We start from the raw sequence: 57671 nt of genomic DNA on the forward strand, positions 1-57671 counted from the left end.
AATAGCTTTACTTTAGTAAGGCTTAAATAATAGGTTTATTAAATGTGCATGCGCGCTTTGCCAAATAAACGCGCATGCGCACTATACAAATGTTAGTTGGCTTAGGAGTCACAGTTGAATTTTGATGATTTGAAATCGATTATCGATACTGAAAATGACCAAGAATTAAAGCTTACTTCTAATTTTTGGGAAATCACTAAAAACTCCAATTCAGAATTGAAGCCTTGGTTATCTGAAGATCAATTTAATCAGGTTTTCTCAAACCTATTAGAGTATCAAAATAACGATACAGTGTTTGTCTTTGAGTCTTTCGAACGGATATACAAAGATTCAGGTTTAACTAAAAGGTTAACTGAACAGCTAGATTTAAACTGGGCTAACTTTAATTCTTTTCAAAGCGATACCGAAATTCTTTATTTCTATATGGTGCCAAAAAGTTTAAATTGGGTTTTATATGCAAACAGAGACTTTTGGCAGTTTGCAAAAGGCAACTAACAAGTTACTCAAACGGACGCTAAACAGTTGGCTAGCTTCGTTCCTCGCAATTTTAGCCAACAATTTCGCGCAGCTTAGTAAGGCGTTAAATGGCTCAGGGAGTATGTCGTTGAATCGGAATCAAAGAGTAGAGCTAGCTTTTGATTTTATGTTAGCAAAAGAGAAAGCAGGAGAAGCTTTCACAATGGCTGAGCTTGTTGAAGCATCAGGCTGGGCACTTAGTAGTTGTCGAACATATCCTACTAAAAGGTGGCATCAATTCGTTCAAAGAGATGGTAGTCAATATACATCTACAGGGCTGATCTATTTGAGTAAAGACGAGTTTAGTCTTATACACTCGCAAAAACTACAAGATCCTAATAATCAATCTTCAAAGAGTATACTTCTTCACAAGGCAAGAGAATTTGCACTATTAGCTGTATCAACATACAACAACCCTTATACAGAATTTAAGACATATGGCTTCATAGTCAATATTGTTATAGCTTACACAGCACTCTTTCATGCTATTTTCGAGAAAAAATCAGAAAACTATTTTTATCTCGATGAAGAAGGAAACCCTACATTCATTGATGGCGAAGAAAAAGCTTGGGAGTTATCTCGTTGTTGCACTGAATATTGGGGAGGGCAAGATAACCCAGAAACCAAAAATTTGAATTTTCTAATTGGACTAAGAAATAAGATTGAGCATAGAAGTCTGCCTGCGGTTGATCTTGCTACTAGCGGTGAATGCCAATCAGCGCTAAATAATTTTGAGAATTTACTGGTTGAAGAGTTCGGGGATAGCCATGCACTAATGGCAAGACTAGCCATAGCTATGCAGCTAACACGAACATCGGAACAAGCGCAATTGGAAGCATTAAAACAATTTCAAACTGAAAATTATCGCGTTGTACGTGAGTATATGGAAACATATAAAAATGATTTGTCAGATGAAGTTTTAGAGAGTCAAAAATATAGAATAAGAGCTTTCCTAGTCCCAAAACTCAACTGCTAAATCGGCTGATTTAGCAGTTGAGTTTATAAATGTAAATAAACTCAACGATGATGAAATGGAAAACTATGAACAAGGTGTAGCTTTTATTAAGGGTATTGAGTCACCATTTAAATTAAAACCGAGTAAAGTAGTTCCGATAGTAAAAGAAAAGATAAAAGACTTTAATCCTACGTTACATACAAAGTGTTGGAAGTTTTATAACGCTAGACCGCGTGAACTTGTCACTACCTACAAGGGTGAGTATGCTGCATATGTTGAAGGATTTGACGGTTACTTGTATTCACGGCGTTGGGCTGACTTTTTAATTAGGCAATTAAGAAACAAAGAAGAGCTTGCTAGGGTACGCAGACAAGCCATTTAACAAGTCTTTCAAAAGGACAAAAAACAGTTGGCTTTTACTCCTGCGTCGCTATTTTAGCCAACAATTTTTTGCCGCTTAGCAAAGCGTTACCGAATATCCGCTTGCCATATTTTCACTACTGAGACTCATCACTTTAAGAGCTTTGACTCTATCCAATTTCTGTCCAAAACAAGCTTTCAAACTTTAGCCATTGAAGACCTTGGTAGATATCATTAAACCAAAGGTGCGAGCTTCATTAGTTCAGCTATATTCTGCACCCCAAGTTTATCCATTAGTTTTGAACGATGAACTTCGATGGTTCTGACCGCAACGCATAATTCATTCGACATTTGTTTGTTGGTATTGCCTGCAATAACCAGTTTAAAAATTTGCTTCTCACGTTCAGACAGTCCATCTATCAAGGCTAAGTGATGCATTTTCCAGTGTTGGCGAATACTGTATAGCAGTCCTTTTTCGATGGAGTTGGATAGCACTTTTCCTTGCACTGGCTTTTGAAAGAAATCAAATGCGCCTTGTTTAAATGCATCGACAGCCATCGGGACATCGCCGTGTCCCGTCAGAAAGATCACAGCCAACGGGCTGTTGGCTTCAGTCAGCAATTGCTGCACTTCTGGGCCAGAAAGGCCGGGCATTCTGGCATCTAAAATCACGCAACCAGCAGTAGCAAGATCTACCGAGGATAAGAACAAATCTCCTGAGTTAAAGCTAATAAGCTTATAGCCGTAACCTTCCATCAAAAAAGTAATGGAATCAATAATGGCTTCATCATCATCGACGAGATAAACAGGGCCGTTAATGTCATTTAGCATAACCGTTCCTCAATGTGGTTTTTTACAATGGCTTTCGCCATTGCTCATCAGAGTCATTCTTTGCGAAAAGTAGATGTATTATTGATAGATATCTCAGTTTGAATCGATAAGCGAACTAATTTTATATAAAGCATGAATTGCATCACGTTGCATTGTTGTTGCTCTATCGTAAGCTTATTAAACTTCTCTAATTAAGGCGTTTACTGTGCTACGAATTATCGTGTGCTTTTTACTATTGAGCTTTATTTCTTCTGCATGGGCAAAACCCCAAGAGCTACATGTGGGCGTGTTAGCTAATTGGGGAGACCAACAAGCTATCGCACGTTGGACTCCGATGATGGACTATCTTAATGAACAAGTGCCAGACACGCATTTTAACGTCTATCCAGGTAACTTTGTCGCGCTAAACCAAGCGATGGAGTCGGGGGAGATTCAGTTCATTATCACCAACCCTGGGCAATACCTTTACCTTTCTAATCAGTTCCCGCTATCTTGGCTCGCCACTATGCGCTCTCGTCGTCATAACGGTGCGACTTCTGCGATTGGATCTGCCGTTATCGTTAAAGCTGATAGTGAATACCGTACTTTGTATGACTTGAAAAACAAATCGGTTGCAGCGAGCGATCCTCATGCATTGGGCGGCTATCAAGCCACTATTGGTTTAATGCATAAATTAGGTATGGATTCTAAAAACTATTTTAAAGAAATACACTTTTTAGGCTTTCCGCTAGACCCACTTTTGTATCAGATCCGTGATGGTAACGTAGATGCCGCAATCACGCCTTTATGTACCTTTGAAGATATGGTGGCGCGTGGGTTAATTAAGGCCGAAGAATATAGAATATTAAACCCAAGTAAGCCCAAAGGCTTTGACTGCCAATGCAGTACACACCTCTATCCTAATTGGTCGTTTGCAGCCAATGAGAGTGTTGATAATGAGCTTAGCAAAGCTATTACCCAAGCTTTGATGAAGTTGCCTTCAGATCATCCCGCAGCCATTACGGCTCAGCTGAAAGGCTGGACGTCACCTATCAGCCAGTTAGCAGTGATTCAATTATTTAGCGAACTGCATGTGGAAAACTCTGACGTTAATCGTTGGGATACGTTATTAAAATGGCTTAAAGATAATCGACATTGGGGCATATTGGCTGTTTTCTTATTTGTGGTCGCAACGGTTTATCACTTATGGATTGAGTATCGTTTTCATCAAAAAAGTGAATCGTTAGTGGCATCAGAAAGGCAATTAAAACAACAAGAAATTGCGCTAGAGAAGTTACAAAGTGCTGCCATGATTGGCGAGATTGGTGCAGGGCTTGCCCATGAAATAAATCAGCCTATCGCGGCCATCACCAGCTATAGCGAAGGAGCATTAATGCGCCTTGAGAATAAACACCAAATGGATAAAGACACCGCCATCGAGTTACTCGGTAAGATCCATCAACAATCTACGCGAGCGGGTGAAGTGGTGCATCGAATCAGGGGGTTATTAAAGCGTAAAGAAGCTGTGATGGTTGATGTGAATATTTTGACCTTAGTGGAAGAAAGTATTTCGCTATTAAAGCTTGAGTTAGCGAGAAACGATATTCGCATTGATACCAATACCCAAGGCGAACCATTCTTTATCACCGCTGATCGTGTTGGTTTAATGCAAGTGCTGATTAATTTAATCAAAAACAGTATTGATGCCATCAGTGAACAAACCCAGCCCGTTCAATCAAAGCCAGCACAAGGTAAAATTATTATTTCGATGCATTTTAAAGAGCATCAAGTAGATGTGCAGATTATTGATAATGGACCAGGGCTACCACAAAACTCTGATGCATTAATGGCGACCTTTTTTACCACTAAAGAAAATGGTTTAGGTTTAGGACTAGCAATTTGTAATGAGGTGATGAAGGAACACGAAGGTACTTTTAGATTAGATAATCGTGAAGATGAAATAACAGGTTGTGTGGCCACGTTGGGATTAAAGAAGAGGGGTAGTCAGCAAAAAGTTGTGAGTTAACTGAGTGAGTTTGAGCGCTAAATATAAATGCGTAATAAGAGATCGTACATACGCTGATTTATAGCCGATAAACGCTAGTTTTGTGCATTAATTCATATTTTTTAGCGATATGTGGTTAACCACAATGGCGTTATTTTTTGATTGCAGTAGGCGGTTTTTTAAACCGTGAACCCAATCACAATGCACGATGTAGACGAGTGAGTATGTGGTTTACCACAATATTCAAGGTTATTTCCTTGAGTGAGAATGATGAAAACCTTAGAACAGCTTAACAGCTTGGCAATCCAGTTTTTTGGATAATGCGTACGCCGTTTTATGTTCTTGGTCATTATTGTCATTTGGGAGATACACCATGAAACTAGATCGGCGAACCTTTATCAAAGGCGCAGGCGCAGGTACCGCAGGTTGTGCCCTTGCTGCTTTGCCCGGCTCGATTGCCGCCTTAGGCAGTGTCACAGTTCAAGGCAGTGAAGAGTCTATCGCAAGTAGTTGCGAAATGTGTTCTACACGCTGTCCAATATCAGCCAGAGTGGTTAACGGCAAAAACGTATCCATTCTCGGTAATAAAAAAGCCAAATCATTTGGTGGTGCAGTTTGTGCTCGCGGTGGTGCTGGTCATAGTTTACTTTACGATAAGCAACGTATTGTTAAACCGCTGAAGCGAGTGGGTGAACGTGGTGAAGGTAAATGGGCAGAAATCGAGTGGGATGAAGCCTATAGTCTGATTGCTGAAAACCTCAATAAAATTAAAGCCAAACATGGTGCTGAGTCTGTTGCTTTTTCGTCTAAATCTGGCTCACTTGAAGGCCATCTTTTCCACCTAGCAAAATCCTTTGGTAGTCCTAATACTTTCACCCATGCCTCAACGTGTCCTGCGGGTTATGTGGTTGCGGCTAAAGCCATTTTTGGTGGCAAAATCAAGCGTGATTTAAGTAATTCAAAGTACATCATTAACTTTGGTCATAACTTGTATGAAGGCATCAACATGTCTGAAACTCGAGGAATGATGAATGCCCAAATGGAAAAGGGCGCAAAGCTAGTCGTATTTGAACCGCGCTTTTCTATCGTGGCAGACAAAGCTGATGAGTGGTATGCGATTAAGCCAGGCACTGATGTCGCGGTTGCGTTGGCCATGTGTCATACGCTTATTCATGATGATTTGTACGATAAAGATTTTGTCGCGAAATACGTCGAAGGCTTCGATGAATTTGCTAAAGAAGTTAAAAGCTACACCCCTGAGTGGGCTGAAGCGATCAGTGATGTACCAGCAGAAGATATTCGCCGTATAACCCATGAATACGCAGCTGCAGCGCCACATGTATTAGTGGATTTCGGGCATCGTTCGTCATTCACAACAGAAGAGTTTGAAATGCGCCGTGCGTTATATGCTGCCAATGTTCTGGTGGGCAACATTGAACGTAAAGGTGGTTTGTACTTCGGTAAAAAAGCATCGAATTATAATAAGTTTGCTGGTGAAACGGTTGCACCAACCTTATCTAAGCCAGGGGTTAAAAACCTGCCTAAAATCGAAGCGAAGCGCATCGATATGGTGGATGAGCAATATTCCATGTTGTGGTCATCAGGCGGAATTTATCAAACAATTCTGGATGCAACCCTTGATGCTGTGCCGTACCAGCTTCATGGCTGGGTAATGAGCCGCACTAATCCAATGCAAACCATGACAGATAGAGCGCGCATTGTTGAATCAATGCAGAAGCTAGATTTTGTGGTGGCGTGTGATTTGTACATCACTGAGAGCGCAGCTTACGCCGATGTATTCCTGCCAGAATCAACCTATCTTGAACGTGATGAAGAAATTAAAGATAAGTCAGGTAAAAACCCTGCTTATTACGTGCGTCAACGAGTGGTAGATACCATTGGTGATACCAAACCAAGCTGGCAGATCTGGAAAGAGGTGGCTGACAAATTAGGTCAAGGTGAATACTTCCCTTGGGAAAATATGCAGACCTTACAGATGTTCCAAGTGAACAAAGACGTTAAATTATTAGACAAGATTAAGCGTGATGGTTGGGTCAGCTACGGTAAACCGTTAATGCTGCGTGAGCCAAGCATGGTAAATACGTTTGTGTCTGAATATCCCAATGCCATTACACCTGATGAAGATTCCACTTATGCCAGTCATCTGAGCTTCAAAACGCCTTCAGGCAAGATTGAATTGAGCTCTAATAAGGTCGAAAAAATGGCGCCTGGCCGCGGGGTGATTAAATATCGCGAAGTGACTATGAAAAAAGCTGATGAGCTGTTTTTCATTCAAGGTAAAGTGGCCGTTCACACCAATGGTGCGACTCAAAATGTACCTATCTTAGCGAATTTGATGTCTGATAACGCCCTTTGGATCCATCCAATTACAGCCGGACACATGGGCATTTCTAGCGGTGATAAGATTCGAATTTTCAACGACACTGGCAGTGAAGAGGGTCATGCTCTGGTCACGCCTGGTATTCGCCCAGACACCGTATTTGCTTATATGGGCTGCGGTTCTAAAAACAAAGAGCTTGCACGTGCTACCGGTAAAGGTATTCATTGCGGCAACTTACTTCCTCACGTTACGTCTCCGGTTACTGGCATGAACTTGCACACTACCGGCGTCAAAATAGCCAAGATTTAATCGGAGTTCATTATGACTAAACGTTATGTCCTTGTGCACGATGAAAACAAGTGCATTGGCTGCCAAGCGTGTAATGTCGCTTGTCGCAGTGAAAATAATGTCCCTGAGTCAGTGACTCGTATTCAGGTTCGCGTTGAGGGGCCTTATGGCAATTTTCCTCACCTTCATTTTAAATATAATCGAGTTTCATGTGAGCAGTGTGAGAATGCTCCGTGTGTGAAAGTCTGCCCAACAGGCGCGGCCTACGTCAATGATGATGGCATTGTGTCTATCAATGAAGGCAAGTGTGTTGGTTGCTTGTACTGCGTTGCTGCTTGCCCTTACAAAGTGCGCTTTATTAACCCTGAAACCCGAGTGCCAGACAAGTGCGACTTTTGTAAAGAGACCCGCTTAGCTCGCGGTGAAGAGCCAGCTTGTGTCACGGTTTGTCCCACTCAAGCACTGACTTTTGGTGATGCCAATGATTTAACCTCAGAAGTCAGTCAGTTATTAGACACTAAAAATCATTATCAACAAAAAGTGAATCTAGGCACTGAGCCAAGGGTTTATCGCATTCCTAGCCGTAAAGGAGGGATCAAAGCATGAATAATATCTGGGGCTCAATGGAGCAATATGATCCAGTCGTTTGGAACTGGATAATCGCAGTTTACTTATTTATGGCAGGGTTATCAGCGGGTTCAATGCTGGTGGCAATTGGGCTTAAATGGTACAGGCAAAGTCGTGGCTTACCCACTGAAGGCTTACCAGTTATCAAGGCTGCAGCTGTTGTTGGACCGATCTCTATTTGTGTTGGTATGGCGTTGTTAATGCTTGACTTGACTAAGCCATTTGAGTTTTATCATATTTTACTCAACTACAACTTTACTTCAGTAATGGCTTGGGGGGTATTAGCGTTATTATTTTATATCCCGCTGGTATTTGTATTTGCAGGTTTAGTTTTTGAAAAACCGTTACTGCAATATGCGCCATGGTTATCGGGTGTGGTAAAGGTGTGTCGCAAGCTTGAAAATAGTTTGAATAAGCTGATTTTTGTACTGGCGATAGGAGTTGGGATTTACACTGGTTTCTTACTCTCTGCGTTAATTAGCTACCCGATTTTAAATACCGCTGTGTTACCTGCGTTATTTTTAGCATCGGCGCTGTCTGTGGGTTCGGCGGGTAATATCTTAGTGGCCACCTTGTTCTTCAGTAAAAAAGAGTCTGACTGTATTGAGCAAGTACACCGCATTGAATACCCTGTCGCATTCAATGAAGCCTTATGTTTAGTCTTGCTGTTTGTTGGTCTTAACTTTTCAGGTCCAGCAGCTCAGGCGGCAACAGCGGCTATTACGACTGGGACTTGGGCTAGCGTATTCTGGCTAGGTGTTGTCGGACTTGGCCTAGTGGTCCCTGTACTTGCTAGTACATTAGCGCCTAAGTCATGGCGTCATACTAAGGGCTTTTTAATTACGGTTTCTTGTAGCACTATTTTAGGAGTGTTAGCACTACGACATTTCGTGGTGTATGCAGGCCAAAGTTATATTAGTTAGTCTGTTTAAAATTTAGTAATTTAACCCTCAAAAAGCCGCTTAATGATTGTTAAGCGGCTTTTTATTACTGAATTATGAGCTTAGAGCGCTGTCGCTGAATCAGTGGTGATGACATTTGGTGATTGTTGAATTTGAGCTTTTAATGCTGGATCAGATAAGATTTGCAATAACTGATCTCGATATGCTCTCAATATGTTATTTTGTGGCGATTCATCAGCCTTTTCATCAACTACGTCTCTTTCTTTGAGGTTTGCTTGATGCGATAGACCCTGATCCTTATCAAATAAATAAGTATTTACCTCGGTATCAAAGCTAAACGACGATACCCAATTTAAATTGATACTGAAAAACCACTCTTGTAAATCAAGTACAAGAAGGTGTTGTGATTCTTGTTCTACTAGTACATCACTCGCAATTGTTTCAGTTGGTACAGCGTCTAAATCTGCCGGTTTTACCTGCCAACCTTTATCCGTTAATCCGAGAACAATTCTTTTTTGTAGCCATTCACTTAGAGTAAGTGATTTGTCATCTTTTTCTGTGGCAAGTAATGCATCAACATTCCAATCTACAGGAATGCCAAATGTTACATGTGCTCGGCCAATAAAGGTTTCAGGTTTACCTTCTTTAACTCTTTTTCGGTTATCAATAACGCTGATTAAAATGGGTTGTTGATTCTGATACTCAGGGGAAGGGCTTTGTTCTTGTAGATTGATAGGAGTAACACAACCTGTAAGCGTAACAATGGTGAAAAACACCAAGATAAATTTAAACACATCAAATCCTTTTTGTTTGTTAATTATTAGTTAATCCATTTGATTCTACATAAAAAAATGCCGTTAATTCAATGGAATTAACGGCATTTTCAGAATTTGCTTATAAAAACGAATTAGCTTTTAGCGCGCTTCATTGCAGTGAAGAACTCATCGTTTGTTTTGGTCATAGCCAATTTATCGATAAGGAATTCCATACCTGATACTTCATCCATAGGATTAAGGATTTTACGTAAAATCCACATTTTTTGAAGTTCGTCTGGTGTGGTGAGTTTTTCTTCGCGACGTGTACCTGAACGGTTAAAGTCGATTGCTGGGAAAACACGTTTTTCAGCTGCTTTACGAGAAAGGTGTAACTCTTGGTTACCTGTACCTTTAAATTCTTCGTAAATAACTTCATCCATCTTAGAGCCAGTATCAACTAGCGCTGTTGCGATAATGGTTAAGCTGCCACCGTGTTCGATGTTACGAGCTGCACCAAAGAAACGCTTTGGACGATGAAGTGCGTTAGCATCAACACCACCGGTAAGTACTTTACCTGATGATGGGATAACCGTGTTGTAAGCACGAGCAAGACGCGTGATTGAGTCTAATAAGATAACGACATCTTTCTTATGCTCAACTAAACGTTTGGCTTTCTCGATAACCATTTCAGCCACTTGTACGTGACGTGATGCTGGCTCATCGAAAGTAGAAGCAATAACTTCACCTTTAACCATGCGCTGCATTTCGGTTACTTCTTCAGGACGTTCGTCGATTAGCAATACCATTAACACCACTTCTGGGTTGTTATGGGTAATGCTTTGCGCCATGTTCTGTAGCAGTAAGGTTTTACCTGCTTTTGGCGGTGCAACGATCAAACCACGCTGACCTTTACCAATCGGAGAACATAAATCAAGAATTCGTGAAGTGATGTCTTCAGTAGAACCGTTACCGCGTTCCATACGTAGACGATCTTCAGCATGTAGTGGGGTAAGGTTTTCGAATAAGATTTTAGAGCGAGAATTTTCAGGTTTGTCGAAGTTAACTTCGTTGACTTTTAGCAGAGCAAAATAGCGTTCACCGTCTTTTGGTGGGCGGATTTTACCAAAAATGGTATCACCGGTACGCATATTGAAGCGTCTGATCTGGCTTGGCGAGACATAAATGTCATCTGGGCCAGCTAGGTAAGAACCATCCGAACTTCTTAGAAATCCAAAGCCATCTTGGAGGATTTCTAATACGCCGCCACCAAAGATATCTTCACCGCTTTTGGCGTGGGCTTTCAGAATGGAGAAAATGATGTCCTGCTTGCGAGCACGGGCCATATTTTCTAATTTCATGCTTTCTGCTAGTGAAACTAGGTCTGATATAGACGTGTCTTTTAATTCAGTTAAATTCATGTTGGGGGTCTTGTATTACGCGACGATGCTTACCGCAATCAATCAAAGGGTAGAACAATGTAGAAATGTGTGATTGAAAAGCGAGTAGGAGTTTAGTTGAAAAAATCTGATGAATAAATTAGCACTATATCTGCATGACGTCCAGAATTTTAGCGAAGAATCGGCACAAATTGTTCACATATTGTGCCGATTATCACTTTTCAAGCTTAAAATGCGCAGCAATGTCATAAGGTGTATCGGTTGAGTTAACTAAATATTGTTAGTTTTTAAACAACAATAGCGAACTAACCGTGTTAGCTCGTTATGAATAATATTCAACTTTCAATCAACAGCTGTCATTTTAATGAGAGGCTTGATTAAGCTTGTGCGTCAATAAACTCTTTTAATTGAGTCTTTGATAATGCACCTACTTTAGTGGCAACTAACTCGCCGCCTTTGAACATTAATAATGTCGGGATGCCACGTACACCGTACTTAGCAGGTGATACATTATTTTGGTCAACGTTAAGTTTAGCTACAGTGATCTTACCCGCGTACTCTTCAGCTACGTCGTCTAAGATTGGCGCAATCATTTTACAAGGACCACACCATTCAGCCCAGAAGTCTACCAATACAGGCAATTCTGAGTTAATGACGTCATTTTCGAAGCTGTCATCGCTTAGGTATACAATTTTATCGCTCATGTAAATCTCCAGATTTGGCACCATTGCTAGTTTATTAATGGCTTACCATGTATATTGGGGCGGTTAAATAGTTTTCAAGTAAACGTGTGGGCTATTTCAAACGATTAAGTCTTTTTTTGCAACACTAACGAGTATGCTTGAGCTATGAGCGAAACACATTTATCTACCCAAAAGTTTGCTGACTTCCCTTTGAAACCAGAGGTAATTCAGGCTTTAAACGAAAATGGCTTTGAATTTTGTACGCCAATTCAGGCGTTATCTCTTCCCATTTTATTGCAACAAAAAGATATTGCAGGTCAGGCACAAACAGGTACTGGCAAAACAATGGCTTTTTTGGTTGCCACATTTAACCATCTTTTATCGGTTGCCATACCAGAAGGGCGACAAATTAATCAGCCACGTTCAATTATTATGGCGCCGACTCGCGAATTAGCGATTCAGATTGCAAAAGATGCCAAATTATTAGAAAAACATACTGGCTTAAAGGTTGGTATTGTCTACGGTGGCGAAAGTTACGATGTTCAACGTCAAGTACTTGATGCTGGTGTTGATATTCTTATTGGTACCACTGGCCGTATTATCGATTATGTTCGTCAAGGTGTGATCAGTTTGAATTCAATTCAAGCGGTTGTACTTGATGAAGCTGATCGTATGTTCGATTTAGGCTTTATTAAGGACATTCGTTTCTTGTTTAGACGTATGCCTGATGCCAAGTCTCGCTTGAACATGTTGTATTCAGCAACATTATCAATGAAGGTGCAAGAACTGGCTTATGATCATATGAATGATCCTGAGAAAGTTGAAATTGCCCCTGAGCAAAAAACATCTAAGAACATTAAAGAAGAAATTTTCTACCCTTCAACAGATGACAAAATGCGTCTGTTATTAACCTTGCTAGAAGAAGATTGGCCTGAAAAAGCGATCATTTTCTCTAATACCAAGCACAGCTGTGAAAAAGTTTGGTCATGGTTAGAAGGTGATGGACATCGCGTTGGTTTACTGACTGGTGATGTGCCGCAAAAGAAACGTATCCGTATTCTTGAGCAATTTACTTCAGGTGCACTTGATTTATTAGTGGCAACGGATGTAGCTGCTCGTGGTCTACATATTTCTGATGTATCTCATGTGTATAACTATGATTTACCAGATGATTGTGAAGATTATGTTCACCGTATTGGCCGTACAGGTCGTGCGGGTCAAAAAGGCGTTTCGGTGAGTTTTGCATGTGAAGAATATGCACTGAACCTGCCTGCAATTGAAACGTATATATCACATTCAATTCCTGTGACGAATTACGATCGTGAAGCATTACTTGATGATTTACCGCCTCCTGTGCGTATTCATCGTAAGCATCCTACGACGCGTGGTCGTGACGGTGGCAATCGTAATGGTGCACATCGCAGTGGTGGTCGTCCACCTCAAAGGAATCGCAGACACTCGTAAATGACTGGTTCAGCTACATTACCTTGTTACGCCGCGATAACGCTTGGCTCAAATAGCTTTAATATGTTGGTTGCCCAAACATTGGATGGCCAGCCAACAATTATTGCTAAATATAAGCAGAAAGTGCGTTTGGCAGAAGGTATTGGCGAGGATAATCGCTTAGCTGAAGCAGTATTACAACGTGGTTTGGATTGCTTATCCATGTTTGCTGAGATGCTTGAAAAGCATCAAGTCGCTCAGCAACATGTTGCTGTTTTTGCAACAGCAACCCTTCGTGTTATCTCAAATGCCCAAGAATTCCATCAACGCTCGTTACCGATTTTAGGTCATCCTATTGAAGTGATTAGCGGCCTGCGTGAAGCTGAACTCATTTATCAAGGTATGGCAGCCACCACTGAAGGTGATGGTCAACGTTTGGTGATTGATATTGGTGGTGCTAGCACTGAGTTTATTATCGGTAATGGCAATCAGGTGCTATTTAAAACCAGTTTAGACTTTGGCTGTGTTCGCTTTAATCAGCAGTTTTTCAATCAAGTCCCTTATCAACTTCATCATTTCGAACAAGCCAAATTAGCCGTATCAAAGGCGCTTGAACCGCATAGCGAGTTATTGAGGGAATTAGGTTGGCAAGGCGTCGTAGGTGCTTCAGGCGCAGTACAGTCGGTTGTATCTGTGCTTAATCATCGTGAATTATCAGAAATCATTACCTTAAAGGTGTTATACCGTTTTCGTGATGAGGTTTTAGCGCAAAAAAATGAGTCACTGCATCATATTCAGGGGTTATCTGAAGAGAAAGCACCAACGTTTGCATCAGGTATTGCTATTTTAATCGCCTTGTTTGAACTGCTGGATATCGAGTCGCTTAACCTTTCTGGCGGTGCGCTGCGAGAAGGCGTATTGACCATGTTAGCTGAACGAGTTGAGCAAACTGAATAAGCTATTTCATCGTTTTCATTACCCAGAAACAGCAGTAAAAGAATACAAAAAAGGGACGCTAACTTACGTTAGCGTCCCTTTTTGATTATCAATTAATCAGATGCTTAAATACTGATTACTTAATGATGTTCAGTAAATCTTGCTCTAAAGTCACTTCAGGTCTTTCAATGATGCGGCCAATTTCTTTATCGTCTTGCTCTACGATGAAGGTTGGTATACGGCTGAACTCATAGTTAGCAGCTAAGCCTTCTGGATCTAATTTGCTGCGATCTACACCTATGTAAGTGACGGTGATATTTGGGTTAGCAACTTCTTCAATTAGCTTCATGAAACGTGGTGTTTCACGGTGACAATCTGGGCACCAAGTACCGATAATAACGACAACATTAGTTGGAGTGTCGATTGCTTTTAATGCTGAAATTGCATCTGCATTAGTTTGGTAGTTTTCGTACTCTGCTGCGTAACCTGGTAAATCTTTTTCAAGTGCTGAAATTTCAACAATGCCAGTGATAATCACTTCTTGTTTCTCCTCGCTGCATGTCGCCATGAAGCCTGATTGCTCTTCATCAAATGCACAGCCGCTGTTTGCTACTGCTGTACCTGTAATCAAATGACTACTGAAAAATAGAGCCGTTGTGGCTAGTAATGTTTTAACGCTTTTATGCATGATAAGGCCTCATGAATGAAGAATACAATAATTCAATCATTTCGGCGTAAGTTAGTGAAGTCGAATATGTTCGGCGTGTTAGCTAGATCACTGATAAGGGCAATAATTCAAACATAACTTTGAACTTGCCCTGTAATCAAAAAAAGACCCAGCATGGCAGCATTTTTAATAATATTTTTTATTTATATTATATGCCAGTAGCTTTACTTGGCTTAGGTTTAGCTACTTTTTCTGTTGAAAAAATATGCCAAGCTTTTTCAATACCTGACTCCTGCCATTTAGCAACTGCAACTAAGCGATGCTCGCGACCTCTGATGGCATTTGGGATCATGTTAGATTCAAAATATACTTGCGAGGTAATTTGTTGCTCATTAATGCCTTGGGCTACGATTATTCGCGTGATTTCAGCGGCGCGTTTTTTAGCGAGTTCATGGTTATAGGCATCACTGCCTTCTGGGCTGGTGTCACCGATTAAGTATATTCTTGCATCTTGATAATGTTTAACAGCATTGACCATTTTTGCCAATCGTTCTGATTCGTAAGTGGTTAACGTGTGCTTATCAAACTCAAACATCACCACTCTACTGGCTTGTTTTTCTACTGTGGTTGAGCTTTCACAGCCATCATTATTGATAACTGAACCATCTGGAGTACTTAGGCATAGATCGCGTGCGGAAATCACACCATCTGTATCCAAATCGTATAAATCACGACTTTGCTGTTCAACAAGGGCTGGGTGCGGTGTTTCTATACAAGCGCTGAGTGTTAGGGCAAGTAGGCAAAGTGGCAGTAAGTTAATTGATTTCATGTTACTTCTCCTCTTGCCATTGGTTAGGGGTGTCGACCCTAAATGATTCGATCAGTTGCCCTGTCGCGTTAATTAAGCGATAGGCCGCAATGTGATAATTGTAATAAGCACTAAGATAGTTTTTGCGCGCAAGATACACTTCGACTTTGGCATCGAGGACATCAAGCAATGAACGTCTGCCAAGTCCAAACTGGCGTTGATAGCCTTGTTCTGCCTGCACAGCCTGATCGACATTTACTTGATAGAATTTACGTTGCTGACCGACAAATTCGTATGAATTCCAAGCTAGGCGAGTGCCTTCTATCACTTGCTTTTCGGTTTGCTGACGAATGGATTTAGCTTGCTGAACTTGCCAAGCTGCGGCTTCTGCTCTGTCATTGGTTGAGCCGCCGTTATACAAATCATAGCTCAGCATTAACATGGCTCTGGCGTCTTCATCAGGGCCTTCAATTCCGCCAATATTGTCATTTTTGTTGGCTTGTAGCTCGATTGATAGCTTAGGCCAGTAATCACTTTTTTCGCGCTCATATTGAGATGAGGCTGCTTGAGTGTCATTGATTGCAGCATCGATTTCAGGGTGATTCTTAACTGCTTGTTCAAGCGCTAATTTTAATGAGGTAGGCACATAATTAAAGTCAGGTTTAGCATTATATAAATCTACCGGAAGTTGCCCGACAAGATCATAATACTTAGCTTGTAAATCCATTTGCTGATTGCGTGCTGCGAGATAACCCGATTGACTGGTTGCCACACGCGCTTTAACTTGAGCGACATCAGATTCACTGCTTAAGCCTTTATTTTGACGTAAGATGATATCCTTAAGGATATCTTTATGTTCTTCAATATTGCGCTCAGCGAGGCCGACAATACGGTTTGCTTCGACTAGGTTTAAGTAAACGGTGGCGACTTCTAGTGACAAGTTTTCAGCTTCTGAAATCAAGCCAAATCGCTCGGCTTCTTGTTCAAATTCAAGGCGGTCAATTTCAGAGGTTGTTCTAAACCCATCAAACAATAATTGCGATACTTTAACGCCGAGTTCGGTGCGATTTAGATCAGTATCAACTCGTTGGCCGCTGTTATATCGAACTTCTTCGTAACCGACACCACCGTAGAGTTTAACTTGAGGAAGATAATCACCCACAGCGGCTTTTTTATAACGAACTGCGGCTTCAAAGCTGGCATACTTTTGCTGCAACCTTGGATGGTGATTTATCGCTTCTGCTACTGATTGTTCCAACGTCAGTGCTTGTGCCTGTGTTGATATTACTAAAGCAGAAATGAATAACAGTTTTTGCATAGTATCCTTACCTTTACCTTACGGTTCTCGTAGCGCATTTGCTCTGGCCCGCAATAGCGGTTTTAGCCAGTAATTTAAGACGGTTTTATTGCCAGTTAAAATATCGGTTGAGGCTTGCATGCCTGAAATAATTGGCCAGCCGTTCAGTTGGTTTTCATCAGTTTGAATATGGGCTTCATAGTAAGTTGTGCCATCTTCAAGTTGTTGTGCATCAGGGCTGACGTATATGACCTCACCTTTAATACCACCGTATATCACAAAGTCATAAGCCGTAAATTTCACCATTGCCTTTAAGCCTTTATGAACAAAAGCAATGTCCTTTGGCGCGATATGACTTTCGATAATGAGTTGGTCATCTTGAGGGACTACTTCCATGAGTACTTGGCCTGGTTCTACCACTTGCCCTGCTGATCGCACGACAATATTAGACACGCTGCCCGAAACGGGACTGGTAATTTGGGTACGTTCCAGCCTGTCGGCTAGGGCTTTCATATTTTCGGTTAATGCAGATAATTCATTACTGGTTTTATTGCGCTCATCAGTGGTGCGGTTAACAAAATCGAGTGCGACATTTCGGCGCTCTGCCACTGCTTGACTGATGGCGGCTTTAAGTTGCCTTTCACTGGCTTGTGATGCTGATAATTCTCCTTGCAGTCTTACTGCATCACGCTCAAGTTTTAATAACTCTAACTCTGCTACAGCGCCTTCACCAACAGCCTCACGGGTCATGCGAATTTCTTGTTTTGCCATCGTAAGCCCACTGCGCTGAGCATTGATATTAATGTTCACTTCTTCTTTTGCTTGGCGTTTTTGCTCAACTATTTGGGCGGTTTGATCTAGCTGTGAAATTAATTGCGATAGCTGCGAGTTATATATTGCCTGTGATCGTCTGTTAGCTGAGCTGTCGGCAATATCAAACTGTTGTGGGGTAATTTGTACTTGTGAAAACCATAATGCTTGGGTGTCATCAATAAGGACACTATCGAGTAAGGCTTCGAGTCGAGTTAGTTGGTTTTTAAGCGCCACACTATTTAATCTGGCTTCATGAAATGCTGAAGCAAATCTCAGTTCATCGATAACTAATAGGGTTTGTCCTGCGATGACGGTGTCGCCTTCTTTAACAAGGATCTCTTTTAAACTGCCACCGTCTAAACTCTCAATTTGTTGCACTGCAGAGGCGGGAACCACTTTGCCTTCACCGACGACAACTTCTTCTAATGTCGCAAAAGCTGCCCAAATGAGTGTGAAACAGAGTAAGCCAAATGTGAGTAATATGACTCGGTTGGCTCGTTTAGCTCCTTCAAGGTGTTTTATATGTAAGTTTGCACTCATGATTTCACCTCACTTATCTTTGAGGTATTCGTTTTTGAAGCACTTGTATTTGAAGTGTGAGCCTTTGAGTTGCTGGTGTTGCGAACGTTAACCGCTTTGATACGACGTTTATTAGGTTCAAGTAACTCGGCAGCAGATTTCTCGCCAATAATGGCACCTTTATCCATCACAATAATACGGTCGCAAAGGCTAAGCACTTTTGGATTGTGTGACGAAATGAGCATAGTGCAGTTTTGAGTATTCATTTTTAAACTGCTAATAATTTGGGTTTCACTGCGTTCATCCATGGCGCTTGTGGGTTCATCAAGGATCAATAAAGTCGGCTGGCGAAGTAGGGTACGGCAAAGGGCTATAGCTTGACGTTGGCCACCTGATAGCTGACGACCAAATTCACCTACTTGGCTATTAAGGCCGCTTCCAAGTCGATCCATGAGCTTATCAATGCCTGTACTCATCATGGTTTGTGCTAGCAAGGTTTCATCCACTTGGCCGATACCGTAAAGCAAATTATCAAGCACTGTGCCATAGACTAAGTTAGGTTGTTGGCTCATATAACCAATATGGTCACGGAGCCTGCCGACTGACCATTGTTGAGCTTCCAATTGGTTATAAAACAGTTGACCTTCACTGAGTTGATATTGGCCTGCTATCAGCGCCATGAGCGTTGATTTTCCTGCACCAGCAGGACCATAAAATCCGACCTTTTCACCCGCTTTAATATCAAGAGATACATCGTTAAATGCTGACAGGGGTTGTTCAGGGTAACTAAAGCTTGCACCACGAAGATTAAGGCTGCCATTGAAAGGGAATTGCGCCACATTTAATGATTGCTGTTGGTTCTCTTGCGGTAACTCTAAAATAGATTCAACGGAGGTAATCGCAGATCGAGTTTGCTGATATTTAAGTAACAACATGGCGATTTGATTAATGGCGCTGGAAGCTCTGCCGCTTAACATTACGATGGCGATTAAGCCCCCCATACTTAAGTTGCCTTGGTGGATCTGATATACCCCAGTGATGATTAAGCCAATTGACACTAACTGTTGGCAATTCATCACGCTATGACTAAGGGTATTAGAGCTAATACGAGATTCATTTTGCCAGTCAGCTAGACTGCTGACGGTTTCATTCCAGACTCTCGAGGCTTTTGCTTGACCGTTATTTTGTTTTATTTCTGCCAGCATATTTAAGCTTTCAACAAGATGAGCTTGGCGCTGAGTTGATAGCTTTGATGATTCTTCGATGGTTACTGATAAGCGCTTTTGCATGAAAACACTTAGCAAAATGAGCACGACCATGCAGGTCAGCGGCACAAACACCATGACACCACCAAGCCAAGCAATTAACACCAGAAATAATAAGGTGAAGGGTAAATCTACCGCAGTGACGAGAGTGACAGAGGTGATGAAATCACGAATGCTGTCAAATTCTTGCAGTTGCTTAGCAAAAGCACCTGAAGAAGCTGGACGGTTTTCTAATCGCATGCCGATGACTTTTTCAAATAAGGTTGATGACAGTTTTATATCAACTTGTTTACCAGCAACGTCTGCTAAACGTGTTCTGGCTTGGCGTAATAGCCAGTCAAATACAATGGCAATTGACGCGCCACTGGCGAGTACCCATAGAGTATCGATAGCTTGGTTGGGTACGACGCGGTCATAAACATTCATGGTAAATAGCGGGGTGACTAATGCCAGCAAGTTAATCGCTAACGAGCCGATTAAAAAGCTGCCATAAAAGGGTTTTACTTCATCAAATGCCGCTAAAAGCCAATGCCTTTTAGTGTCTTTATGGTGTTCAGTACCGCGCTCATCAAGTTGCTCTATGGGCTTGATGTACCAGCAATGGGCTGAATTGGACTTAAATTGCGCTGCGAACTGTTTTTCATTTATTTGAGTGTGTTGACCTTGCATATCAACAAGCATTAATGCGCCTTGCTGTTTTTCTGATGCAAAGTAGGCCTGGTTGTGTTGATCAAATATGATTGCGGGCAAAGCTAAATGATTAAAACTTAATGCTTGGGGCGCGCTATCAACATTAATTTGTTTGAGTAAATCACTTAGCTGAAGAGCCCGTTGTTCTTCGCCGCTATTAATAGGATGGGCGGATAAGATTTTAGAAAGACTTTCTGAGGAGATAGGCAGGCCAAAATGAGCCTTAATCAGTGTCAGTAAACTGTTTAAGGCTTGATGATTAGCTTGTTGTTTAGCGCTTTCATTTGCTGACATTATAGACGGCTCATCCTTTGCATCTTTGTTATTGTTTATCTAGCTTTTATGTCTCTGTTTATATTGTTTTTATCACTATTGTTACTTAAATATTTAACTTTGGTTCAGCAGCGTTTGCTGTTGAGTTAGTTGATTGATTTCATCTAGTGCTGATTGATTTAAATAACTTTCACTTTCAAAACTGGTGGTTAACGTTTCTTGTTTTGATAAGGAATCTTTAATGGCCGATGTAAGTGAATTTAGCGAATTGATTTCATCATTAGGTTGATTGCTAAGTTCAGTATTAAAGGCACTATTGGTGTGAGATAAATCTGTGTGTGATGCATCTGTTTGTGAAACTCTAGTCGGTGAACTATCAGGAATAGGTTGTATGTAACCAAATCCTGGTTGTTCAATAAGTTTATCCCCCCAATGAGTATCAACACTAATCAGGGATAACGCTGAATTTTGGGCTACTGAGATGATGTCATTCGTAGCAGTTAAGCTTGTTGGTTGTGCTGATATTGGCATGATTTGATTGAGTGTAAATTCAATCGGGGTAATGTCGTCGACAGGATTATTTGGGCTTAACTCAATTCTAATAAGCTCACTATCAATAAGCTCACTGCCAACAGGATCTTGATAGCCATACTCAGGTTTTGTGTTGGGATTAAAATCAATACTAAAAGGCTGAATCTCTTTAGGTGCAGCTTCGACATTTGCGGACAGGCTTTGCTGCGATGCAGGGGTACTGAAATCTTGCGCATAAGCATTTTCATTAGAAATTACATTAGTATTTGCATGAGTACCTGTATTGGCACTTGTATTAGTACTTGCATCATTAATGACAGGATTGATTGGCAAAATTGAGTCAATAGGGTCCATTGGCGACACATAACGGTAAGGCGTGTCATATTGCCTCATGTATTCAAATTGCATCCTTTGATACATTTCTTCCATGACTTGCTGTTGGAAATCTTCAAGTTGTAAACCATAAACGGCTGAGCTTTGTGTCATGGGTTCAAGGTTATTAGGATTTACATCGGTATTAGCATCATTGAAAGCAAAGTTGGCCATGGCAGCTGGAATGTTCATTACTGCGTTAACATCAACGGTAATTGTGATGGTTTCTAGAGCGCCTTCTGCAGATTCGCCATCAAGTGTTGCTGTTGGGTCTAGGCTTAATTCAAAAGTGGTACCTGCCGTTACACCGCTTATCATTAGGTCAGCAACACTCTCAATTGGGACTATCCATTGATTACCTTGTTGGGTCCCAGCTGATAACGTTGCCCCGTCAGGCACGCCTAAAATAGTGAGGCTTGCAGTCTCTCCTGGGGCTGGATTTTGTAATTCAAGCCCAAGGTTGAGTGGGATATCGTTGGTAGTTAAAGCATTAATATCGCCAAATTGTGTCCAAATCGGTGGGTCGACTTCTGGGGTTATTTCAATCTCGAAATTGACTATTTGTGCAGCGCTTTGATCTGTTTCATTTGAGCCTAGTACTTCAGCAGTATCAATACTGGAAAGTGCCAACTCAACTTGTAAGGTACCGAATGCAAGTTCACCAGGTAAGATTTTTATTTCATCTAAACTGGTTTCATTGACCAGCAGCGATGCTGTAAATCCGCCATTCCCGTCAGAAATCAATGCAGCAAATTGACCATCAATTTCAATACCTGCTAAATCGATGAGGGCAGTCGCTTCTGCTGAAGTAATCGTCACTTCGACTCTAATGGACTCATGCCCTTCAAGGTCAATTAGCTCAGCCCCTAGTTCGACTTTAATAACATCGCCTTCTATGGCGCTGTAGTCATCTGGAGCTGAGATTATTTGGACACCATCTGCGACTGGACTGACACCCACTAAAAAGTCCATAGAGGTTGTGACGAAGTCATCAGTACCTAACTCTTGAGTGATGATTGAAAGTGACAATGGTATATCGCCATTAAAATTTTGTGGTGGCTTGATGACAATGCTATCGAGTTGGTCTGGGGTAATGGTCCAGTAGCTTGTAGGAGAGCCATTAAACTGACCTCCATCTGCACCATTGTTAGGTAAAAGCTGTAAATTACCGCCTGCATCTTGGTAATAAACAGTGGCGCCTTCTGGGACTCCTTGGATGGTGATGTATTGCACTTCGGAGCCGTCGGTATCAATCAGACCGATAATAGAACTATTGATACCAGTTAAGGCAATATTGGTATCTTCAGTACCGTTAATGATAATCAGATCTGCTGGCACCTCTGCAGCATCAGTAACAGGGGTGACTTGAATCGTTATAGTATCGCTGAAGTTTGCGTTGTCGATAACATTAGCACCATCAATATCTGCAGTGTCACTGACAGTGCCTGAAATCAGTAGTCTAAAGTCACCACTTAGGTGTTCTGGTGGTGAAAATTGCAATAAAGCTAGGGCATTGTTTAATGCTACATTGGTGTTACCTGTAAATTCCCAAGTATCATCAGTGCCAGATTTTAGCTGGAACAAACCAGTGTTATCAATGAGCTGGCCGCCATCGAGCAGGGTAATGGTAAATAGCTGTGCAGGGTCGTCCAAAATGATTTTTTCTTCACCACCAGTGTTAGCGGTGGCATCTGTGTCAGCGAAGGCTAAAAATAACCCTAAGGCCTTAGGGTCATCTTCATCCATGGTATCAATTAATGACTCCAGAGTGACACCATCAGCCACTGGGGTAATATTAATTTCCAGATTCTGAGAATCATCTACTTTGGTATCACCACTTAATGAGTCTGTGGCAATGATGCGAATAGGAATAGTCAAATCACCGGAAAAATCCTCAGAAATATTATGTAATGCTAAGTTACTTAACGATGCTGTAGTAAAGACATATTCGATGATGTTTTCGCCACTACTGTCATAGAGGGCGATAACGTCACTACCGGTAAAATAACCGCCCTGAGGTAAGTCGCTGGCTAGCACTCTAAAGCTTATGACATCATTATTATCACTGGTGATGGATAAGTTGAGATGACCCGCAAAATTGATGGTGCTGTCTTCTGTCGCATCGACATCGGTGGCTTGCAGTGCAGTTACCGTAGAGGCAGTAGATGTTGAAGTTGGTTGATCGAAAGTAACGAAGATATTTGCAGTAATGATTTCAGGATCATCTCTGTCTAACACTCTTGCTTCAACGATAATACCTTGCAAAACAGTGGCATGTTCGCTTGATATTGTCATACCCTCTAAAATCGATAATGCTTGTTCTTGAGTCGTGTCGTTGGTCATATTATTGCTGGGGATAATCCAACGGCCGTCACCATCATTGATGGCGCCATTGGGATGGGTAACAAACCATCCATCAGCACTTGGCATCGTTATGACGATGTAATCGATGACTTCAGAGCCGTCTATATCACCGTCAAAAAAGACAATGTCATCGGTAAGCGTTATTGGCTGACCATCTGAGCTGTAAAGGACGGTATTATTAATTTGTAAGCGGGTTATGACCTCAACCACCGCATCAACTTCGACTGAGAGTTGGCTACTTATTTCTTGTACTGTCGTCGCGCCAGTTTCCGATGTATCGGTGATTTGATAACTGACATCTAATGTGAATGGTCCATCGGCATCTTGTGGTGGTAATACGGCTAAGCGACCTGAATTTAATAACTCGGTCAGTGTTGGGCTAAACTCATCGGTCAGTTCTGACAATAATAATCCGAAGCTACTGACCGTTATCTCTGCACCGTCAAATAGATAAATCATCCCTTCACTGGATGGGAAGATTGTCATACCAGTGATGGTTTCACTGCCGTCCATATCAGCTAACAGAGCCGGCATTAAATTAAGCACTATGGGTTGATCTTCTTTACCCAAGCTGGTGGTTTTTAAAGAGTCGGACGTTTCATCAATGACAGGGGCAATATCTATATTGAGGTTTAACTCATACTCAGCTATGTCTCCGTCCAACTCGGTACTTTCAACAAATAGCGTCAAGTTTATTTGGCCACTAAAATCTTCAGGAGGCCGGATTGATAATGTCGATAGCTCAGTTGCTGTCACACTATACACGGGCAGTCCATTGTCAAAATCGACCACTGATAAATTAACTGTTTGGCCATTTGAATCGATAAAACTGGCGCCATCAGGTAAGCCTACTAACCGTAAGCTTAAGCTCTCGGAACCATCATCGTCTGAGCTGATAACTGTAAACGATAAAGGAATATCGCTATCTTCGTTAAAAGGTACTTCTGAATTAATATCGCCTGAGTCAGTGATTTCCCATACATTGGGATCTGAATTAATTGTCGGTGCGTCATTAGCTACACCTGTCAGTGAAATGGTGACATTTTGCGGCTGACTATAGTTGGGATTAGGGTTTAGTGGATTATCAACGGGATCGATGCCATCTTGGGATGATTCAGTAGCATAGCTTCGCACTGAGATATCAAAGTCCCCTAAATTGGCAGAGCTGGCATCTGCCAGTGGGATGAGAGTCGCCTCAGCTGGTGGCGCAGAGAATACATCCTCAAAAGAGACGGTCCAAACCCCATTGCCCAAATCAACTGCACTTGGCGCATCAATCGCCCAGCCTGTAGGTAAGGTTAATTCAAAGTGTAGATTTTCTGAGCCTGAATTATCCGTAAGTGAACCAGAAAGCATCAAGTTTAATGCAATGGGGACATCTTCTTGGCTAGTGATGTCTCTTGTAACAAGTGTTGGCGTATCTGTAACAGGCGTTACTTTAATAACCACGGTTTCAGTGCTGCTTGGCGCGGTTGAGCCATTGTCAGGCTCGGTTGATAGTGCAGTGACATCAAAACTAAATTCACCAGCCAAATTGTCATCGACAGTGACTTGCAATAAGGCGAGTTCATCGGCGCTTATCTCTTGTCCGTTGGCAATAGAAAACTCAACACCGTCACTGTTGGTACTGGTAATGGTAATGCCAGCAGCAATATTGGTTATGGCATAAATAATGACTTCTGAGCCTTGCGGATCTGTCCCTACAATATCTTTTGTGGTCGCGTTAATACTAATATCAATGGCGCCAGCGTCTTCGTTGACGTCATAGCTGAACTGGCTGTTACTTTCCCATTCTGGCGTGTCTGCTACAGAGGCAATAGAGAAAGGCACTTCGGTGGTGATTGACGGTTTATTATTAATGTTGACCGTGATTTGCGCAGAAATCGCTAAGGTGGCATCTGATGCATCTTCTGGAGGGTGAAACACTAAATCGCCACTTGGAATCGCAATGCCTAAATTACTGATAAATAGGTCATTGCCTTGTAAAATATAATTCCCATCAGCATCTAGGCTCACGGGCTGACCGTCTAAGGTGAGTGTGCCGCCTGCAAGGGAGGCTTTATTGATAATGATGCTTTGGATAATTTCACCTTCATCAATATCGCCCGGTAACGCGACTATGGCTAATAGGCCTGGTGTATCTTCAGTGAAGTTAGGGTTGAGCACCTTGATTGAACCAGCTTTATCATTAGCCGTAATCGTGAGGTTATTAATGACAGTATCACCATCTGTATCGGTGACATAAACCTGCACATCTTCGCTATAAAATAGCTCAGCATATTCAAAAACCACACTGGTAACAGTGGCTTTACCATCAGCTGTGATGACAAGCGTGCCATATTTAACGCCAGTGTCAGTGAACAGTTCAACGGAGTCCCCAGCTGAATACTCTGTGCCATCATAGATAAATTTGCTGACCTGAGCGCCATCTGCACCTTGTTGTTTTTGGTTAAATAAATTGACGCTGTATTCGGTATTATTTTCTTCAGTGAAGGTGAGTGATGAGTCGTTTTGGATGGGCACATCATCTTGAATATTAATATTAATGGTTTGATTATTGGACTGATCGCCATCAGCGTCGGTAGCTACAACTTCGAAACTCATTGTTAGGTTGTTTTCGCCATTACCATCTGGGTGATCAACGGCGGCAAATTGTTCAAACTCGACTTTGCCATTCCCATTAAATCGAATTCTAAAGACATCGCTATTATCACCAGTTCGAATGGCGTTGTACCAGCCACTTCCATCGGCAAAATTACTTAATACAATGGCTTGCCCATCACTGGTATAGCTGCCAAAGCTAAAGCCTGCAGCGAGTTCAATATTACTGATATCGTCACTGCCACCATCGATATTGAGTATGGCGCTGCTTGACACACTAATATTATCTACCAGCTCCCCTTCATTGATTGCTATGCTCAATGAAGCAGGTAAATTGGGGGTTATACCGTCATAGATATTGATTGAAATGACGGCATTAATATCTGTGCTATCAGTATCTGTCGCGAGGATATCGACATTAATGGTGTTTTCGGTTCCTGCGCCAGTTTGATTATCAATAGGGCCAAACATTTGCATTGAAAAATCAATTTGAGCGGTACTTTCTGCATCAATATGAATATCGGCTGGTAGTGCCATTCTAAAGACTAAGGTGCCGTCGGACAGTTGCCCCTCGGCTGTGGCGCCATTATCAGAAATGACCCAATATACTGTCGAACCATTCTGAGTGACTAATTGGCCATCGGAATCTAATACAGGATCAAAATCATAGAGATCAAACTTAATATCGACGATTGGGTCGCCTTTAGTCGTTATGTCAATTAAGCCTTTGACTCGGTTATTGATCCCTGGGGTGATGCTAGGAAGCTCACTTATTTCTAAGCTGATGCCTGTGATGTCACCCGGGTCGTCATCTTGGACGATTAACATCATGTTGGCTTGAGTGGTATCACCGTCAAAGTCAGTGATAAACAGGCCAATATTGACCTCATCGGTGCCAACTTGGTCGAACGGTTGATATAAAGTAGTCGTGTAATTATGCGATAGTGTATCGGCTTCTAAGTTCCAGTTATTGTCTATTTCAATGGTAAAGATAGGTTGGCCAATATCCACTACATAGGCCGTTAAGGTTAAACCATCTACTGAAATGTCGAACATGATTTGCTCGCCACCTGCAGTGAGAGCCGGCAGCTCATTAGCATCAAACCCTAGAGTGTTTATCGCATCTGCGCCAACCTGTATATCAAACTGACCTGTTTGAACCAGAGGTGTCCCAATAAGATTAGCTTCATCAAAGGTTAAGGTACTGATATTGTCAATAAGGGCATTACTGCCGTCATTAATGACCCAATTAAGATTGCCTAAGTCAATATGACTGCCATCAATATCGACAGCATCGATCAATGTGGCCAGCTCGAGTGAATCTGACCAGCTATGATCGAGTGGCCTTTCAATATTCATTGTTGCGGTGACATTAACATCGTCACCACTATTAATGGCCGATAGCGACAGACTAAATACTGTCACCCCATTCGCTGTGGCAATAATTGATTTAGCGTCACCGCTCAATGCATAACTGATGGCATCTCCGTTAGAGGTTAGCCCTAGCGCTGTTAATGGGACTAAAGATAAAGCACTAAAAACCACTGAACTGGCGATAATCGCATCGGAACCTGCGGTGATGGTAAATATTTGAGCATCAGAATTAGGCGAAGTAATTACAGTTTCTGAAGTCGTAAATGTGGCATCTGCCATTATTCCAATGGCACCATCATTGATAGTGATTGTACTTGTAGCAGTAGCAATACTGCCGTCAAAATCTGTCACTGTATAATCAAAGCTAATTGATTGTTCTATCGTATTGTCGAGGTTATCACTCGCTACAAACCGCCAAAAGCCGTTATACAATACGGTTAACTCACCTTTGCCTGTATCAATAACGGCAGGGGCTCCTATTGCAACAGCATAATCAGTGCCGTTAAAGTTGATGCTTTCAACAATCAGTGGCCCTTCAATTGTATAGTCGTTACCTGTGATAGAGCCTGTAATTGACGTATCCTCAATAACAGTAAAATGATCATCGATGGCCAATTCTGGTGTGTCTTTGACGTGTAAAATGGCATAGGTAATGATTTCTTCCGTTGTGCCATCGGTATCGGTTTGGACTCCTTCAAGTCGAATAAATGTGGATAGTTTACCAATTGCAGGATTATCAAGTGGTTGAAAAATAGTGACTTGCAGATCTGTACCCGTTAACGCAGCCTCAAGCACAAGTTCGTTATCGCCATCTCTAAAGACTTGGAACGATAAACCATCTGGCGCAATGACAATACTTAAGTCTTGACCATTTGATTGGCTTCGTAACAAAAAGGATTGATCCGCTGATAAAGAAAGTACCGCATCGGGAATATCAAAACTAAATTCTGCACCAGTTTGATTGTTAATGTTTAATGCCAACTCGTAGAGATAGCCATCATTGGGTATATCCAAATTAGGCATATCATCCACAGCAGTATTACCGGCTAAATCACTAACGCTGACTTCCATTTGCCAACTCATTCGCTGATTTAAACCATCAACATTTAAAGTGTCATCAAATAGCCAGCTGCCATCTGCGTTGACCGTCGTGGTAAATGTCTTGGTCGTGATACCGTCGGTTAATGTAAGCGTGACAGTTTGGCCTTGCTCTACTCCTGTGGTGGTTCCCGTAAGGGACGATTCTCTTCCGTAGGTGAATAAACCGACATCAAAACCATCGACTCCAGTATCAATATCGATAGTCACTTGAGTATCAATTAGCACTTGATCAGATGCTGTTGCACTATTGCCTGCAATATCTATTGCTGTGGCGGTTGCCGTAAGCGTGCCATCAACAAACCCTAAAGCAGCAAGGTCTTGAGCAGTAATAGTATAAGTACCGTTAGCATTGACCGTGGTCGTTACGGTAGTTGATACATTGTTGGCGTCGGTTAATGTGATTTTTACTTGCTGCCCTGCTTCAATATTAGTCACAGTGCCGCTGACAATGACTGTACTAAGCTCAGTTTGGTTAATGAGACTATTACTATCGACAATTTCGACAGTGATGGTTGCGGTAGTATCCACAGGCATTTGTGCGGATGCTGATGCAAGGTTACCTGCGACATCGTTAACCTCTGCAGTGACAGATAATGAGCCATCATCAAAGCTTGATAAATCTTGTGCAGGGAGAATCCAAACACCACCAGTGACGATAGCGGTTAGAGTTAGAGAGTGGCCTTGGTTATCGGTGAGGTTCACCGTAACCGTTTGACCGTCTTCGACATTGGTAACCGTGCCTTGAATAACCACTTGGGATATTTCTTGAGCATTGAGTACATCATCATTGTCAATAATCTCGACTGTGATATCAGCTAGAATATCCACAGGAATTTGTGTGGTGGCTGATGTAGGGTTACCTGCGACATCGCTAACCTCTGCTGTGACTTCTAAAGAACCATCATCAAAGCTTGATAAATCTTGTGCTGGGAGTGTCCAAACTCCACCAGTAACGATAGCGGTTACAGTCAGCGAATGGCCTTGGTTATCAGTTAAACTCACTGTAACTGTTTGACCATCTTCTATGTTTGTGACGCTGCCTTGAATGACCACTTGGCTCATTTCAGTGGCATTGATAACGCCGTCGTTATCCACAATTTCCACAGTGATATCGGCAGCTGTATCTTTAGCTACTGTGTTATTGCCAATGCTCGGATTACCTTCTACATCGACAGCTAATGCACGTAGCGTGAGTTCACCATCAAGTAATGATGACAAATCAAGGTTATCAAGTTGCCACTGACCATCAACAACACTGGTATTAAATATTAATCTAGTACCACTTGAATCTGTCACCCAAATTAGTACATTTTGACCATCTTCAATATTAAGTGCTTCACCGCGCAAAGTTGTGCTGGGGACTTCAACTGCATTAAGCGTATTGTCATCATCTTCCGCTTCAATGGTCACAGATGCTTGAGAATCTTTGCTGACAATGGCAGTGACAGAAGTGGGGTTGCCAGCAATATCGACAGTATTCGCTGTAAAGCTAATATTGCCATCGACGAGTGATGAAACATCAGCATCATTAATTTGCCAAACACCTGCGACGACAGTGGTATTGAAGGTGAGTTGGTTATTGAGGTTATCGGTTAGAGTAATAGTAATGGTTTGACCGTCTTCAACATCATCAACTTGACCTGAGAAATCAAGGCGCAGCATTTCAAAGCGGTTAATGACAGAGTCTCTACCCGTGTCCACATCAATAGTAATATCAGCCAATATATCAACAGGCATTTGAGCGTTAGCAGTAGCAGGGTTGCCTGCTATATCGCTGACCTCTGCTGTGACCACTAGTGAGCCATCATCAAAGTTTGATAAATCTTGTGCTGGGAGAATCCAAACACCACCATTAACGATAGCGGTTACTGTCAGTGAATGGCCTTGGTTATCAGTGAGGTTTACCGTAACAGTTTGACCATCTTCAACGTTTGTGACGGTGCCTTGAATCACCACTTGGGTCATTTCAACAGCATTGATAACACCATCGTTATCAACAATAGTGATATCAATTGCAGCTGTAGTATCAATGGGGATTGAGGTCGATCCTTGTGCTTGGTTACCAGCATAGTCGTATGCGATAGCTGTCACTATGAGTGAACCGTCATCGAACGCTGATAAATCTTGAGCGGCTAAACTCCACACTCCATTTATGATGGTTGTTGTTAATGTTAATGAGTTATTGAAGTCGTCAGCTAGCGTGACTGTAACGAGCTGACCGTCCTCGATATTACTTACGCGTCCTTGGATGATGACTTGGCTTAATTCCGTCGCGTTAATGACACCGTCATTATCTACAATTTCGACTGTGATCTCAGCGCTAGTATCAACAAGTATTTGAGTCGAATTTGAAGCAAGGTTGCCTGCAATATCGTTCACTTCAGCAGTAACAATTAAGGAGCCATCATCAAAGTTTGATAAATCTTGTGGAGGTAAGTTCCAAGTTCCGTTGATAACTACTGTGGTTACACTGAGGGAGTTTCCTTGATTATCTGTCATCGTTACAGTAACGGTTTGACCATCCTCAACATTAGCAACAGTACCTTGTATTGATACTTGCGCCATTTCTGCGGCATTAAGTACTCCATCGTCATCATTTATTTCGACTGTAATGCTTGCTTGAGTATCTTTAATAATAGTATTTGTGGCGAAAGCAGGGTTGCCTTCTGCATCAATTGCTACGGCATAAAGGTGTAATATACCGTCAGCTAAATCAGAAGCATCTAGTCCTGATGCAGTCCAAAGACCATTACTCACCTCAGATGAAAGGGTAAAAACTTGGCCTAAACTATCGGTAACAGTGATGAAAATGACTTGACCATCTTCGATATTGTTAGCAACCCCAAAAATGGTGTTAAGGTCATCAATATCTTGCTGATTTAAAATCTGGTCGCTATCAAGGACATTGATAGTGACATTGGCAACAGTATCTTTAATTACCGTTGTAGAAGAAGAAGCCGGATTACCTGCAATATCTTGAGTACTGACATCAAAACGTAATTCCCCATCGACTAGTGCTTCAATATCTGCATTTTCAATTCGCCATATACCATCCACGACTTGGGTTGTGTAGGTGAGAGTCTGACCGTCAACATCAGTAATGGTGATAGTGACGGCTTGACCATTTTCTACGTCAAAAACTGAGCCTGAAAAATCAAGATTCTTCATCTCGAAACGATTAATAAACTCATCATTACCTGTGTCCACGCGAATATCGACAGCAGCCAGAATATCAATGGGATCTGTCGTCGAAGAAGCAACAGGATTACCTGCGATATCGATAACTTCAGCAGTTGCAATCAGGGAGCCTTGATCAAAGTCTGATAAGTCTTGAGGAGGAAGAGTCCAGATACCATTTGCTACCGTGGTGTTGACTTGATGGTTTGAGCCATTTGCATCCGATAAGGTCACCATTATCGTTTGGCCATCTTCAACATTAGCCACCGTCCCTTTAATGATGACAGACGATATTTCAGCAGCATTGATAACATTATCAAGATCTTCAATTTCGATACTGATACTAGCAAGGGTGTCTTTAACTGAGTTGTCAAAAGCGGGTTCAGCTATTCCTTGATAAGTGGGAGCACTTATCTCTGCATTGAGAAGTCCTTCTGCAAGGTTGGATATATCAACATTGTCTAGACGCCAACTTTCGTTGATTACAGTGACTTCTATATAAAGTTGCTGGCCATGAACATCTGTCAGCTTCAAGCTCAATATCTGGCCATTAATAGCATCTAATGCTTGACCAGAAATACTAACAGAAGGGACTTCGAATCTATTTAAATAACCATCATTGGCATCATCAATATTGACGGATAGAGTGAGTGTTACAAAAGAATCCTGCTCGCCGATTAGCGAACTAATGTTATTAGTGTCCTTTGAAAGGTTATCACCTTGAGAGTTATAACCAGATTGTGCGATTAAAGCATTGTATTGAGTCTGAATGACATTGTAGAAATAGTTTAACCCTTGTGTCTCTGAAGATGGCGTCTGATTATATGCGTTATCAGGTGCTTGGCTATCAGGGCTATTTGGCTGTGTAGAAGAGGGTGTTGATGGATTTTGGGAAGAATTAATCAATAAAGTATTTGGAATAGTGACAACTTGCTGATCAACGACGATATAGGGTGCGCTTTGGTCGTTAATGAGGATATCTTCTGCGTTGATATCATATAATGGAAGAGTATTAATGACTTGTTCAGAACTAATAGCGTGCCATTGACCATCGTTCGCAATTGCGAATACGCTCGAGCCAATTTTTACGTAATACAATACGTCAATGCTATCCACAATCATTTGCATTCCTTAACTTTCAATCCATTGTCATCATTAACCTATACGTTATTGATGAAATTAAGCGCAAATTTAAGCATAAACCCTGTTAATTAATTTTTAAAGACTAGTTGAATGATTTAATTGTCTAGATTCAAAATGATATAAAAAAAGAGGCCTATTGGCCTCTTTTTGTAAACAATCTAAAATATAAAGCGGTTAACGTTAGGCTTTACTTATCTTCTTTGAGCCATTGTGCTGCTGATTTGGCGAAGTAAGTTAAAATACCATCCGCCCCAGCACGCTTAAAGCAAAGTAACGACTCCATCACAATGGCTTTTTCAGCTAACCAGCCATTTTGAATCGCTGCCATATGCATGGCATATTCACCACTCACTTGATAAGCGAATGTCGGTACGGCAAGTTCAGTTTTAACTCGGCGAACAATATCTAAATACGGCATGCCAGGCTTAACCATAACCATGTCAGCACCTTCTTGAATATCTAAGGCGACTTCATGAAGTGCTTCGTCACTATTACCAGGATCCATTTGGTAGCTGTGTTTATTGCCACCTTTAAGGTTGCCAGCAGAGCCGACCGCATCACGGAAAGGGCCGTAGTAGCTAGAAGAGTACTTAGCAGAATACGCCATGATTTGAGTATTCACATGACCTGCAGCTTCCAGTGCTTCACGAATAGCGCCAATGCGGCCATCCATCATATCTGAAGGGGCAACGATATCTGCGCCAGCTTCAGCATGAGATAATGCTTGTTTGACTAGAATTTCAGTCGTGATGTCATTAAGAATGTAACCAGTATCATCAATGATGCCATCTTGGCCATGTGTCGTGAACGGGTCTAGTGCAACATCTGTCATCACACCGAGTTCAGGGAAGGCTTGTTTTAGCTCACGCACTGCGCGTTGAACTAGGCCATCTGAGTTATAGGCTTCTTCTGCCATTAACGATTTTTTCTCAGCAGGAGTCACTGGGAATAATGCAATTAGCGGAATACCTAGTTCGACCAACTCTGCGGCTTCTTTAAGTAATAAATCAATCGAGTAACGTTCGACACCAGGCATTGATGCGACTTGTTCAGTGCGATTGTTTCCCTCAAGAATAAACATTGGGTAGATAAGATCATTCACCGATAATTTATTTTCTGACATTAAACGACGGCTGAAATCATGTTTACGCATACGGCGCATTCTGCGCTGTGGAAACGCACTAGTAATAATATTCACATTTGACTCCTGATATTAATCTCATCTTATTCTGGCGAAAATTGGCAAACTTGATTTCGCCCACCGCGCTTAGCTTGATAAAGCGCTTTATCTGCTTGTTCAAGTAACAAAGTCGGATGTTCTTCAGTTTCAACAACTGCAGCACTGACTCCGATACTCACAAAAAGGGGAATAGGGCTTCCTTCCCAATCAATTGATAATTCAGATATTGCTACGCGAACGTGTTCTGCTAGCGTCATCGCTCCTTCACTATCAGTATTTGGTAATATAATAGCAAACTCTTCACCGCCAAAACGTGACACCAGATCGGTTGGACGCTTTAAATAATCTGAAATTGTTGTCGCAATCACTTTTATCGAGTGGTCACCCGCAAGGTGTCCGTGTTCGTCATTAATGGCTTTAAATTTATCGATATCAAGCATTAACAGCGCCAACGAGGTTTGTTGACGTCGGCTAATACGACCCTCAGCGGTTAAACGACGATCAAATTCGCTGCGATTTTTCACCCCAGTAAGGCTATCGATAGTGTTTTGCTGAGTCAGCTTTTGGTTCGCTTCATTGAGTTCACGTAAGGTCACTTCAAGTTCTAAGGTTCTTTCGGCAACCATTTGTTCAAGACGCTCATTTGCCTCGGCTTCTGCCCTTAATGCTTCATCTCGGTTTTGTTGTAAACGTATCGCTTGCTCAAGTGCTTTTTGCTGCATTTGTAATTTGGCTTTACGCTCATCGTTATAACGCATAGCCAGTACAGCTGCCATTATCACAACTTCAAATGTTAGTCCTATCATCACTGGTGTTTGCGGGAATACTGCCCAGTTGAGATAACCTAAATACATCAGCCCAGTGAACAAGGAACCGACAAATAGACCAATACGACCTATTGCATATAACCGGGCATTTTTGGTTCTTTTGAAGACTTGGATAAGTGAAAAAACAATCAGTATAAAGCTGATGAAAATGACTGAAAAACTCAGTAGATAAAGGGAAAATTTAAAGTCGATAAAAGAGACAATTAAGCTTAATAAAATACAATATACCGCTAAGTAACGGCCAAGTAATAACATTCGCTTGCTGTGATATTTAAGTTGCATGACCTTTTCAGTAAACATTAATGCAAAAGCCAGTGCCAGCGGGATTAAGACGGGAACAGCTAACTGTTGTAAAGAGGGCCAGTTAGGCCATAAATACTGAAATGCAATACCATGAATACTAGCCACAATAACGGTTAAACAAATCACGTAGCCACTATAGTAACTGTAACTGAACGACCCAGAGGCTAAGGCAATAAATAGGCTAAAAACCCCAATAGCAATCAAAATCCCAATTTGAAAACCATTCGCTAAACTTTGGGTTTCAATGGCATGGCTAAAATCGTTTTTACTCCATAATACTAAAGGAAAATTGAGGCTGCCACGATTATCAATTTTGAAATAAAACGTATGCAGTTCTCCTGGTTTTATATCAAAAGGATATAAAAATAAATTACTCTGCAATGGACGCTGATCGAAGGGGAGGGTGTCTCCCATATGTTCAATATTGAGTAATTCATTATTGACTAAATGGAATAGCTTAATGCTATCCATTAATGGGTTATCTAGAGCAATAATGCGTGATAGCTGATCATTTGGATTATAAAGACTGAAGCTTAACCAGGTATTTTTAGCGCCAATTTTGCGTAAGTCATTACTGGTTAATTTACGCCATTGACTCTGATTATTGTTCTGGAGTTTGAGGCTGGCAATTTCAGTGACATCATTCGAATTATGGATGTACAGCCACGGCTTTAAGTCGATTTTAGTGATTGAAGAAGCGGTTAAACGTAGTGGGATATTATGATGTTCTGTGTTGTCAGTATAACTGGTCGCATCATAAGCGTTGACACCTGTGCTTAAGATGATGAAAAAACTTGATAATAACAATGCCATTGAGCGACGTAACCAATCCATATTATGCTTTAGCATTACCGCTCGCCTAAATTAAACAAACGAATACTATTAGCATAACAATGGGCTGCAAACTCTTCATAAGGTTGGTTGCGAAGTGTCGCAATAGACTCAACAATATAAGGCAAGTATTGTGGCAGATTTTTGCTCGACTTAGGTTTTGGGCGCATGCTTCTTGGCAGCAAATAAGGGCTATCAGTTTCAACCACGAACCGATTGTTCGGGATAAGATGAACGATACTCGCAAGTTCTGCACCGCGTCTTTCATCGCAAACCCAGCCAGTGATGCCAATATATAAATCAAGGGCGATACACTCTTTAAGTTCGGTCTCTGTGCCCGTAAAACAGTGTAATACAGCGCTTGGGAGTTTATGGCGATAACGCTTTAAAATCGCGATAAAATCATCATGAGCATCACGACAATGCATCAAAACAGGCATATTCAATGTAGCTGCTAACGCAAGTTGTGCTTCAAAAGCCTGACGTTGATCTTTTCGAGGAGAAAAATCACGGTTGTAATCTAAACCACATTCGCCAATGGCGACGACATGTTTGCTATTGGCTATTTGAGTCAGTTTATCTAGGCTATTTTCATCCCAGCTTCTGGCTTGATGAGGATGAACACCTGCGGTGCTATAAAGTTTAAGGGGATATTGCTGACAGAGCTTGGCGGACTCATCGCTCTCGGCAATATCACTGCCGATAACGATTAACGGTGAAACATGATGTTCCACCGCTTTGTGTATGATGTTGTCTATATCTGCTGCTAACCGACTACTCAGTAGATTAACAGCAATATCGATATGTTGAGGCATGACTAGTTAACGCGCTTAACTCGTGTCGTCGAATTGCGTTCGTCACTACCTAAAATGAAGGAGCTTAGCGCACCTTTTTCAATATAAACTGTCTGGCCAACTTTGACTTTATATCTGACAGTTTCAGTTTGCTTCCATGTTTGACCATTGGTAAAAGTAATAATTAATGAGCCATATGGATCTTTCTTAATTTTTTCGATTTCAAGATACAAACGATCGACTTTTACTTCTTCTTTCTTTTTCTTTAAACCAAACTCTTGTTCAGCAGTACTGGCAGCTTGAGTTGAAGCAACACTTGCAACAGCAGGTGCAACAGTCGTAGGGGTGTTTGCTGCAACTGCTGTGGTTGCAACGGCTGTAGCTTCTGTTGAAGTTGTAGACACAGCAGCGGGAAGCTGAGTAGGAACTGCGGTATTAACTGAAGCCGCCAATGCGTCAAAGCACATTAGGCGGTCTAATTTATCAGTATGACTGGCACAATTAGCCAGTTGTTGCTCGATGCTAGCATGAGCTTGAGAAGAGATAGCCAAAGCAAAAGTGGCAACCAAGGTTAAACGCATAACAGAATCCTTCTTTATTATTGTTTTACTAGTCCATGAGTAACAAATGCAATTAACTTTAGCTGTCGGTGCGTTCGCTCTCAGACTCTTCGTTATCTGTATCTTCTTTCGGCGTATATAGCTTGGCTGCTAATAGTCCGCCTTCAAATAATATTAACATAGGAATTGCTAACATTGTTTGAGAAATAATATCTGGTGGCGTTAGCATCATGCCAACGACAAAAGCACCAACGACAATATATGGTCGTTTTTGCTTAAGCTCTTCAGGTGTGGTGACACCTGCCCAGCACATTAATACCACAGCAACAGGGATTTCAAAGGCCAAACCAAAGGCAAAAAACAACTTTAGAATAAAGCTTAAATAGCTGCTGATGTCGGTTGCCACAGTAACACCTTCAGGTGCAACACTGGTGAAAAAGCCAAATACAACCGGGAATACAATGTAATAAGCAAACGCGATCCCTAAATAAAACAGCAAAGTACTGCTGAATAACAGAGGGGTCACTAGACGTTTTTCATGCTTATATAAACCTGGTGCAACAAACGACCAAGCTTGGTAAAGCACATAAGGAATCGCCACAAAAAATGATAAAACTAAGGTTAACTTAAATGGGGCGAAAAATGGCGCAGCTACATCAGTAGCAATCATACTGCTTGTTTCAGGCAGTGACTGCATTAATGGAATCGCCATGTAATGGTATATATCATTTGCCCAGTAAACTAAACAGATAAACACCAGCAAAACACTGCCGATAGCTCTGAGTAATTTATTACGCAATTCAAGCAAATGACTAATGAGAGGTAGCTGTTGTGACATTGATTACCCGCTAGCTTTTGGTATTTGAACTGGTTGAGTCATTTGTTGGCGCACTTGATTCAGTGCTGCTTTCAGCTGATTCCGCTTTAGGTGCATCCTTTTTAACGTCTTCTACTTGGTAGGGACGATTAACGGATTGCGCAGCATCTTTTAGCTGATCAATAGACTCTTGTAATTCAGGAGATAGGTTAGACAAACCTTTGCTTTCAGCTTTCTTTAAGTCAGCATGAAGCTCTTCGATTTTAAGCTCTTGCTCTAATTCGTCTTTAACAGAGTTTGCCATTCGCTTTAATGAGCGAATCCACCCAGAGATTGAACGTACCGCAGTAGGAAGTCTTTCGGGGCCGAGAACCACTAGCCCCAAAATTCCAATCAGCAGTAGCTCCATAAAGCCAATACCGTCGAACATAATGAATTACGCCTGTTCTTTGTCCTTTGACTCGGACTTTTGTTCAGTTGCCTGTTGAGAGGTTTTTGCAGTGCTATCTTTATCTTCTAAAGATTTTTTCTCTTCATCTTCAGGATTCATAGCATTTTTGAAGCCTTTAACTGCTCCACCTAAATCACCACCTAAAGAACGTAACTTTTTAGTTCCGAATAACAAAACAACAATTAACGCAACGATAAGAAGCTGCCAAATACTGATGCCGCCCATGAACATTTCCTCTATAGAATAAAAAAGTGTTTTTAATAATGCCTAAATTTTAGCACTCATTATATTGAGTATTATGAACCTCTAATGAATAAGTGCTAGTTAAAATTTACGATTCTTTGGTCTGGATCGCCATCCTGTGAACCAAAGCACTATACCTGCAGTTAGACAAATATAAGAAGGCCATAGTGTAGCGTCTTGATTTAATAATAGTGTGCCGCAGATCAACAATACAGCAGATGTTATTAAGAAGTAGTTACTTTTATGAGCTTTGTGTTGAAACTTCAGATACTTATCTAGCATCTGTTGTTGTGTTCCTAGCAGTTTACGACCCACTTTTAGGTTGTCGTAAATAAGCTCTGGGAATTCTGGCAGTTTTTCAGCCCAATATGGCGACTTCATTTTTACTTTGTCAAATATCGCTTTAGGCCCGACTTGCTCAGACATCCATTGCTCTAAAAAAGGTTTCGCTGTCGACCAAAGATCGAGTTGTGGGTAAAGCTGACGGCCTAAACCTTCGATGTACAGTAAGGTTTTTTCAAGCAAGACTAATTGCGGCTGTACCACAATATCGAACTGACGAGCGGTGCGGAACAACTCTAGTAATACATGACCAAAAGAAATCTCATCTAATGGTTTATTGAACATTGGTTCGCAAACCACTTTAACCGCTTGCTCGAATGCTAACACATCGGTGTTTTCTGATACCCAGCCAGATTCAATATAGAGCTGAGCAATACGCTGATAATCTCGGTTGAAAAACGCAAGGAAGTTCTCAGCTAAATAACGTTTATCGACATCATTCAAGGTGCCCATAATCCCGCAATCCATGCCGATATAAAATGGGTTTTCTGGGTGCTCACGGCTAATGAAAATATTGCCGGGGTGCATATCTGCATGGAAAAAATTATCACGAAATACCTGGGTGAAAAACAGCTCAACACCGCGCTCAGCAAGTAATTTTAAATTGGTGCCCTGGGCTCTCAGTGCTTCAACATCGGAAACAGGAATACCATACACACGCTCCATTACCATTAGACGGGAGTAGCAATAATCTTCATATACGTAAGGTACGTACAGTGCGTCAGAATCTAAGAAGTTATTGCGAAGCTTAATCGCATTAAGGGCTTCAAGGTTTAAATTGAGTTCCCCCAGAATTGTGGTGCGATAATCTTCAATCACTTCAGCAGGGCGTAAGCGGTTGCCTTCGCCTAGTAATCTTTCTAAAAAGCTCGCCGCTTGGCACATAAGCTGTAAATCAGCTTGTACTTGCGCTTCAACATTTGGGCGAAGCACTTTTAATACCACTTCAGCGCCATTTTCTTTGAGGTTTGCGGTATGCACTTGCGAGATCGACGCTGAAGCCAATGGCGTTTCATTAAAATTATCAAATAAGCTTTCAATCGGCGCTTTTAGTTCGGCTTCAATGGCTTCGCGGGCTAAAGCTGAATCGAATGGAGGTACTCTGTCTTGAAGCATGGCTAGTTCTTCTGCCCACTCATCATTGAGTAAGTCACGACGTGTAGATAGCATTTGTCCGAGCTTGATATAAACCGGCCCTAACTCTTGCATTGCCAATTTTAGCCGCTGAGCTGATGGCTTATCTTTGTGTTGGTTACGGAGCCAGAAAAAGCTGTGTCGCAGAAGAGAGAAGTACCAGGGTGTTTTATTACTGGGTAAAAGTTCGTCTAAGCCGTAATGTAATACAGTTTTGATGACTTGATAACCGCGCCTGATACTTGCAATTGTCATGGGGTAATTTTTTCTCTTAATTTATCTATTTGGGTAACCAGTGCCGATGTGCTATCAGCGAGTTCTTCAAGATTATCACGAAAATGAATGAATTCTATTTGATGGGGGGCAAGACGATATTCTTCGGTGGTTAATTGGCCAACGTGAGAACGTGACTTTTCAAAAACCTGCTTTGCTGAACTGGCAAGTTGTTTAGCGCCAGAAACCAACATATGCGTCGGAGCATCCCCAATATAACGTGACAAGGGCTCTGCAAAATCTAATTCAATATGACGCAGATAATGGCTAAAACTTTGTAATAAGTTAACGTCGCCATCAAGCTTCAGCTTATCTTGTTTAATCAGCTCTGTTAGGCTTTCGCCTTCAGATATTTGGTAAAGTGTGGTGGCATCGGCTGTCACGCTGACATCGATATCCCCATCATAAATACTGAGTACTTGAACTTGTTTAGCAAAGACTAAATATAAAGGCCATTCAAGCTGACTTAATTGAATGCAGAACACTTTGCCGTGTAAGTTTTTAAGGCGTGCATATTCACCCTGATCTTGCGCTTGTAACTGCGCAATGGCAGTTTCTAGAGCAGCGCAAGTCAGTAATGAAAAATGGTTGGGCTGCATCAGAACTTATAACCACGGTGCAATGCAACAACACCATCAGTCATGTTGGTGTAATCAACTTGCTCAAGACCTGCATCAATCATCATTTGCTTTAATGTTTCTTGATCTGGGTGCATACGAATTGATTCAGCTAAGTACTCATAGCTGTCAGCATCTTGAGTGATTAGTGCGCCCATTTTAGGCAATACTTTAAAGCTATACATATCGTAAACTTTGCGCATTACTTCATGTTGTGGCTTTGAGAACTCAAGCACCAATAACTTTCCGCCTGGTTTTAGCACGCGGCGCATTGAACGTAATGCTGCATCTTTATCTGTTACGTTACGTAGGCCAAATGCGATAGTGATAATGTCGAAATAATTATCAGGGAACGGTAAGGCTTCAGCATTGGCTTGAACATAATCTACGTTACCCACAATGCCTTTGTCGCGTAATTTAGTCCGACCAACTTTTAACATTGAGTCGTTAATGTCCGCTAAAATAACTTGGCCACGGTCGCCGACTAAATGTGAGAATTTAGCGGTTAAGTCACCAGTACCACCGGCCAGATCCAACACTTTCATGCCAGGACGTGCGCCAGCAGTTGCAATAGTGTGGCGTTTCCAGAAACGATGAACACCAAATGACATGACATCATTCATAATGTCGTATTTAGCTGCAACCGAGTGAAATACGTCAGCGACTAAGTCAGCTTTCTTTTCTGAATCAACGGTCTTATAACCAAAATGAGTGTTCTTTGGGTCGCCCTCAGACATCTGTGTATTCCTATAATATGCGGTAATTAACAGCGAGTGTATGCCATTGCTTGCTTTGCAGAAACTTTAATCAGCGAGAGTGTGATCCAGTTTACTAGAAACAGCGTGGAATTCAGCGATACAGAATCGATATATGCTTTTGTGTAAATAGCGCTGTAAAAACAGTTCTACTAAAATTGCCCTGCATTAGACCATAAATCTGTTCGATATTGAATAGCCTGTAAATGGTGAAATAACACATGAGCAGTAATTGATACGTTTAATCTAATAACAGGGTTCAACTATAGCCAAGCCTGTTGAGATGACTGTTAGTTATTGAGCTTAAGGTGTGTTGAACTTTTAAGGTTGTTTTTGCAGCGAAATGTTGTTGATTTAGACAAGACGGAGGCTTTGTGGTGCAGTTATTCTGCATAAAAGCCGATAACGTTGTAAAAAGTGGACAACAAACGCTGCCTGAAAGATTCGGCTAAAAACGGATTCTGCATTATTGAGCGAATTTTTTGCGTACAAAGAGTGCTTAGATTACGAGGCGGCAATTCTCTCGCCGCCGCTTAATCCGTTTTTATCTTGAACAACGTTCAACTAGCTAAGATCACACGCCTAATATTGGACAGGTTTCTTCGCTTGAATATAGGCATATATTAATTCGCTAACACTTTGACCAACATCTCTATTGCCTGCGATTTCACCAGCCTCATGACATTGGGGCGCGGCTTCTGCAATGTGCAGATATGCCGTTTGACAGTGTTTGGCTATATAGTGGATGTAATGACATGCATCTAACAATGGCACGCCAGCAAACGTTGATGCACTGCTGGGCATTTTTGCAATAGCATCGACATCCAGTTCGAGCGCAACAGGAAGCTGGGTTTGGTTTAAGTTGTTGGCAATTGCCTTTAGAGCCTCTTCCAAACTCACTTCTCGCCTGACCCATATTTGCTGAAAGCTATGCCACTCGCCGCCAAATAAACTTAGCTGCTCTAGAGTGGTTTCGCTGTTTTTAAGCTCATGTAGTCCTAGAACGTGGTAATAAGCTAAGGCGCCATTGGCTGCGGCGTAACTAAAGCCATTGCCACTATGTCGTCCTTCTCGAGGTCTGAAATCACTATGGGGGTCTAGGTTTACGGCTGCGGCGGCTTGATTGAAATGAGACTTCAGCGCCATTAATAATCCATAAGCATTATTGTGGCCGCCACCAATCACAATAGGCTCAAGCTCTGCTGCGAGAATGTGACTGATTACTTCAATGACTTGTTGGTCAAGTTCAGCTGTAGCCTGTCTTAGTTGTTCTGTACTGGCGTGAGTATCGAGTTGCTTAGGTTCAATATTACCTAAAATAAGACATTCACTGCCGTTGAGGTAGCGGTTTGATTGTAAATTCAGTAGCTGGCTCATTGCTGCATTAAATGCAGTGGTTGAACCGCCACGGCCTAAGTTGGCTCTGGGGCCTGCATCTTCACTGATACCCAAGATCACAAACTGTACGCCTTGATTTTTTGCTTGTACAAGGGCATGTTTTAGCTCGCTAGGTTGAGTGTTCACCTGACTGAGCAATTGCACCTGCTGGCCTAACTTGGTTTCGCCATCGCGCGTTGATAGATATGTATCTAACCAGGCTTGAGTCATCATTTGCAGCATAGGGCCTACTTATCTCGTTATTATTGTTATGTGAGCAGTGATATCTAATTTATTCATTAGCGTTTATTTTACAGGCAATAAAAAAGCCAGCATAGCTGGCTTTAGTTTATTTATGCATTATTGAATAGATTATGCAATATTGAATCGATTATTCAATATCTAAAGCTTCAGGCGATAAAATCACCCCAGTGTTATCAGCATAAATATGATCGAAAGGTAGGAAAGTCACACCGCCAAAATTGACTGGTATTTCGACCTCACCAACACCATTACTGTCGGCGCCAATTGGAATTGAAGCAAGTGCTTGAATACCAATGTCCATTTCTTCTAATGTGTCTACGTCTCTTACAGAGCCATAAACAATAATGCCTTCCCACTTATTAGCAACTGCAATTTCTGCGATAGAAGCATCGACCAATGCGCGGCGCATAGAGCCACCACCATCAACTAATAATACTTTGCCTTCGCCATCAGCCTGAAGAGCATCAGCAATCAGGCCGTTATCTTCAAAGCACTTAATGGTGCTAATAGAACCACCAAAAGAGCTAGTACCGCCATAGTTACTGAACATAGGTTCGACGACATCAACAACATCTAAATACATATCACACAGTTCTGAGGTGTTGTATTCCATAGTGACACTCCTTGGGGTTAGCGATTTGAATAAATTCGCCAGTAGTTAAGCAATCTTAAATGAATTATATGAGCTTTTTTTGAAATTAACAGCGATATTCATCACCAGAATGCGATAAAGCAACAAGTTGATTTATAACCTGATGTTATAAGCAGCCATAATGATCCAGTTTAGCTTAGTCTGTAAGAAAGTAACTTACATAATGGCCTTGGGGTGAAACAAATATTGATCTTAGTCATCATATTACGGATTTTTATTACAACCTTGTATGAATTTTTGTTAATATCAGCACTTAATTAAATGCAGTTTGTTTTATTTGCTTTAGGGGCACGGACCCCCCGTAACGCTTATGGATGGCAGAGAGCCTTACTTAGAGGTTCTTATGGAAGGGTTAGACGTTGTTGAAATCATTGGTTATGGCGCATCTGTTATGGTGGCGATTTCGTTAATGATGAAAGACATTATTTGGCTTCGCTGGTTAAATTTTGTTGGTTGTACATTATTCGTTATTTACGGTGTACAAATTGAAGCATGGCCAGTGGCTGGTATGAACGCGTTCGTGGCTGGGATCAATATTTTTCATTTGATCAAAATCTATCGCACCAGTAAATCCGACAATCTTGCAGAAGCATCAGCTTAAATTTTTTGTCGAATGAGGTGTCTTCCCAAGGCACCTTACTTTTATTGCCTTAAGTAACTTTAATCACCTTAACTTAATCACCTTAACTTAAGTCTCGTTGGCTAAATCCTCCCTAAGTACGCTCAATTAATTCTTTCTCGAGACAGTCTAATTAACACTTTGTCATAAAACTTTCGATAGATTGTCATGTCTCCGTCATTCGAAATATTTACAGTCCTTACAATGGTTGAATAACAATTAATCAATAAGGGCACAATTATGGCAAAGGACGTGACGTTAAGCATCGCCAACTTAGACAAGCAGTTGTTTTGTCATATTTTGACTTTTTGTCGTGATCATAAAATCACTGATTTTGCTAAAAAAGTGTCAGCAACAGGTGATGGTCATTGCTACGTGTACATGGCGGTAGGCTTATTGTTTCTTCACCCACAAGGCAGCCATTTTTTTAATTTGATGCTTGTAAGTTACGTGATTGAACTGCCACTTTATTTGTTATTAAAAAATTCTATTCGTCGCACTCGTCCTTGCGCTGCATTTGCAGGTTTCGAGTCTGACTTTCAACCTTCAGATAAATTCAGTTTACCGTCAGGACATACTGCAGCAGCTTTTATTATGGCGTCGGTTGTCATGACAACGTTTCCTATATTGGCACCAATCGCGTTTGCTTGGGCTGGTTTTATTGGTTTATCTCGAATCGCATTAGGTGTGCATTACCCGTTAGATATTTTGGCTGGTATGGGGCTGGGTATCGGCGCAGTCACCTTGGCTGAACAATTTATTTAATCCGATAGCGTATTTATATTGCTTTAAATAACAAGATGTCTAATTAACAACTCACCGTCACCCTAAGTGTGATGCAATATTGCTTGAGTTAGCACAAGGAACTTTATGAAAATATTATATGGTGTTCAAGGGACTGGAAATGGCCATATTAGCCGTGCGCGTGTCATGGCGAAATCATTGAGTAAAACAGATGTCGAAGTCGACTTTTTATTTAGCGGTCGTAATAAAGATCAATATTTTGATATGGAGTGCTTTGGTGACTATCAAGTAAGAGAGGGGATGTCGTTTATTACTGAGTCAGGTCGAGTTAATTTGACCAAAACGGTGAAACGTAATTTATCGTCATCTATTTTATCTGAAGTTCAGAAAATGGATTTGTCTGATTACGATTTAGTCTTGAATGATTTTGAGCCTGTTACGGCATGGGCGGCTAAAAAACAAGGGGTTACCTCCATCAGTATTAGTCATCAAGCTGCGCTGCAGTATCCTGTGCCAAAGCAGGGGATGAGCTGGTTTGATCGGGTACTATTAAATAACTTTGCGCCAACAGATATTAAGCTTGGTTGTCATTGGCACCATTTTGGGTTTCCAATATTACCGCCATTTGTCGAAGTAGAACCTAACTCTGGCGATCATAGTCATCAAATATTGGTGTATCTTCCGTTTGAAAATACCGACACTATTGCCAAATTTTTAAGCCCATTCTCAGAGTATCAATTTTTTGTTTATCACGCAGATAAACCGTTACAGGGATTACCCGAACACATAAATTGGTTTGGTTTTAATCGTGAAGGATTTAAGCAGCATATGTCTCAGTGTGGTGGGGTGATTGGTAATGCAGGCTTTGAATTGGCGAGTGAAGCGATGACCCTTGGCAAGAAGCTGCTGGTTAAGCCATTGCAGGGGCAGTTTGAACAGTCCTCTAATGTGGCAGCATTAGAGTTATTAGCTGCAGCGCAAAGCATGGATAAACTAGATGCAGGTATTTTAAATCGCTGGCTTAAGTCAGCTTCACCTAAGCCGATTAAATATCCACAAGTGGGTGATGCACTGGTTAAGTGGCTTAAGCAAGGTGATTGGCATCAGCATCAAGTGTTGTGTAATGATCTTTGGTCACAGGTAGAGTTACCAGATAATTGGCGTAAATAAGCTAGGTAAGTGGATCGTTATACGTGCTAGAGAAGCTCTCTTTTGATGAAAATCAAAGAGAGCATTTTAATGTGTGAATAAGGCTTAAATGGATAAGTGTTAAGCGAGTTAACTTGCTTTTGAATGGTGCTCGTGAAGTTGCTCAAGTAGTTCATCTTCGAAGGCAAAGCGGGTTTCCATTGCTTGAGCTAATTTAGAGAGGTCTGCATCTAGGTCCATTAATACATCATCATTATCGGCTTCAGTGTATTTATCATTAAAGTCGAGGGCTGCATCAGTGGTTTCACTGATTTGTGGTAATAATGTTTGCGCTCTTTCTTTACTGCTTTCGCCAAATTTCTCGCATTCAGTTACCACCTGATCATAGACTTCGAAGTGGCCTTCTGAGACATAATCCACCAATTGTGCACAGAATTGCTTAACAGCATCAGCTTTAGGCAGGCTTTTAGCGGGCATGGTATATGGCGCAAGGCCGGCAATTTTGAAATATTGGATCAGCAACGTTCTGCGATGATGTAGCCATTGATCGACAAGCTTGTTAGAGCCGCCCCATTTTTGTTCGGCTTTTTCCAGTTTTGTCAGCATAACGAATTCCAGTGTTGCAACTAATCCATATCACTTAATGTATGAGAGAAAGTGACTATTGATCAACTGTTTTCTGTAAAAGATCTAATGGATCGACCAGATAAGGTCTTATTTGATAGTGATTTGTATCACGGGGAAATAGCATAAAAAGAAAAATGCCCAGTGATAGCAAGCTACCACTGGGCAAATAGATTTTTTTAAGGGCTCGATTTATCGTGCTTCTTGATTGTTCTTGCTAGCGCAGACTTTTTATACCAAAGGCGAACAAGAGGTGCAACTTTTTTATCCAATTAGGCTACCTGATACCTAAATATGGGTATTATTGTGAGCATGCTAACGATTACATTAGCAATTTCGATACTAGTTAGGGTGTTAGTTCACATTAATTTAGCATCGCTGGTTACATTAATCGCATAAGTGCTAAACTACGCGCCAGCGGATATCACTATATGTTTAGGAATTAAGCCCAATGGCAGAATTAAAGAATGATCGTTATTTACGCGCCTTATTAAAACAGCCTGTTGACAAAACACCTGTGTGGATGATGCGTCAAGCTGGACGTTATCTACCTGAATATAAAGCGACTCGCGCAGAAGCGGGTGACTTTATGTCTCTTTGTAAGAACCAAGATTTAGCATGTGAAGTGACGTTACAACCACTTCGTCGTTACGACTTAGATGCTGCAATTCTATTCTCAGATATTCTTACCGTTCCAGATGCAATGGGCTTAGGTCTTTACTTTGAAACAGGTGAAGGCCCACGTTTCGAACGTCCTACTGACACCATCGATTCAATCAAAAAGCTTTGCATTCCAGATCCAGAAGATGAATTAGGTTACGTGATGCGTGCTGTTAGCACTATTCGTCGTGAACTTAAAGGTGAAGTACCTTTAATCGGTTTCTCTGGTTCACCTTGGACACTAGCGACTTACATGGTCGAAGGTGGTTCAAGCAAGACTTTCGAAAAGATCAAGAAAATGGCTTACGAAGAGCCAGCAACATTACACATGCTTTTAGACAAGTTAGCTGACTCAGTTATCTTATACCTAAACGCACAAGTAGCTAATGGCGCGCAATCGTTAATGATTTTTGATTCATGGGGTGGTGCGTTATCTCACCACGCTTACCGTGAATTCTCACTACGTTACATGCAAAAAATCGTTGATGGCTTAACTCGCCATGCAGACGGTCGCCAAGTACCAGTTACCTTATTCACTAAAGGTGGCGGACTGTGGTTAGAATCTATGGCTGAAACAGGTTGTGATGCACTAGGTTTAGACTGGACTGTTGACATCGGTGATGCACGTCGTCGTGTTGGACATAAAGTTGCACTTCAAGGCAACATGGACCCATCTGTACTTTACGCATCTCCTGAGCGTATTCATCAAGAAGTTGACCAAATCTTGTCATCTTACGGTGAAGGTACTGGCCATGTATTTAACTTGGGTCATGGTATTCATCAACATGTTAATCCAGAGCATGCTGGCGCATTCATTAACTCAGTTAATCAATTATCGCCTAAGTACCATAAATAAAAGTACCATAAATAAAAATACCATAAATAAAGCGCCGCAAATAATTGATGGTGCATAATTTGGGTATTAAATAAAAGACGAGCATGGCTCGTCTTTTTTTATGGCAAGAATAAATAGAAAATTAACAAAGGACTGTTAGACTATATAAATCATTGTTTTAACTATTTAGGTGCGCTTTATCACAAAGTGAGAATGGAATATTCTATTTTGTGATCTTTGCAAAACTCTTCATGGAACTAATTTGATATTTTATGCTCATTGTGAGAATAATATTAATAAGCTGACTAGCTTTGTTTTATGCTGGGATGGAAGCCACATCTAGTAGCCTTTGCCAAAAGAGAGATAAATATGAAAGTTCAAATTATTGTTGCGTTAGTATTCTTTGCTATTTTTGCTGCACTGCTACCTGGTACCCATTACATCTATGTTGCTAATGCTGGTTACTACATGGGGCAATTCGTAACTGTTGCTGCCGTATTGCTAATGTGGGGCTGTTTAGCTGCTGGTTTTGTGAGTCTTTTCTTCCACAAAATTAAAGCTTTGTACCTTTCAATTGAAAATGGCTAGTCACAGCCTGATTCATTGAGAGTGATGCTCATAAACGGGAATACTCTCAGAATGATTATTTAGCGACGCTGTCGATAGATAATAAATAAAGCCACCATTTTAAGGTGGCTTTCTTGTTTTTTAACCTTTGTTTTTTCTTAAAATATTGCAGTAGCAACGAAAGAGTTAATGCGTTGCTAGCTCAATCATAAAGTGACTTCCCTTTCCTGGGGTACTTTTTATATCAATTCGGCACTTCAATAAGCCTAATAACTGCCTGACAATGGCTAAGCCAACTCCGAGTTGTGGCAGCGCTTGATTTGGCTCAAAGTTAAGCTGCTGCATAGATAACTGTTTCAAAGCCTCTACTTCATGCTTGTGCATGCCTGCGCCAGTATCCTCAACCGCTAACCACGTTTGATCATGATGTGTTTCACTGTAAACCGTTATCGTGCCGCCTTTAGGTGTGTATCGCAGTGCGTTGTCGACGAGATTATTTAAAATCCGCCTCATCAGCTGAGGATCGGTATAAACCTGCAGTTGATCCGTGACATTAAAATCTAATCTAATCCCTAGTTTTTTTGCTCTAGGGGCAAAAGTTTGATTTAAATCGAGTAAGACTTCACGCAGATTAATCTTAGCTATTTGAGCACTGATTTGGCCATTTTCAAGGGCGGCAAGCTCAAGTAACTGCGATAATAATTGCTGTAAGTTTTGCCCAGAATTGGCAGCATATTCAATGTACTCTGGCTGACGTTCGTCGGGTGGAGACAGTAACCAAGTGTCGATATAGCCAATCAATGATGTTAATGGGGTTTTTAAGTCATGGGATAAATGCAGTAAAAAATCATGTTTGGCCTGTTGCTGACGTTTGACTTGTTGATGCTGATTATTGAGCTCTTGCAGTAAATGATTAATATGCTCGCTGAGTTTTTTGATTTCTAAACTGCCGTTATAACGATTGGGTAAGGCAAGATTTTCTTCTAGGGGAGCGTCTTTAAGACGGGTTAAATCGCTGGCTAACTTTTGAATTGGGCGGGTAAAAAAGCCTAATAACAGCACAAATAGAATCAATGCGAAAATCACCCAAAAACCGATTGTTGCGCCCCAAAGTTTAGGCTGGTTTTCCGAATTAATTAACGCCTGCCAACTGTCATAATCCTCGCCGCCAATGATTACGTATAAATATCCACTATGAAGGCCGTTTTCTGTCACTAGTGGACTGACGGAGAATATTTTCTGGGTTTCAGTTGAGCGTGGATCTGTGCCTAAAATCGGTAAGTCACCACCTGCAATAAACTGCTGAATTTGGCTTAGGTTGACGCGATCTTTTTTGATTTTTTCTTCTTTGGCATCATAAGCGATGACACGGCCTTCGGGATCAAGGGTATAAATTTCAAAGCTTGGCCCTAACAGCATAAAGTCATGAAATGCTTCCTTTAGCGCGGCATCAGAGGTAATACCTTGTGAAAGTAACGGGTTGATATGCGCCATATGTTCGGCAAGTTGCAGATGTAATGATTGCTGAATTTGATTACGACTAAATTCGTGATTCAGTTGCAACCACTGCCACAGTGCGACAAATAACAGTAATACCACCACAGTCGCAGATAGGAACAGCCGGTTAAATAATCGATTCATGATGCGGGACCTACCTTGGTTCGACTAGGGTGAATGAAGTCAGAGTACTGAGTTAATTTGAAGTGCGTTTAATTCAATAGCGCTAATGTGCCCCAGCTTCGGGTGGTGAAAATTTGTAACCGACTCCCCATACTGTTTTGACTAATTCCGGGTGGCCAGGGCTTCGAGAAAGCTTAGTGCGCAAGCGATTTATATGGCTATTAACAGTGTGCTCATAGCCGTCATAGTTATAACCCCATACTGCTTCTAATAACTGCATTCTGCTAAACACTTGCAGGGGATGCTGGGCAAGAAACAGTAATAAATCGAACTCTCTCGCTGTGAGCTCTAACGTACTATTGTTAGACACTACTTCGCGGGTTGTGGAGTTAATGGTGACCCCGTTAAACTCCAATTGCTCAGTTTGTACTTGTTGTACTTTACTGCGTCTGAGCATGGCTTTAACCCTTGCTCTAAGCTCTAATACGCTAAAGGGTTTGACGAGATAATCGTCTGCGCCAGCTTCTAAGCCTAAAACAATATCGGCTTCTGAATCTTTGGCAGTTAACATCATCACAGGCAATGATTTTCCAGCTTCTCTGAGTTGCTGGCAAAGCATAATGCCATCACCATCAGGGAGCATACGATCCATTAAAATCAGATCGAGTGATTTAGTGTCGATGATTTGCATGGCTTGGCTTAAGGTCGTGGCATGAAACACTTCGTAGTTTAATGCCGTGAGATTCAACATAATCAGCTTGGCTAAATCTTGTTCGTCTTCAACCAATAAAATATGCTGCTTTATCTGGTGGCCGTTATGCTTAGTGTTATCGTTCATCCAAAATTTCCCAAATCAGATCCCTAATAACCAGACCTGAGATGGGAAGATTAAATTTCAACCTGTTTGTTTTTTATTTGTTAACAAACTTGTTTAAGCTTAATCATGGATGTTTTTACTATTCCGTTCGACTAATCGAAATGGAGATTGCCGGATTATCAAAACGATGTGAAGGCGTTAATACACTGTCCATCAATCCGTCGTACATGGTGATCACACCAGGATGAATATGAACAAAATCTACATCATCACGTTCTGAGTTATATCCTTCGCCACCATCAGCAGGTCCAGGCATCGTGCCTTGTGCTTCTGAATTGGCTTCGGTGCCTGCATCGTAAACCATACCGCGCATCGACACTGACTCATCAACAGCCAACATACTAATGTCATAACTATTTAGGCCAGTAAACGCATCATTGGTGTTGACTAACATTGTGGCGACAGTGAGATTGGCAATGTCTGCTTCATCAAGTGTCACAGTGATAGTTTCTGACATACCCGGCATTAAAATTCCTGCGCCACTGACCGTAGACGTTACGCCTTCAATTGCTGCAACATCTGCAGCATCGCCGCCTTCAGCAATTTTTTCCAGTGCAACATTGGCAGCTTCACCTGCTTGCCACAACATCACATCACTACTGTGCGAGGCAATGGCAATCGGTGACATAGGTTGGTTAGCCGTTAAATTGGTCACGGTAACCGTATAAGTCTGCATTACAACAGTCGGTTCAGGCGGAGTAACAGGTTCTGGTGTAGGTGATTCATCGTCATCATCAGAACAACCGCTTAGTCCTAACACCGCAATTAATGCTACTGCCGTTAAGCTATATTTATGCGTATGTTTAGTTTTACTATTTGTTAAATATCTCATCGCGAGTCCCCTTATTTGACAGTAACAACTACTTTCGCAACAGGGTTTAACCAGCGATGAATGCGGCTATCTAAATCACTTGCGCCACCGGCTGCATCAGTATCACCAAGCACACCTGGATGAGTGTGAACATTAGCATTAGTAGAACCATCCATAACACCAGTACCATTCATACCTCCGTCACCACCAGGTGCTGCAGGAATACCTGGAACACCTGCCATACCGCCGCCATTAACCATTTCATCATTGGCTTCAGTGCCTGCGTCATAGGCATTTAAGTAAACTGTATAACTACCTGCTTCAGTAGGGATTTCCCAACCATCTAAACCGATAAAGGCATCATTGGTTGGTAGCACCATGGCAACAATTGAAAGGTGCGTCATTTCCATGGAATCAAGCATCACTTCGCTGACATTAGCCCCTGGTGCTAGTAATCCCATCGCAGGGTTAACTGCGGTAAAACCACCTGCGCCCATCACAGCAGCGTCTAAATCACCAACATCGCCACCTTCGGCCATTTTTTGCAATGCTGGTGTTGCTTCGGTGCCGACTTCAAATAAGTGGCTATCAGCATCATGAGCTGCAATTAATATTGGGGTGAAGTGATTACCATGGGTTAAGTTAACTACGCTAATTTCTAATTCTGCAGCAGTGGCTGAAACACTGAATAGACCTGCAGCCACTAGGCCAAGTGAAAGTAGAGTCGCTTTAGTTTTCATTGATGCAGATGATGTTGATACTGAAATTGACGGTTGTACTTCTGACGCCTTTAAGACTGATGATTTCATAACAGAGCTCCTTTTGTTTAATTGCTAACGATTCTGGCAAAGGGATCTCACTGTGTTATCGCCAAATTATCACAAAAGATTAACAACGTTTATTTTGCCGAATTTATTGTGTAGTCTTGGCGATATAATGATGACAATTGGAGTCAATATAATAATGATAAGAAACTTAACTCCTGAATATTTTCAACAGGTTATAGAGCTTGGTAATCTCGTGCATGGTGAAGGCTATTTAAATCTCGCCTCCCTTGAAAAAATTTATCAAATGGGCATAAAAAATAATATTAATGCGCATTTTATTGCGATAAGTGACGAAACTTCACAGATTGACAGTCAATCAACTATCGTCGGTTTTCGATTAACTTATGCGGCGGGAAAGTGGCCCATTGATCAATGGTGCACCTCAGATAAGTGGCCAGTTTCCGTTGAAGATATGTGTTACTTCAAATGCAATACAGTGGCAGAAGGTCAGCGAGGGAAAGGCATTGGTTCTCGGCTATTGCAGGCTTCAATTGCAGCAGTAAAGCAGCAAGGGGCTAAAGCTGGCGTGAGTCATTTGTGGCAGCAAAGCCCCAATAACTCGGCAGTAGGCTACTTTACACATGCTGGAGGTGAACTGATTAAGTTGCACCCGAGTCGCTGGAATCAGCGACATGACAACAGCGATTACCTGTGCGTGATATGTGGTGATGACTGTCACTGCACCGCTTGTGAAATGGTGATTGAATTTCGCTAAGTTCGCTTCAAAACATCACTTTTAATGTATTTCAGCACACCGATAAATGAGTACCTTGTATGCCCTCAAGTTATTACGATCCTTTAATCAACAGTACGCCAGCATCACAACCTTTTGCAGATAGTTATTGGGCATCGACCGAAAGCTTGCCTGCGCTACTACCTTCACTTAAGAGTAGTCAACAAACAGATGTGGCGATTATCGGCGGTGGCTACACTGGATTACTAACAGCGTATTACTTAGCAACCGAATTTAATATTGATTGCCGTGTACTTGAAGCTAATCAGGTAGGGTTTGGTGCCAGTGCACGAAATGCGGGGTTTGTGCTTAAAGGTTCAGGCCGCTTAGGCTACTCAGCTATGGCAAAGCGGTGGGATCTTGCTACAGCACAAGGTATTTATCAGGAGTTCAGTCAAGCGGTAAGCCGAGTAGAAGGGCTGATAAATCAACACCAGATAGCCTGTGAACCCCAAGAACATGGCTATCTTAAAGTGGCGCATAACCCCAAAGCGCTTAACAGCCTTAAAGCCGCCGCTGATTTTATTCAGCAAAACATGGCGCAAGACAGTGATTTTACGGCGCAATTTATCAGTGCTGATAAGTTTAAAAATCAATATCTCAATCATCACCAAGCTTATGGTGCATTAAGGCTTAATGATGGCTTTGGTGTAAATCCGCTGAAATTGTTACTGGGTTATAAATCATTGGTTCAAAAGCAAGGTATTAGCATTAATGAGCAGTCTTGTGTTGTCGATTGGATTGAAGAAAACGGTAAACATCGACTGCTTACCGAGCATGGTGAACTGTTGGCAAACAAAGTGATAATGGCGGGAAATGCCTACTCACCAAAACAGTTTAATCAGCGCGTGGATGACAAGTTTTTACCGATTTTAAGTAATATTATTGTCACCGAGCCATTGACCGATAATGAGCTAGCCCAAGCGGGTTTGCATACTAACCAAGTCACCATGGATACCAGAATATTAAAGTATTACTTTAGGCTGCTACCTGATAACCGACTGTTATTCGGCGGAAGAGGCGCGGTATGGGGCAAAGATGCGGCTGAACCTATTTATGGTCAGCGCTTAAAGCTAGCTATGGATAAATGTTTCCCTTATTTAAGCCGCAAAAAAATTGCCTATAACTGGACAGGTTGGATTGCTGCATCAATGGATGACATGCCCCATGTGTACAGTAAAAATGGTGTTGGTTATAGCCTTGGTTATTGTGGCGCAGGAGTATCTTTTAGTGCTCAAGCTGCCTTTAGGCTAGCTCAAAGTATTGCTGGTGAATCTTTACCTGACTTACCGCTTTATAACGCGCCACTGCCTGCGATGCCCTTTACCAAAGCAAGGCGAATAGGGCAGTGGGGTTATTATCATTATGGTTGGTTAAAAGATAAATTCGGTTAACCTTCACTTGGATTAGTTATCGTTAATTCGGTTTCTTCTAGCGGCTCAATTTTAATATTAAAGTAAGCGTACGATGCACTGATAAATGGGCAGACCAAGTTAAATATCGCATAGGGCAAGTAAGCGATAGTCGCCACACCTAAGGTGCTTGCCATAAATGCGCCACAAGTATTCCAAGGAATTAATGGGCTGGTAACAGTGGCCGAGTCTTCAAGGGCGCGGCTGAGGTTCACAGCAGCAAGTTGACGTTTTTGATATTCAAGTTTCAGCATTCTTCCAGGCAGTACAATGGCAATATACTGGTCGGCAGTAATCACGTTAGCACCGATACAAACCCCTAATGTAGTGATGATTAAGCTACTAGTACCTGTGACTAAGCTAAGAATGCTTTCTAGTAACCTTGAAAGTAAGCCTGTTACTTCCATTACTCCACCAAACGCCATTGCACAGAGAATTAACCAAACGGTAGTGACCATGCTGCTCATGCCACCACGGCTGAGTAAGTTATCCAGTACCTCATCACCCGTGGTTGCCACGTAACCATCGAACATTGCAATCCAAATGCCTTTAATGATCGCCACAAATGGCAATAAATCGGGCTCATTAACATACGCTATGATGTTGTCGAATTGGAAAAGGGCTGCGCAAATTGCCCCTGCAATGGTACCTAAAATGACGGTAGGGAAAGCGGGCATTTTCTTGTTTGCTAAAAACAGCACGACTAACAGGGGTAACAGTAAATGCAGGCCGGGGTCGTAGGTTTGCTCAAGCAGAGCTAACGTTGTGCCTAGTTGCGAGTCAAAACTCGACACATCCGCAGACAAGCCGATAATCGTAAACACAATGAGCGCAATAATGATGCTTGGCACGGTTGTCCAAGTCATATGCTTGATATGACTAAAAATATTAGAACCTGCAACAGCGGGCGCAAGGTTGGTGGTATCAGATAATGGCGACATTTTATCGCCAAAATAAGCACCACTAATAATAGCGCCAGCGGTGATATTAATATCTAAGCCCATTGCCGAGGCAATGCCCACCAGTGCAATACCTATTGTACCGGCCACCGTCCATGAACTGCCGATACTGATAGCGACTATCGCGCACAAGATACAACTTGCAGCGTAGAAATATTTGGGGTTGAGGATTTGCATACCGTAATAAATCATTGTCGGTACAGTTCCTGAAAGAATCCAAGTACCAATGAGCGATCCCACAGTAAATAGAATCAGCAATGCGCCTGTGGCGATACCAATACTGTTGATTATTCCGCGCTCCATTTGGTTCCAGCTGTAACCATTTTTATAACCAATCACGATGGCAATACACGCAGCAAGGATCAGCGCTATTTGGTTAGCACCTGAAGAGCTGTCAGATGAAAAAAGGTATACCGCAGCGCCAAGCATAGTGATTAATGCAAAGACGGGTAAGAGTGCATCAAGCAAACTCGGCTGCTTGATTTGAGAGTCAGACATAAAGCTATCCCTAATGTTATTTTTATTATAGGTCGTGCTAGGTATAAGTTATTTTTAGCCTTGGTTACTATTGTTATTAAATTGTGACAGTGCGACATCCTGCCATAAAGCAGTAGCTCAAGTCGATGTTTGTGGGTCGTTGTTATAGCCGTTAATTGGATTGGATTTAGCTGGTTTTAACAATTCAGACATTTATTAAGCATAGCTATTCATAATAGTTATTTAGCGTGCATAAATACCCATTTAAAATATTACCGAAAAATGTCGATGTGATTTGAACTGCTTGTTCGACGGCATTAAGCC

Annotated in this window: 44 protein-coding genes; 16 read left to right on the forward strand and 28 right to left on the reverse strand. The window is 41.6% G+C overall.

Annotated elements, in window-relative coordinates:
- Positions 1-114 precede the first annotated feature (114 nt).
- The 3 genes from LMH66_RS16950 (at position 115) to LMH66_RS16960 (ending at position 1853) form a co-directional block, all read left to right on the forward strand.
- Positions 115-495 (forward strand): hypothetical protein, encoded by a 381-nt coding sequence (locus tag LMH66_RS16950; protein ID WP_229371483.1) that lies wholly within the window; start codon positions 115-117, stop codon positions 493-495.
- A gap of 109 nt (positions 496-604) precedes the next feature.
- Positions 605-1492 carry a DUF3644 domain-containing protein gene (locus LMH66_RS16955; RefSeq protein WP_229371485.1) on the forward strand — a complete coding sequence of 296 codons (888 nt, stop codon included), beginning with the start codon at positions 605-607 and terminating at the stop codon, positions 1490-1492.
- A 55-nt stretch (positions 1493-1547) separates the two neighbouring features.
- Positions 1548-1853, forward strand: a complete 306-nt coding sequence (locus tag LMH66_RS16960; protein WP_229371487.1) for a hypothetical protein — start codon at positions 1548-1550, stop codon at positions 1851-1853.
- 212 nt (positions 1854-2065) lie between these two features.
- Here LMH66_RS16960 and LMH66_RS16965 read toward each other — a convergent pair whose 3' ends face one another.
- Entirely contained in the window at positions 2066-2662 is a 597-nt protein-coding gene (locus LMH66_RS16965; protein WP_102529374.1) for a response regulator transcription factor, read from the reverse strand.
- Between the two features lie 205 nt (positions 2663-2867).
- Between LMH66_RS16965 and LMH66_RS16970 the strand changes: the two genes are divergently transcribed.
- The 4 genes from LMH66_RS16970 (at position 2868) to nrfD (ending at position 8825) form a co-directional block, all read left to right on the forward strand.
- Positions 2868-4667, forward strand: coding sequence for a sensor histidine kinase (locus tag LMH66_RS16970; RefSeq protein ID WP_229371489.1), 1800 nt, complete (start codon positions 2868-2870; stop codon positions 4665-4667).
- A 352-nt stretch (positions 4668-5019) separates the two neighbouring features.
- Positions 5020-7296, forward strand: coding sequence for a thiosulfate reductase PhsA (gene phsA / locus LMH66_RS16975; RefSeq protein ID WP_229371492.1), 2277 nt, complete (start codon positions 5020-5022; stop codon positions 7294-7296).
- A gap of 12 nt (positions 7297-7308) precedes the next feature.
- Positions 7309-7881, forward strand: a complete 573-nt coding sequence (locus tag LMH66_RS16980; protein WP_102529371.1) for a 4Fe-4S dicluster domain-containing protein — start codon at positions 7309-7311, stop codon at positions 7879-7881.
- On the forward strand, positions 7878-8825 hold the full coding sequence (gene nrfD / locus LMH66_RS16985; protein WP_229371494.1) for an NrfD/PsrC family molybdoenzyme membrane anchor subunit: 948 nt from the start codon (positions 7878-7880) through the stop codon (positions 8823-8825). The genes LMH66_RS16980 and nrfD overlap by 4 nt, the downstream gene beginning before the upstream one ends.
- A gap of 80 nt (positions 8826-8905) precedes the next feature.
- Here the strand turns inward: nrfD and LMH66_RS16990 are convergent, their stop codons facing one another.
- The 3 genes from LMH66_RS16990 to trxA form a co-directional block, all read right to left on the reverse strand.
- Complete coding sequence (locus tag LMH66_RS16990; RefSeq protein WP_229371497.1) at positions 8906-9598, reverse strand: hypothetical protein; 693 nt, start codon at positions 9596-9598, stop codon at positions 8906-8908.
- Between the two features lie 113 nt (positions 9599-9711).
- Positions 9712-10977 carry a transcription termination factor Rho gene (gene rho / locus LMH66_RS16995; RefSeq protein WP_102529368.1) on the reverse strand — a complete coding sequence of 422 codons (1266 nt, stop codon included), beginning with the start codon at positions 10975-10977 and terminating at the stop codon, positions 9712-9714.
- A 356-nt stretch (positions 10978-11333) separates the two neighbouring features.
- The gene (gene trxA / locus LMH66_RS17000) at positions 11334-11660 is read right to left on the reverse strand and encodes a thioredoxin TrxA (protein WP_102529367.1); all 327 of its coding nucleotides are present in this window, start codon (positions 11658-11660) and stop codon (positions 11334-11336) included.
- A 144-nt stretch (positions 11661-11804) separates the two neighbouring features.
- Between trxA and rhlB the strand changes: the two genes are divergently transcribed.
- Positions 11805-13103 (forward strand): ATP-dependent RNA helicase RhlB, encoded by a 1299-nt coding sequence (gene rhlB, locus LMH66_RS17005; RefSeq protein ID WP_102529366.1) that lies wholly within the window; start codon positions 11805-11807, stop codon positions 13101-13103.
- On the forward strand, positions 13104-14039 hold the full coding sequence (locus tag LMH66_RS17010; RefSeq protein WP_229371501.1) for an exopolyphosphatase: 936 nt from the start codon (positions 13104-13106) through the stop codon (positions 14037-14039).
- A gap of 115 nt (positions 14040-14154) precedes the next feature.
- Here LMH66_RS17010 and LMH66_RS17015 read toward each other — a convergent pair whose 3' ends face one another.
- The 18 genes from LMH66_RS17015 to rraA form a co-directional block, all read right to left on the reverse strand.
- A complete protein-coding gene (locus tag LMH66_RS17015; protein WP_229371505.1) occupies positions 14155-14706 on the reverse strand; it encodes a thioredoxin family protein in 552 nt (183 codons plus the stop codon).
- A 187-nt stretch (positions 14707-14893) separates the two neighbouring features.
- Positions 14894-15514 carry an OmpA family protein gene (locus LMH66_RS17020; protein ID WP_229371510.1) on the reverse strand — a complete coding sequence of 207 codons (621 nt, stop codon included), beginning with the start codon at positions 15512-15514 and terminating at the stop codon, positions 14894-14896.
- 1 nt (position 15515) lies between these two features.
- Positions 15516-16811: a TolC family outer membrane protein gene (locus tag LMH66_RS17025; protein WP_229371514.1), complete on the reverse strand. Its 1296-nt coding sequence runs from the start codon at positions 16809-16811 to the stop codon at positions 15516-15518.
- 18 nt (positions 16812-16829) lie between these two features.
- Entirely contained in the window at positions 16830-18143 is a 1314-nt protein-coding gene (locus LMH66_RS17030; RefSeq protein ID WP_102529361.1) for an HlyD family type I secretion periplasmic adaptor subunit, read from the reverse strand.
- On the reverse strand, positions 18140-20371 hold the full coding sequence (locus LMH66_RS17035) for a type I secretion system permease/ATPase (protein ID WP_229371518.1): 2232 nt from the start codon (positions 20369-20371) through the stop codon (positions 18140-18142). Before LMH66_RS17035 ends, LMH66_RS17030 begins: the two co-directional genes overlap by 4 nt.
- 93 nt (positions 20372-20464) lie before the next feature.
- A complete protein-coding gene (locus tag LMH66_RS17040) occupies positions 20465-32992 on the reverse strand; it encodes an adhesin (protein ID WP_229371524.1) in 12528 nt (4175 codons plus the stop codon).
- 208 nt (positions 32993-33200) lie between these two features.
- A complete protein-coding gene (hemB, locus tag LMH66_RS17045; RefSeq protein ID WP_102526383.1) occupies positions 33201-34211 on the reverse strand; it encodes a porphobilinogen synthase in 1011 nt (336 codons plus the stop codon).
- A 26-nt stretch (positions 34212-34237) separates the two neighbouring features.
- A complete protein-coding gene (locus tag LMH66_RS17050; protein ID WP_229371529.1) occupies positions 34238-36172 on the reverse strand; it encodes a sensor domain-containing diguanylate cyclase in 1935 nt (644 codons plus the stop codon).
- Positions 36172-36969: a TatD family hydrolase gene (locus LMH66_RS17055; protein WP_229371534.1), complete on the reverse strand. Its 798-nt coding sequence runs from the start codon at positions 36967-36969 to the stop codon at positions 36172-36174. Before LMH66_RS17055 ends, LMH66_RS17050 begins: the two co-directional genes overlap by 1 nt.
- A gap of 2 nt (positions 36970-36971) precedes the next feature.
- On the reverse strand, positions 36972-37529 hold the full coding sequence (locus tag LMH66_RS17060) for a hypothetical protein (RefSeq protein WP_229371540.1): 558 nt from the start codon (positions 37527-37529) through the stop codon (positions 36972-36974).
- Between the two features lie 58 nt (positions 37530-37587).
- Complete coding sequence (gene tatC / locus LMH66_RS17065) at positions 37588-38346, reverse strand: twin-arginine translocase subunit TatC (protein WP_102526386.1); 759 nt, start codon at positions 38344-38346, stop codon at positions 37588-37590.
- A gap of 10 nt (positions 38347-38356) precedes the next feature.
- Positions 38357-38755, reverse strand: a complete 399-nt coding sequence (gene tatB, locus LMH66_RS17070; RefSeq protein ID WP_102526387.1) for a Sec-independent protein translocase protein TatB — start codon at positions 38753-38755, stop codon at positions 38357-38359.
- A gap of 6 nt (positions 38756-38761) precedes the next feature.
- Positions 38762-39001 carry a Sec-independent protein translocase subunit TatA gene (tatA, locus tag LMH66_RS17075; protein WP_102526388.1) on the reverse strand — a complete coding sequence of 80 codons (240 nt, stop codon included), beginning with the start codon at positions 38999-39001 and terminating at the stop codon, positions 38762-38764.
- A gap of 99 nt (positions 39002-39100) precedes the next feature.
- A complete protein-coding gene (gene ubiB / locus LMH66_RS17080; RefSeq protein WP_229371547.1) occupies positions 39101-40750 on the reverse strand; it encodes a ubiquinone biosynthesis regulatory protein kinase UbiB in 1650 nt (549 codons plus the stop codon).
- On the reverse strand, positions 40747-41367 hold the full coding sequence (locus tag LMH66_RS17085; RefSeq protein ID WP_229371551.1) for a ubiquinone biosynthesis accessory factor UbiJ: 621 nt from the start codon (positions 41365-41367) through the stop codon (positions 40747-40749). The genes ubiB and LMH66_RS17085 overlap by 4 nt, the downstream gene beginning before the upstream one ends.
- Positions 41367-42122, reverse strand: coding sequence for a bifunctional demethylmenaquinone methyltransferase/2-methoxy-6-polyprenyl-1,4-benzoquinol methylase UbiE (gene ubiE / locus LMH66_RS17090; RefSeq protein WP_102526391.1), 756 nt, complete (start codon positions 42120-42122; stop codon positions 41367-41369). The genes LMH66_RS17085 and ubiE overlap by 1 nt, the downstream gene beginning before the upstream one ends.
- 600 nt (positions 42123-42722) lie before the next feature.
- On the reverse strand, positions 42723-43760 hold the full coding sequence (locus tag LMH66_RS17095) for a formimidoylglutamase (RefSeq protein WP_229371556.1): 1038 nt from the start codon (positions 43758-43760) through the stop codon (positions 42723-42725).
- 148 nt (positions 43761-43908) lie between these two features.
- Positions 43909-44394, reverse strand: a complete 486-nt coding sequence (gene rraA, locus LMH66_RS17100) for a ribonuclease E activity regulator RraA (protein WP_102526393.1) — start codon at positions 44392-44394, stop codon at positions 43909-43911.
- A 382-nt stretch (positions 44395-44776) separates the two neighbouring features.
- Between rraA and LMH66_RS17105 the strand changes: the two genes are divergently transcribed.
- The 3 genes from LMH66_RS17105 (at position 44777) to LMH66_RS17115 (ending at position 46966) form a co-directional block, all read left to right on the forward strand.
- The gene (locus tag LMH66_RS17105) at positions 44777-45034 is read left to right on the forward strand and encodes a YgjV family protein (protein WP_102526446.1); all 258 of its coding nucleotides are present in this window, start codon (positions 44777-44779) and stop codon (positions 45032-45034) included.
- Positions 45035-45292: 258 nt separating this feature from the next.
- A complete protein-coding gene (locus LMH66_RS17110; RefSeq protein ID WP_229371562.1) occupies positions 45293-45817 on the forward strand; it encodes a phosphatase PAP2 family protein in 525 nt (174 codons plus the stop codon).
- Between the two features lie 105 nt (positions 45818-45922).
- On the forward strand, positions 45923-46966 hold the full coding sequence (locus tag LMH66_RS17115; protein WP_229371569.1) for an MJ1255/VC2487 family glycosyltransferase: 1044 nt from the start codon (positions 45923-45925) through the stop codon (positions 46964-46966).
- Positions 46967-47074: 108 nt separating this feature from the next.
- On the opposite strand, the gene rsd is transcribed toward LMH66_RS17115, so the two are convergent.
- Positions 47075-47551, reverse strand: coding sequence for a sigma D regulator (rsd, locus tag LMH66_RS17120; RefSeq protein WP_102526395.1), 477 nt, complete (start codon positions 47549-47551; stop codon positions 47075-47077).
- Positions 47552-48020: 469 nt separating this feature from the next.
- Between rsd and hemE the strand changes: the two genes are divergently transcribed.
- Positions 48021-49085, forward strand: coding sequence for a uroporphyrinogen decarboxylase (hemE, locus tag LMH66_RS17125; protein WP_102526396.1), 1065 nt, complete (start codon positions 48021-48023; stop codon positions 49083-49085).
- Positions 49086-49433: 348 nt separating this feature from the next.
- Positions 49434-49652 carry a hypothetical protein gene (locus tag LMH66_RS17130; RefSeq protein WP_102526397.1) on the forward strand — a complete coding sequence of 73 codons (219 nt, stop codon included), beginning with the start codon at positions 49434-49436 and terminating at the stop codon, positions 49650-49652.
- A gap of 165 nt (positions 49653-49817) precedes the next feature.
- On the opposite strand, the gene LMH66_RS17135 is transcribed toward LMH66_RS17130, so the two are convergent.
- From LMH66_RS17135 to LMH66_RS17150, 4 genes are all read right to left on the reverse strand, one after another.
- Positions 49818-51272, reverse strand: coding sequence for a sensor histidine kinase (locus LMH66_RS17135; RefSeq protein ID WP_229371576.1), 1455 nt, complete (start codon positions 51270-51272; stop codon positions 49818-49820).
- A gap of 82 nt (positions 51273-51354) precedes the next feature.
- Complete coding sequence (locus LMH66_RS17140; RefSeq protein ID WP_102526399.1) at positions 51355-52089, reverse strand: response regulator transcription factor; 735 nt, start codon at positions 52087-52089, stop codon at positions 51355-51357.
- A 118-nt stretch (positions 52090-52207) separates the two neighbouring features.
- Entirely contained in the window at positions 52208-52960 is a 753-nt protein-coding gene (locus LMH66_RS17145; RefSeq protein ID WP_229371583.1) for a spondin domain-containing protein, read from the reverse strand.
- Between the two features lie 11 nt (positions 52961-52971).
- Positions 52972-53679 (reverse strand): spondin domain-containing protein, encoded by a 708-nt coding sequence (locus tag LMH66_RS17150; RefSeq protein ID WP_102526448.1) that lies wholly within the window; start codon positions 53677-53679, stop codon positions 52972-52974.
- Positions 53680-53902: 223 nt separating this feature from the next.
- Here LMH66_RS17150 and LMH66_RS17155 point away from each other — a divergent pair, with 223 nt between their 5' ends.
- Positions 53903-54481 (forward strand): GNAT family N-acetyltransferase, encoded by a 579-nt coding sequence (locus tag LMH66_RS17155; protein WP_229371589.1) that lies wholly within the window; start codon positions 53903-53905, stop codon positions 54479-54481.
- Between the two features lie 59 nt (positions 54482-54540).
- A complete protein-coding gene (locus LMH66_RS17160; RefSeq protein WP_229371596.1) occupies positions 54541-55893 on the forward strand; it encodes an NAD(P)/FAD-dependent oxidoreductase in 1353 nt (450 codons plus the stop codon).
- On the opposite strand, the gene nhaC is transcribed toward LMH66_RS17160, so the two are convergent.
- Positions 55890-57368: a Na+/H+ antiporter NhaC gene (gene nhaC / locus LMH66_RS17165; RefSeq protein ID WP_229371602.1), complete on the reverse strand. Its 1479-nt coding sequence runs from the start codon at positions 57366-57368 to the stop codon at positions 55890-55892. The genes LMH66_RS17160 and nhaC overlap by 4 nt on opposite strands.
- Positions 57369-57671 lie beyond the last annotated feature (303 nt).

It is taken from the genome of Shewanella sp. 10N.7, from assembly GCF_020806285.1.
GTDB classification, from domain to species: domain Bacteria; phylum Pseudomonadota; class Gammaproteobacteria; order Enterobacterales; family Shewanellaceae; genus Shewanella; species Shewanella electrodiphila.

Coding starts and splice junctions, on each gene's coding strand:
- hemE (WP_102526396.1), top strand. CDS start 48,021: ATGGCAGAATTAAAGAATGATCGTTATTTACGCGCCTTATTAAAACAG.
- LMH66_RS17160 (WP_229371596.1), top strand. CDS start 54,541: ATGCCCTCAAGTTATTACGATCCTTTAATCAACAGTACGCCAGCATCA.
- LMH66_RS17030 (WP_102529361.1), bottom strand. CDS start 18,143: ATGAGTGCAAACTTACATATAAAACACCTTGAAGGAGCTAAACGAGCC.
- LMH66_RS17105 (WP_102526446.1), top strand. CDS start 44,777: ATGGAAGGGTTAGACGTTGTTGAAATCATTGGTTATGGCGCATCTGTT.
- rraA (WP_102526393.1), bottom strand. CDS start 44,394: ATGGAATACAACACCTCAGAACTGTGTGATATGTATTTAGATGTTGTT.
- LMH66_RS17085 (WP_229371551.1), bottom strand. CDS start 41,367: ATGCAGCCCAACCATTTTTCATTACTGACTTGCGCTGCTCTAGAAACT.
- nhaC (WP_229371602.1), bottom strand. CDS start 57,368: ATGTCTGACTCTCAAATCAAGCAGCCGAGTTTGCTTGATGCACTCTTA.
- LMH66_RS16980 (WP_102529371.1), top strand. CDS start 7,309: ATGACTAAACGTTATGTCCTTGTGCACGATGAAAACAAGTGCATTGGC.
- rho (WP_102529368.1), bottom strand. CDS start 10,977: ATGAATTTAACTGAATTAAAAGACACGTCTATATCAGACCTAGTTTCA.
- LMH66_RS17155 (WP_229371589.1), top strand. CDS start 53,903: ATGATAAGAAACTTAACTCCTGAATATTTTCAACAGGTTATAGAGCTT.
- LMH66_RS17010 (WP_229371501.1), top strand. CDS start 13,104: ATGACTGGTTCAGCTACATTACCTTGTTACGCCGCGATAACGCTTGGC.
- tatA (WP_102526388.1), bottom strand. CDS start 39,001: ATGGGCGGCATCAGTATTTGGCAGCTTCTTATCGTTGCGTTAATTGTT.
- LMH66_RS17110 (WP_229371562.1), top strand. CDS start 45,293: ATGGCAAAGGACGTGACGTTAAGCATCGCCAACTTAGACAAGCAGTTG.
- LMH66_RS17135 (WP_229371576.1), bottom strand. CDS start 51,272: ATGAATCGATTATTTAACCGGCTGTTCCTATCTGCGACTGTGGTGGTA.
- LMH66_RS17060 (WP_229371540.1), bottom strand. CDS start 37,529: ATGCGTTTAACCTTGGTTGCCACTTTTGCTTTGGCTATCTCTTCTCAA.
- ubiE (WP_102526391.1), bottom strand. CDS start 42,122: ATGTCTGAGGGCGACCCAAAGAACACTCATTTTGGTTATAAGACCGTT.
- LMH66_RS17015 (WP_229371505.1), bottom strand. CDS start 14,706: ATGCATAAAAGCGTTAAAACATTACTAGCCACAACGGCTCTATTTTTC.
- LMH66_RS16965 (WP_102529374.1), bottom strand. CDS start 2,662: ATGCTAAATGACATTAACGGCCCTGTTTATCTCGTCGATGATGATGAA.
- tatB (WP_102526387.1), bottom strand. CDS start 38,755: ATGTTCGACGGTATTGGCTTTATGGAGCTACTGCTGATTGGAATTTTG.
- LMH66_RS17020 (WP_229371510.1), bottom strand. CDS start 15,514: ATGAAATCAATTAACTTACTGCCACTTTGCCTACTTGCCCTAACACTC.
- phsA (WP_229371492.1), top strand. CDS start 5,020: ATGAAACTAGATCGGCGAACCTTTATCAAAGGCGCAGGCGCAGGTACC.
- nrfD (WP_229371494.1), top strand. CDS start 7,878: ATGAATAATATCTGGGGCTCAATGGAGCAATATGATCCAGTCGTTTGG.
- LMH66_RS17050 (WP_229371529.1), bottom strand. CDS start 36,172: ATGCTAAAGCATAATATGGATTGGTTACGTCGCTCAATGGCATTGTTA.
- LMH66_RS17145 (WP_229371583.1), bottom strand. CDS start 52,960: ATGAGATATTTAACAAATAGTAAAACTAAACATACGCATAAATATAGC.
- LMH66_RS17095 (WP_229371556.1), bottom strand. CDS start 43,760: ATGCTGCAAATGATGACTCAAGCCTGGTTAGATACATATCTATCAACG.
- ubiB (WP_229371547.1), bottom strand. CDS start 40,750: ATGACAATTGCAAGTATCAGGCGCGGTTATCAAGTCATCAAAACTGTA.
- LMH66_RS17040 (WP_229371524.1), bottom strand. CDS start 32,992: ATGATTGTGGATAGCATTGACGTATTGTATTACGTAAAAATTGGCTCG.
- LMH66_RS17140 (WP_102526399.1), bottom strand. CDS start 52,089: ATGAACGATAACACTAAGCATAACGGCCACCAGATAAAGCAGCATATT.
- LMH66_RS17130 (WP_102526397.1), top strand. CDS start 49,434: ATGAAAGTTCAAATTATTGTTGCGTTAGTATTCTTTGCTATTTTTGCT.
- rsd (WP_102526395.1), bottom strand. CDS start 47,551: ATGCTGACAAAACTGGAAAAAGCCGAACAAAAATGGGGCGGCTCTAAC.
- LMH66_RS17115 (WP_229371569.1), top strand. CDS start 45,923: ATGAAAATATTATATGGTGTTCAAGGGACTGGAAATGGCCATATTAGC.
- LMH66_RS17150 (WP_102526448.1), bottom strand. CDS start 53,679: ATGAAAACTAAAGCGACTCTACTTTCACTTGGCCTAGTGGCTGCAGGT.
- LMH66_RS16960 (WP_229371487.1), top strand. CDS start 1,548: ATGGAAAACTATGAACAAGGTGTAGCTTTTATTAAGGGTATTGAGTCA.
- LMH66_RS17035 (WP_229371518.1), bottom strand. CDS start 20,371: ATGTCAGCAAATGAAAGCGCTAAACAACAAGCTAATCATCAAGCCTTA.
- LMH66_RS17055 (WP_229371534.1), bottom strand. CDS start 36,969: ATGCCTCAACATATCGATATTGCTGTTAATCTACTGAGTAGTCGGTTA.
- rhlB (WP_102529366.1), top strand. CDS start 11,805: ATGAGCGAAACACATTTATCTACCCAAAAGTTTGCTGACTTCCCTTTG.
- tatC (WP_102526386.1), bottom strand. CDS start 38,346: ATGTCACAACAGCTACCTCTCATTAGTCATTTGCTTGAATTGCGTAAT.
- LMH66_RS17025 (WP_229371514.1), bottom strand. CDS start 16,811: ATGCAAAAACTGTTATTCATTTCTGCTTTAGTAATATCAACACAGGCA.
- trxA (WP_102529367.1), bottom strand. CDS start 11,660: ATGAGCGATAAAATTGTATACCTAAGCGATGACAGCTTCGAAAATGAC.